Below are 57,671 nucleotides of genomic sequence, written 5' to 3'. Positions count from 1 at the left end.
CTGGCGGCCCACGCCGACCAGATCAAGGAAGAAGAGCGCAAGCGCATCGCGCGCGAAATCCACGACGACCTGGGGCAGAACCTGCTGGTGCTGCGCATCGACGCCGACATGCTGGCCTCGCGCACGCAGCGCCGCCACCCGCGCCTGAACGCCCGTGCCCGCTCAACCCTGGAGCAGATCGACGCCACCATCAAGAGCGTACGGCAGATCATCAACGACTTGCGCCCTACCGTGCTGGACCTGGGCGTGAATGCGGCCGTCGAATGGCAGGTGGCGCAATTTCGCCAGCGCACGGGCATCGCCTGCGAAGTGAGCGAAAGCCATGACGACATTTGCCTCAGCGACCAATGCGCGACGGCCCTGTTCCGCATCCTGCAAGAGTCGCTCAGCAATATTTCCCAGCATGCGAATGCCAGCCGCGTCCAAGTCAAATTGGAAAAGTGCCGCGATACGGTGTCGATGAGCATCAGCGACAACGGCGTGGGCGCGGCCATCGACGGGCGAAACAAGCTGGGCTCGTTTGGCCTGGTGGGCATCGAAGAACGTATAAAGTTGCTGGGCGGCACTTTCTACATTGAAAGCAGCCCCGGCGCCGGCATGAGCGTGCATGTCAGCGTACCGCTGGGCGCGGACGCCACCGCGTTTCCCTACCAGGAAGAAAGCCGGGCCAGCAGCTGAGCGGCGCGCGTTCCGCATGAAACAAGCTCAGCTTGCGTATTTTGTAATTAGATGCAATATTGATGTAGAACAACTTAGCGCCTGCCCGCCATCGGCCAGGCATTCCCCCGACTACTTGCCAGGAGTACACAGCCACCGCTTTCCCTTGTTTTACCGCAGTTCCCACAACGCTCTTTACCAAAGGACATTCATGGATACGAACGACAGTTTCAAGGCAATTGCCGATTTGAATTTGGACGCGATCAAGGTCAAGCTGATGCACCGGGAGTCAGGCGAAGGATGGAGCCTCGAGAAGGCGAATGCGGTGGAATTCGAATACCGCCGCTTCCTGATCCTGATGAAACAGTTTCCGCAGGAAGAAACGGCGCCGCTGATGGACGTCGATACCTTCTGGCACTACCACATCCTCGATACCCTCAAATATGCGGCGGATTGCGAACAGGTGTTCGGCTACTTCCTGCATCACTTCCCGTACATCGGCTTGCGCGGCGAAGACGACGAAGCGGCGCACCACCGCGTGGGCGAACGCATGAAGCAGTTGTACGAGCAGACATTCGGGGAAGATTATCTCCGCGCGGAGACGGCATATTCGGGACGCGCCGTGCAGGCGGCATTTTCCAGTGCGGCGGTACAGGCGACGGCATTTTCCAGCGCGGCCGTGCAGGCGACGGCGTATTCGGGGCGCGCCGTACAAACGGCGTTTTCCAGTGCCGCGGTACAGGCAACGGCGTATTCTGGCCGGGCCGTGCAGACGGCGTTTTCCAGTGCTGCGGTGCAAGCGACCGCGTATTCGGGCCGCGCCACCGGTGCTGCCCAGACCGCATTTTCCAGCGCGCCCGGCAAAGTGGCCGCAGCGCTGGTCGAGTCATCCCCGACTGGTCTGGAAACAGGGCGCTTCTATACGGATCGTCCGACGCTGAGCCCGGACACGCAATAGAAAACGGGAAGGCAGGTATGGCTGCCGCACGCGGCAAGCTTGACTAACGCAGACGGCACCTCTCAGTTTGCCGTCTGTCAGGCGCTCTTAGGCAGCCATCAACTCGCGCAGTTCACGAATGCTGAAATCGCTGATTTCATGCATGCGGATGAGGATCGTGGCGCCGATCGGCAAGGTGTTGTGACGAATCTTGCTGATGACCGGTGGCGCCACTTCCAGTGCTCGCGACAGGGCGGCATCGTTCTTCAGTTGCAGCTTGTCGATGATCGCATCGAGGACGCGATTCGGGTTGTAGGTAGGCAAAGAGGTAATTTGTTTGAGAGACATGATCGAAAATCCGTACTTGTTGTATTAAGGCAAAAAGAAACCGAATGTCTCTTCTGCAATAATTCAGGGTAAACACACTAAAAAGCGCCATCACTTATGCGGCTTTTACGCCGCAAACAATATAATACACGCTATTGTTGATTTTTGCGTAACTTAAAGCAAAATTGTGATAATTGAAGAGAATTGACGCACTTGGAATGTGCTAGAGGATAACTCAAATTGGAAAAATTTGCTGCACGTCATCAATTTTTACGATGAGCAACACCGCTATGCATGAGCCAGGCTATGGCCATGAGGGTGCTCAGGCGGGCCATTTCCGCTGATAAATGCCAGCCTTGCGCAGCCACACCGGCCGGGGTGGCAAGCGGGCAAGTGCCCGGAATGGCATCCACGCGGCACCAGGCCAGTTGCCGGCGGATTTCATCGGGCGGCGGCGGCGGCTGCAGCGCGCGTTCGCGCCGGCGCATATAGGCGCGTACCTGTTCCTTGCTGGGGTGACTCGTAGCTCGCATGGCTCGCTCCTGCTGACGGGAAACAACGTCACGCTCATTGTGGATGCCGAGCCCGCCACAAGAGCCCGGACGCGTGACGACATTGCTCACCATATCGCCAGCGTGCCATGGCACGTTTGCGCTGCATCAAATGGCCGGGCCCCGGCATTGCGCCGAAGCCCATGTTGCCTCACGGCCAGGCGGCCAGAAGCCCGGTGATCCGTTCTTATTTCTTTTGCTGGCGCACGCGCTGCTGCTGTTTTTCCTGCGTTTGCTGGCGATTCTGCTTGCGCTCGAACAAGGTGACCGCATCCTTCTTGGCTTGTTCGACGGTACGCATTTCTTCATGGGCATCGTGCGGGACAAAAAATTCGGCGTCCTGCGCCGCCACGACCAGCTTGATGGCGGCGTCGTCGTCGAGGTCATACAGTTCCGTCAGGACGGTGGTGACCTCGTCCAGGTATTCTTCGTAAGTGAGGGTGCTCATGCGGTATTCCTTAAGTGAATGGCGCACCGCCGGAACGGCGCGCTGCGCGCCGGCCCAGGAAAAGTGCGCAGATAACCGGCCATTTTACCCGATGCCGGCCCCGTCGGCAGACAGCGGCCGCAAGGCATCGGCCACGCGCGCGTAGCGCAGGCGCACGCCCAGCTCGCGCTTGATGCGCGTATTGTGCAGGCGGCGCGATTCGGACATGAATGACAACAGCATCGGCGTGACCACCTGCTGCAGTTCGGCACGCGGCAGGCGCGGCGGGCGCGGCAAGCCGAACGTGTCGGCCACGGCATCGAAATACTCCGCCATTTTGAGTTCGCTGTCATCGCTGGCGTGATACACGCGCCCCGGCTTGCCCCGCCACAAAGCCCGTTCGATGATGCGCGCCAGGTCATCGGCATGGATATGGTTGGTGTATACATCGTCATCCGCGGCCAGGGCTGGCGTGCCCTCGCGCAGGCGCTTCAGCGGCAGGCGGTCATCCGCATAGATGCCGGGCACGCGCAGGATGGCCACGCTGGCGCCGCGGCGCGCGCCCCAGCCGCGCAAGACCTGCTCGGCATCGACGCGCCGCTTCGCGCGCGCATTCGCCGGCGCCGTCGGCCGCGTCTCATCGACCCAGGCGCCGCCGCAATCGCCATACACGCCGCTGGTACTCACATACACCATGCGTGCGTGCTCGGGTAAAATGGCGGCCAGATTGCGCGTGCGCCGGTCCAGCAAGCCCGACGACCGGGGCGGCGCCAGGTGCACGATCATCGTCGCCAGTCCCGCCAGCCGTTTCAGGCTGGCGCGCTCGTCGAGGTTGGCCACGATGGGCACGGCGCCGGCCGCCCGCAGCTGCGCGCAGCGCGCCGGCTGGCTGGTGACGGCAAAGACGCGAAAGCGCGTACGCAGCAAGGGCAGCAACCGCATGCCGACGTCGCCGCAGCCCAGGATCAGCAGGCGCGGCAAGCCTGACGGCTTGCGCAAAGAGTGCATTAACATATTTTTCATCTCAAGGATTGTATGACTTTTCAAGTTACTGTTCAGCCCAGCGGCCACCAGTTCAGCTGCGAAGCGGACGAAACCGTGCTGGCGGCGGCGATACGCGCCGGCGTCGGCCTGCCGTATGGCTGTAAAAATGGCGCCTGCGGTTCCTGCAAGGGCAAAGTGCTTTCCGGCACCGTCCAGCACAAGGCGCACCAGCAGCGCGCCCTGACGCCGGAAGAGGAAGCGGCCGGCTTTTCCCTGTTCTGCTGCGCCACCACCAACGCCGACCTCGTCATCGAAGCGCGCGAAGTGGCGGGCAGCAGCGACTACCCGATCAAGAAAATGCCGTCGCGCGTGACCACCATCGAGAAAGTCGCGCCCGACGTCGTCGTGCTGACCCTGCAGTTGCCAGCCAGCGAGCGCCTCAACTACCGCGCCGGACAGTATATCGAAATCCTGTTACGCGACAACAAACGCCGCAGCTACAGCATGGCCAGCGCACCCGCCGATGGCGGCCCGATGACCCTGCACATCCGCCACCTGCCGGGCGGCCTGTTTACCGACCAGGTGTTTGGCAGCATGAAGGAGCGCGACATCTTGCGCTTCGAAGGCCCGATGGGCACTTTCTTCCTGCGCGAAGATTCCGACAAGCCCGTCGTGCTGCTGGCCTCGGGCACGGGCTTTGCTCCCTTGAAAGCCATCGTCGAGCACATGATCAACGAGCAATCCACGCGCCCGATCACCCTGTACTGGGGCGGCCGCCGTCCGCACGATCTGTACATGGATGCGCTGTGCCGCCAGTGGGCCGCCGACTTGCCGCAGTTCACCTATGTACCAGTCGTTTCGGACGCCTTGCCGGAAGACGCGTGGGAAGGCCGCACGGGCTTCGTGCACCAGGCCGTCATCGCCGACTTGCCCGACATGTCCGCGTATCAGGTGTATGCCTGCGGCGCGCCCGTGATGGTCGATGCGGCCCACCGCGACTTCGTGCAACTGTGCCAGCTGCCAGCCGACGAGTTCTACGCGGACGCCTTCACCACGGAAGCCGACCTGGCCAAGTAAGCATCCAGACAGCGGGGTGCTGCTGGCGCGGCATCCGCTGCCGCCACCCGCCTCACCCCGTCGTGTCCTGGAAAGTATTCATGTCTCTCGCCTCTGCCGGCAACGGCTTCAGTATCCTGCGTCACCGCAACTTCGCCTTTTATCTTTCCGCCCGCGTGCTGGGCACGGTGGCCGTGCAGATGCAAAGCGTGGCCATCGGCTGGCAGGTGTACCAGATCACGGGCAGCCTGTTCGACCTGGGCTTGATCGGCCTGGCGCAATTCGCGCCCTTCCTCGTATTGATTTTGCCTGCCGGCCACGTGGCCGACCGCTATAACCGCCGCAATATCATCGCCTGGTGCCTGGCGGCGCAGCTGGCGTGCGCGCTGGCCCTGCTGGCGTTCACCCTGAGCGGCCTGTCCATCGTCTGGCCCGTGTTTGCCGTGCTGGTGCTGTTCGGCAGCGCGCGCGCCTTCATGATGCCGGCCACGCAAGCCGTGCTGGTCAACATGGTGCCCACGCAACACTTCAGCCGCGCCGTGGCGCTCAGCTCGTCCAGTTCCCACGTGGCCATCATCCTGGGGCCTACCTTGGGCGGCTTGCTGTATTACTTCGGCCCCAAGGTGGTGTATCTGATCTCGTCCGCACTGCTGGTCGTGTCCGTCCTGCTGATGCGCGCCACCACGCCCGCGCCGCAAGTGGTCAAGCGCGAACCAGTCAGCTGGCATACCCTGCTCGAAGGCTTGCGCTTCGTCTGGTCGAAACCCATCGTACTGGGCGCCATTTCGCTCGACCTGTTTGCCGTGCTGTTCGGCGGCGCCACGGCGCTGCTGCCGGCGCTGGCGCACGACGTGCTGCATATCGGCCCCAGCGGCCTGGGCTTGCTGCGCACAGCGCCGGGGGCCGGCGCGGCCCTGTGCTCGATCGCGCTGGCCATCTTCCCCATCACGCGCCGCGTGGGCGCCTGGATGTTCGGCGGCGTGGCCGTCTTCGGCCTGGGCACCCTGGTGCTGGGCAGCACCAGCTATTTCCCGCTGGCGCTGGCGGCGCTGTTCCTGATGGGCGCCGGCGACATGGTCAGCGTCTACATCCGCCACCTGCTGGTGCAGTTCGAGACGCCGGACGAGATCCGCGGCCGGGTCAGCGCCGTGAATGCCGTCTTCATCGGCGCCTCGAACGAACTGGGCGAATTCGAATCGGGCCTGACGGCCGGCTGGTTCGGCCTGGTGCGCGCCGTGCTCTTCGGCGGCGCCGCCACCCTGGCCGTGACGGGCATCTGGGCCGTGATGTTCCCCGTGCTGTCGCGCATGGACCGCTTCCCCCACCACGAGAAGGAAGCGGCCGCCAGGACGGCCACCACGGCAAGCGCATAAGGTCTAAGATGCGCTATCGCCACTGACGAACCCGCACCATGAAAATCACGCTTCCGTTCCACGGCTTCATCCGCAGCCGCCCCCACCTGAGCATGGCCACGGCCATCGGCGTGGCGGCCGGCCTGCTGCTGCCCGCATCCTGGCAACAGATGACGCGTTTGCTGACGGCGTGGAACGTGGCCGTCTGGTTCTACCTGGCGACGATGGCCTGGATGATGATGCGCGCCAACCATCACAAGGTGAAAGCCATGGCGGCGCGCCAGGACGAGCGGGCGGCAACCGTCCTGTCGGCCCTGTCCGTCGCATCCGTGATGAGCCTGGTGGCCATCGTCTCGCAGCTGTCCTCGATGAAAGACATGGCGCCGGACGAGCGCGCGCTGCACTACGGCCTGACCATCCTCACCCTGGTGGGTTCCTGGTTCCTCGTCGGTACCCTGTTCTGCTTTCATTACGCCCACCTGTATTACCAGGCCGACCCCGCACTGCGCCCCCTGAAGTTTCCCGACGATGAGCAAGACCCCGATTACTGGGATTTCCTGTATTTCGCCTTCACCATCGCCGTGGCCGTGCAAACGTCGGACGTTTCCGTGCAGACGCGCATGATGCGGCAGATCGTGCTGGGACAATCCGTGCTGAGCTTTTTCTTCAACCTGGTCGTGCTGGGGCTGTCGATCAATATCGCGGCCGGTCTCATCAATGGCTGAGGGTAAATAATTTCGTAGCGGAAACTTGACCTGGCTGAAGGGTTAAGCCCATCTTAATCGTGCGCACCCTCTTGAAATACTGGAAAGAGGAGTAAGATAAGTTCCATGCACGAGGTCATGTGCATGAGGCAGCAACCAGGCCGCATCACGCCTGAGATGGGTTTTTTTTGAATTGACAGGAGTAAGCATATGCAAATCAATATTCATACCGACAGCACCATCGCCAACACCGCTGGACTGAACGAACATGTGCAATCCGTACTTGAAAGCGCACTGAACCGCTTCCGCGACAACCTGACCCGCATCGAAGTCCACATCAGCGATACGAATGGCCCGAAAGGCGGCGCCGACGATATCCGCTGCGTCATGGAAGCACGCGTTGCTGGCTATCAACCGATTGCCGTGACCGAACAGAACGCCACCGTGCATCAATCCGTTGCCGGCGCCACCGATAAACTGAAACGCGCCATCGATAGCGCCCTGGGCCGCCTGCAAGACAGCAAGCGCCACGCCACCGGCAAGAATGCCGTGATCGATACGGCCGAAGCGGAAGAAACCGCCGAGTAACTCCCCACCCGCAGGATTTCCAGAGACTGAGGCAGCCGTTCAAGGCTGCCTTTGCACATCTGCCCCGCCGTTCACGCGCGGCAACATCCATACTAAAACAGCAAGTGTTCCAGCGTATTAACGCGGCAATGAAATAATTGTCGTATTTCTCACAGTAAGTAACCTCAAGCAAGCCTTTGCCGTTACAGCCAAGGCTGCTTTACGCTATCATGAAGATACCGGCACCCTGCTCGCGCGCCGGCTTTTTGAAAGTGTGATTGTGGAACAGATCGGCAACTTCGGCGCTTCAGGCTGCAACATCGGCGATTTACAGCTATTTCGCGATGGGGCGGATAGCCAGACGGCTGCCATGCTGGCGCCCTGCCCCGTCATGCGCCTCGAAGCGGGCGAAGCCATTGCCGACACGCAAGGCGCCAGCCTGTACATCGTCCTGCGCGGTTCGCTGGCCGTGGCCGCCGACACCCACACGGGCATGGATGACGGCACCGTCAGCAAGGTCTTGCCCGGCGAAAGCGTGGGTGAACAATCGGTGCTCGATGAAGCGAGCAACCTGGCCGCCATTTCCGCCCTGGAAGAAACCGATTTGCTGGTGATCGATGCGGCCATCGTCTGGGAATTGATCGAACAGTCGAACGGCCTGGCGCGCAACCTGCTGCGGCTGCTGTCCTTCCGCATCCGCGCCGCCAACGCCCTGCTGCGCCGCCGGCAGAAACTGGGCGAATTCTACCGCCAGCTGTCGATGGTCGACAGCCTGACGGGCTTGTACAACCGCGCCTGGCTGACGGATTTATTGCCGAACATGATCGTCACGGCCCACGCCAGCGGCTCTCCGCTGTCGCTGGTGATGATCGACCTCGACCATTTCAAGCGCTTCAACGACACGCACGGCCACCAGGCTGGCGACCAGGCATTGCGCATCGCCGCGCAAGTGCTGGGCGCGGCCCTGCGGCCCACGGATTTTGCCGTGCGCTACGGTGGCGAGGAAATGATGGTGATCTTGCCCGATACCAACGAACACGTGGCCCTGCGGGTCGCCGAGCGCCTGTGCGAACGCATGCAGCTCGCCGTCATCTTCGCCGACATGCGCAGCGCGCTGCCGCACATCACGGGTTCCTTCGGCGTAGCCAGCCTGGCGGCCGAACAGGACGACCATGCGCTGATCGCCGCGGCCGACGCGGCGCTGTACCGGGCAAAAGCCGGCGGCCGCAATAGGGTCATGCTGTAGTTCAGGCAGCCTTGCTGTCGGCCGGCTTGCTCGCATCCGGCTTGGCGGCATCATCCTTCTTGCTACTGTGCGCGGCGATGAAGTCCGCATAGCCTTTCTGCACCAGTTCATACGTCTTGTCGATATTGCCGGCGATATCGCCATTCAGCACTTTCAAGCCGCCCAGGATATCGCGCGCTTCCTTGAAGCCTTTTTCCATGCCGCCGCTGATGGTGTCCATGAACTTGCTCAGGGCCGTATCGTCGTCCATGCCGGGATTCTGTTTCTTGAACGCATCAAAAAACCCCGTCGACAGCGATACAATGCGGCTCGCCGTCGCTTCGGCGCTGTTATCCTGCGAAGCCGCGTTCTGGATCGCGTCTTCGCCGTACTGGCCCTTCAGCGCTTCATTGATGTTGGTGATGGCCGTCTTGTACAGCAGCGCCAGCGGTTCGTTCTCGGAACCGATCGACACGTTCAGCGACGCCTGCATGATGGACGCGTTCAATTGCAGCTTGGTGCGGTCGTTAACGCTCATTTCAGTGTTGACGCCGTCCTTTTGCTGGACTTTATCGTCCTTGCCGGCAACGCCCGTACTGACGGAAGTCACGGAAGGGGTGGAATTGCCGCTTGCGGCGATGGGAATTGACACGATAGACCTCCTTGAACAGGCAATGTATGCCACCATGCGGGAAACGCGATGATGACCATCCTCTCGTGTAGTATCGGCAGGTTTTCAGAAAACTGTAGCAGCGGCCCTTTCACGGGCCCGGATAACCCATCAAGTAACGACCATCAATGACTAACCAGACCTTTCTTTGGCACGACTACGAAACCTTTGGCGCCCAGCCGCGCCGCGACCGCCCGGCCCAGTTCGCCGCCATCCGCACGGATGCAGACCTCAACGAGATCGGCGAACCGATCATGCTGTATTGCCAGCCTGCCAATGATTTCCTGCCCGACCCGCAATCGTGCCTGATCACGGGCATCACGCCGCAGCAATGTCTGCAGCTGGGCGTACCCGAACACCAGTTCGCCGCCACCGTCGAAGCGGCCTTTTCGGAACCGGGCACCATCGGCGTGGGCTACAACACCATCCGTTTCGACGATGAAGTCACGCGTTTCCTGTTCTGGCGCAACCTGATCGATCCATATGCGCGCGAATGGAAAAACCATTGCGGCCGCTGGGACATCCTCGACGTCGTGCGCATGACGCACGCGCTGCGCCCGGAAGGCATCGAATGGCCGAAGCGCGACGATGGCCAGACCAGTTTCAGGCTGGAACACTTGAGCAAGGCCAATGGCCTGGCCCACGAAGCGGCGCACGATGCGCTGTCCGACGTGCGCGCCACCATCGCCCTGGCGCGCCTGATCAAGGAAAAACAGCCGAAACTGTTCGAATTCTGCCTGGCCCTGCACAAGAAGGACAGGGTCGCCAGCGAAATGGGCATGCACCTGGCCGCCAGCGAGCGCCAGCCTTTCCTGCACGTGTCCGGCATGTTCCCCGCCGAACGGGGCTGCCTGGGCGTCGTCTGGCCGCTGGCCACGCATCCGAGCAATAAAAACGAAATCCTCGTCTGGGATTGCGCCTACGATCCGCGCGAACTGTTCGCCCTGGACGCGGACACCATCCGCACGCGTTTATTTACGCGCAAGGACGCCATGCCGGAAGGCATGACGCGCCTGCCCGTGAAAAGCGTGCACCTGAACAAGTCGCCCATGCTGGTCGGCAATCTGAAAACCCTGTCGCCGGCCATGGCCGCGCAATGGGGCATCGATCTGGACGCGGCGAAGGTCAACGCGCAGCTGGCCGCCACGGCGCCGAACATGGATGCCATCTGGGCCGAAGTGTTCCAGCGCCCGGGCGCGAATGTCGCGCTGGACGTGGATGAAGATTTGTACAATGGTTTCGTCAGCAACGACGACCGCCGCCTGCTCGAATCACTGCGCCGCGACACGCCGGCCAAGCTGGCCACGGCCCGCCCTTCGTTTGCCGACGAGCGCCTGCAGGAACTGCTGTTCCGCTACCGCGCCCGCAATTTCCCGCAAACCCTGAGCGAAGCGGAAAGCCTGCGCTGGGAGCAGCACCGCGCTGCCCGCCTGTTCGACGGCGACGGCGGCGCCCGCACCATCGAAATGCTGTTTACGGAAATCGACGTGCTGTCAGAATCCGTGGATGAGCGTGGCGAGGAAATTCTGGGGGAGTTGTACGATTACGTGGAGATGGTGGCGCCCATGCGCGACTGAAAGTCGGGTAGGTCGGATTAGCGAAGCGTAATCCGACAAGTGCCGACGACGACTCATGTCGGCTTACGCCATGCGGCCAAGCCGACCTACCAATGAAAAATGCCGGGCTAGCCCGGCATTTTTTATGCATGCAACTTAAACCGAACGATGCGCATTGATCGCATCGCGCGTCTCGATCGCCACGCGGCGCGCCGCGTCGGCGTAGTCTTCGCCAGCCTGCGGCGTGGCATAGATGATGGCGCGCGAAGAGCTGATCATCATGCCCATGCCGTTGGCCGTCTGGCCCGCGCCGACCGTGGCGGCAATGTCTCCGCCCTGGGCGCCGATGCCGGGCACCAGCAGTGGCATGTCGCCGACGATGGCGCGCACCTGCGCCAGTTCTTCAGGGAAGGTGGCGCCGACAACGAGCGCGCACTGGCCATTCTTGTTCCATTTGTCGGCCACCAGGCGCGCCACGCGCTGGTACAAGGGCACGCCATCCGTGTCGAGGAATTGCAGGTCCGAGCCGCCCGGGTTCGAGGTGCGGCACAGGATGATCACGCCGCGGTCTTGCCACGCCAGGTAGGGATCGAGCGAATCCTCGCCCATGTACGGGTTCACGGTGACGGCGTCGGCGCCGTAGCGCTCGAACGCTTCGCGCGCGTACTGCGTGGCCGTCGCGCCGATGTCGCCCCGTTTCGCGTCGAGGATCAGCGGGATGTGCGGATAGTTTTCGCGCACGTAGCGGCAGATGTCTTCCAGCTGCTTTTCCGCGCCCAGCGCGCCAAAATACGCGATCTGCGGTTTGAAGGCGCAGGCCAGGTCGGCCGTGGCATCGATGATGCGCGTGCAAAAGGTGGTGATTCCATCAGGCAGATCGCGCAGTTCGGCCGGCAGTTTCGCCAGGTCGGGGTCCAGGCCCACGCACAGCAGGGAATTATTGGCCGTCCACGCGGCGGATAATTTATTGATGAAATTCACGGCACACCTTCTCTATATTCAGTTGCAAACCCCGTATTGTAACGCGGCGCGGCGTTGCCACGGCGTGGCAACGCGGTCAGACGCGGCGGCCAGCGCTTATTAAACCGACATCCCTGGCCGTTTCAGGTATATTTGCCTCACCTCCCTTACTCTGCACGGAACCCATCATGCAAATCACCAATCAATTCACCAAATGGCTGCGCCTGGCACTGAGCGTCACCGTCCTGGCCGGCGTCCTGACGGGCTGCGGCTACAACGACTTCCAGAGCAAGGATGAAGCCACCAAGGCAGCCTGGGGCGAAGTGGTCAACCAGTACCAGCGCCGCGCCGACCTGATCCCCAACCTGGTCAACACCGTCAAGGGCTATGCGACGCACGAGCGCGAAACCCTGGAAGCGGTGACCAAGGCGCGCGCCGCCGCCACCAGTTTCCAGATCACGCCCGAAGTGCTGAACGACCCGGCCGCCTTCGAGAAATTCCAGCAGGTACAGGGCCAGCTGTCGTCTGCCCTGTCGCGCCTGATGGTGGTGTCCGAGAAATACCCGGACTTGAAGGCCGACACCAGCTTCCGCGACTTGCAGTCGCAGCTGGAAGGCACGGAAAACCGCATCACCGTGGCGCGCCAGCGTTACATCGTGGCCGTACAGGATTACAACGTGCATGCGCGCAGCTTCCCGAACAACCTGACGGCCATGGTCTTCGGCTACAAGGTCAAGCCATCGTTCACGGTGGAAAATGAAAAAGCCATCTCGACCGCACCGACCGTCAACTTCGGCAAATAAGATGAAAGCCTGGTCTTATCTGGCGGCGCTGGCGACGGCGCTGCTGCTGTGGACGATGCCGCCAGCCGGCGCACAGGGCTTGCAGCCCGTGCCGCCGCTGGCCGCGCGCGTGACGGATGACGCCGGCATGCTGGACGCCAAGCAAAAGGCGGCGCTGGAAGGCGTGCTGGCCGATTACGAAGCCAAGACGGGCAGCCAGATCGCCGTGCTGCTGGTCAAGAGCACGGAACCGGAAGCGATCGAGCAATACAGCATCCGCGTGACGGATGCCTGGAAGCTGGGCCGCAAGGGCGTCGATGACGGCGTGCTGCTGATGGTGGCAAAGGACAACCCGTCGTCGCTGCGCCGCCTGCGCATCGAGGCGGGCCGCGGCGTGCAGGGCGTGCTGACGGATGCGCAATCGAAACGCATCCTGCAAGACGTGATCGCGCCGCATTTCAAGCAGAATGATTATTACGGCGGCCTGGTGGCCGGCGTGGGGTCGATTGCCACCCTGCTGAACCAGGAGCAATTCCCCGCCCCGGCACAGCAGAAAGCGCCGGCGACCGTGGAAGCGGGCGGCATGACCTTCTGGCTGCCGCTGCTGTTCTTCGGCTTCCTCGTCGTGCTGACCCTGTTCCGCTCGCGCGGCGGGCCGACGCGGCTGCAGCGCGGCAGCAACTGGTCCAGCGGTGCCACCGGCGTCGTGCTGGGCAGCATTTTGAGCCAGGCGCTGAACAACCGCGGCGGCGGCGGAGGCTTCGGCGGCGGTGGTGGTTTTGGCGGTGGCGGTGGCGGCGGTGGTTTCGGTGGTGGCGGCGGCGGTTTTGACGGCGGCGGCGCCTCGGGAGATTGGTAATGACGAAACAACTGACATTCGGACAGCGCTGCGGACGGGCCTTGAAACATTTGCGGGGCACGCCGGCGACGGCGCGCCAGGCATTTCCGGAACGCACCCTGAAAGCCATCGAGACAGCGATTGCCGACGGTGAAGCGATGCACCAGGCGGAAGTGCGCCTGATCGTCGAAGCGGCCCTGACGCCGGGCATGGCGTACCAGGGCGTGAGCAACCGCGAGCGGGCGCGCGAACTGTTCGCCCAGTATGGCGTGTGGGATACGGAAGACAACGTTGGCGTACTGATCTATATCAACCTGGCCGAGCACCAGGTCGATATCGTCGCTGACCGCAACGTGGGCCGGCGCGTCACGCCGGAACAATGGCAAGCCGTGTGCCGCACCATGACCAAAGGCTTCAAGGACGGCAATTACCACGACAGCACGCTGGATGCCTTGCAGCAGCTGAATACCTTGTTGCAAAGCCACTTCCCTGCCGATGGCACGCGCGGCAACCAGTTGCCAAACGAACCCATCCTCCTCTGATTCCCGTCCAGGGATTAAAATCTGCCCATTGCCGCGCGGGCCGGTGGCCCGGGCAGCGGCCCCTATTACCGCCGAGGAGCATACATGAGACTGATCAATAAAACCGCCATCGTCACGGGCGCCACGCAAGGCATCGGCCTGGCTTGCGCCACCCGCCTGATCGCCGAAGGGGCGCAAGTGATGCTGGTCGACATCAAGGAAGAAGGCGCACAGGCGGCCGCCGCCCTCGGCCCGCAGGCGCGCTTCTTTTGCGCCGACGTCAGCCAGAAGGCGGACGTGGATGCCATGCTGAAGGAAACCCTGGCCCAGTTCGGCCACATCGATATCCTCGTCAACAATGCGGGCGTCACGCACGCGGCCGATTTCCTCGACGTCTGCGAAGACGATTTCGACCGGGTCATGCGCATCAACCTGAAATCGATGTTCCTGTGCGGCCAGGCCGTGGCGCGCGAAATGGTCAAGCGCAATACTGGCTGCATCATCAACATGTCCAGCGTGAATGCGGAACTGGCGATCCCGAACCAGGTACCGTACGTGGTGTCGAAGGGCGCCATCAACCAGCTGACCAAGGTCATGGCCTTGAACCTGGCCTCGCATGGCGTGCGCGTGAACGGCATCGGGCCAGGCACCATCCTGACGGAACTGGCCAAGCAGGCAGTGCTGTCGAGCCCGGAGGCGCGCCACACGATCCTGTCGCGCACGCCGCTGGGCCGCTGCGGCGAACCGGAAGAAGTGGCTGGCATCGCCGCCTTCCTGGCCAGCGACGACGCCACCTACATGACGGGCCAGACCATCTATGTCGATGGCGGACGCATGGCGCTCAACTACACGGTGGCCGTGAAGGAATGAAGGCAGCGACAGGCAGAACTACAGGCAGTTATATCAAAAAACGATAATGGTTATCTGAAAAGACCATTAGACACATATCGTGCGACGCAGCATAATGCACCTGTCTCCACTATTCTCCTCCAAGAAAATAGTTTTAAGCCCGCTTTCACCAGCGGGCTTTTTTTTGCTATCACTGCTGAAACATGGCCATTCTTGCCATGACAGACGTTCTTCACTGTCCTTCTGCTCGTCGCAAAAAAATGTTGCGGCGTGTCATCAGCCCGTCATCTTCGCCCCCTATACTTGCTTCATCTGCTGTACAGGCAACCGATATGCCTGACTACAGACAGGTGTGCCGCGATGGCACACCACTCCCCTTTCATGACCGTGGCGGGCGCCGGCAAGGCGCGCGACATGGTGAGTACCGAGCAACTCTCAACTCTTGACCCATTTCATTTGGGTTTTTGGCCCGCCTCCCCGCGGGCCTTTTTTTGCCTGCACGGCAAGCTCTTGCGCAAAAACATGGCGGCCCGCCATGCCCATGATATTGTGACGGCCTTTCCACCTGTCCTGACGCATCATGCCTGCACCACTGCTCGAACTCTGTTTTGCCGACCGCCACGAACGCCTGCGCTACCGCACTGCGCTGCTGCTGTATGTGCTGGTGATCCTGATCGGCGACATCCCCGGCGTGCGCGCGGACTTGGGCCAGTATGCATCAGGCGGCGTGCTGCATTCCTTCGGCTATGGCGTGCTGGCCCTGATCCTGTTCAGCGGCACGGGCGGCGGCATGGCGCGCCGCGCGCTGCTGTCGGTGCTGATGGTGGCGGCCATGGGCGCGCTGGACGAGTTCATCCAGAGTTTCCTGCCCTACCGACGTGGCGCCGTCAGCGACTGGGTGGTCGATATCACGGCCGCCGTGGCGGTCTGCCTGCCGCTGTATTTCCTCTGGCCGAAAATGGTCGCCGCCGCCCTTGGCAAGGGCGTGCCGCGGCCCGAAGCCTGAACGGGGAGATGACTCGCGCCCGTCAGGCGCGGTCCGCTTCGCTATCTTGCAATTCCAGCCGCAACTGTCCCTGGCTGCGCGCGCCCAGGCGGCGCATCAGGGCGCGCGCCTCGCGCCGGCTGCCGGCCCCCATGGCGCGTGCCGCATCGCGCTGCATGTCCAGCAACTGTTCCGAGCGCGCCAGCCGCACCAGGCCATGCAAGGCCTGGGCCAGGACATGGCGCGCGCGGGCATCGCGCGCGGTGCCGCCGACGGCCAGCACCAACTCATCGATCAGTTTTGCGGTAGGGCCAGATGACATTTTTTCTCCCGATTCAACAGTGAGGAAGCGTGCAGCCGCACGAAGTGGTAATTGCCAGCATCTTTTATACCAAGCACGGCAATTGGACTCTTGATCTAGCTCAATCGACAATGACGGGCGCCGAACATACCTGCTCCGCCATGCTCTTACATGCAGCAATCGCGGCTATCCGCAATCACCGCGGGTGCCGATCCTGAGTGTGCGACCATGAGGAGACCAAGATGAGATCGAAAACAACCCTGCTGCTGACCGGCCTGACATGCGCCTTGCTGGCGGCCTGCCAGTCCACGGACAAAACCAGCCTGGCACGCAGCAATAGCGGCGAAACCTATGCCGCACCGGCCGGCACGACGCCGCCAAGCAGTACGGCCAGCACCACCAGCAGCACGGCCACCGATACCGGCAACGCCATGAGCAGCGACATGCGCAATGACGCGAACCAGTCCACCCTGAACATCAGCTCGGCCACGGTGCAGTCGATAGAAACCGTGCCGCGCAGCATGGACCAAGGCAGTGCCGACATGCAGGCGGGCACGTCGGGCACGGCCGGCAGCACCTCGGGGGCGGCGGGCAATATGCTGTATCGCGTCACCTTGCGCCTGGACGACGGCACGACGCGCACCTTTGTGCAAAATACCCAGCCCGCCTTCCAGATCGGCGAGCGGGTCAGCGTGCAAAAAGGCGTGATGCAGCGCTATTGATATTTACCGGCACTGGCCGATGCTGGTCGCAACTGACCGCATCAAGCCAGCGCCAGGGTCAACGGCCGGCTGCGCCCCTGCACCACGGCCGAAGGCCAGGCCGGGTCGTGCGTCAGATTGTGCAAATGGCTGCCGTCGAGCAAAAACGTGTCTTCCACCGTGCTGCCGGGCAGGCTGGGGTGAAAGGCCAGCGCCATGCCCCGCTTGAGGATGATTTCCGTGTGCGCGCCGGCCGCCACTTCGGGCGCCAGGTAGCCATGGATACCGCCCTGCCGGCTGGTGCGCACCGTGTCGGGCTGGCCGGCATAGGCGTAGGCACTGTCGAGCGCGTGATACACCATGCTCAGCGCATGGCCCGTTTCGCAAGCGTCGAGCGCCACCGCTTCCAGCGCCAGCATGGCCGCATCGGCATCGTCCATGACCACCGCCGCGCCGTCGGCCCGATGCAGCGCCGGGCCGAAGCGCCGTTGACGGCTGAGACTGGCGCACAGGCCGAAACGCCGCGCGCACAAGGCCAGCACGGCTTGCTTGCCCAGCACCGCCTGGGCTGGCGGCGCGCGCCGATAACGGTGCTGGCGCTCCCCACCGCTGGCCAGCACGTACACGGCTTGCAAGCCGCGCAGCCACAGCGCGCGCGCACACGCGGCAGCCAGTTCCAGCTCGCTCCAGTCGGGGCGGGCCTGACGCAGCGCATCGGCGGCCGCGCCAGCTGCCAGCAGCCCCACCTGCCGGTAGCGTAACTGCTCCGATTCCAGCAGCACCAGCCGCTCTTCGCGCAGGGCCACAGGCAGGCTGCGTTCGTGCAAGCCGGGCCGGTCGGACAAGACAGGCGCGCCGCCGGCCGCATGCTGCACGAAATGCTCGCGCAATTCATACAGCTGCGGCTGCATCCAGGGCGACACCTGCCATGTCCATGGCCCGCGCACTTCTTCCTCGCGCATGCGCATGGCTTCGGCTTCGTCCGTCAGGATGTAGGCGGCATCGCGCGTCACCAGCACTTCCGCGCAGCCGCACTCGGTCGTATGACAATGGCTGTTCGATGCGCCCGCCGTGGCCCACGCAAACCAGTCCACGCCGCGCAGGCGCACGGCACCGGCACGCTGGTCTTCCAGCCAGCCCCGCATCTGCGCCAGCTTGTGCGCCACTTCCAGCTCCAGCGGCCAGTTCATGACCGCCCCTCGTGCGGGATGCGGCGCGGCGCCACCCCGCCTGCCCTGCCTGGCACCAGCCGGGAATCCTGTTGTGCATGCATAGCTGCTCCCTTCCTACATGGAAACTTAAGACCGGCGCGCGCATAAAAAGTTCAGTGCCTGGCCTCGTCTCAGGCTTGCAGTCTATGACTTCCCGCTATTTTTGCAAGCGGCTATTTCGCCAGTTCAATCAACACGGCCGTGTACATCTGCAAGTTCAACAGCAACTGCTTTTCCGTGATGAACTCATGTTCGGAATGCCCCGTGTAGACCGTGTGCGGCATGGCCGGGCCAAAGCTCACGGCATTCGGGAACAGGCGCGAATTGGTGCCGCCGCCGATGGCCACCGGTTGCGGATTGGCGATGCCCGTGTAGTGTTCGAAGACGGACAACAAGGTGGGAATCTGCGGCGCCGCCGTCTGCAGCCACGGTTCACCGATCTGCACCTGCAGGGTAGCCGGCACATGGCGCCGCACCTTCCAGCCTTCGAACGCGGCCGTCACCTGCTGTTGCAGCACGGCCGCCGTCTTGCCTTGCGGACGGCGCAAATTGATAGTCAGTTCCAGCGCGCCGCCGTTCTGCTTAAGCACGGTCGGCGCGACCGTCATCGGCCCCATGAAGCCGTCGCGGTAAGCGATCTTCCCAAAGCGTTCGCCGTAGATGCTCGTGCCCACCAGTTCATTCAGGAACGACAGCATGTCGGCCGCCTGCGTGCCCTGCCACGGCTGCACGGCCAGCGCGTCGGCCAGCATGCTGATGGCGTTGATGCCATCTTCCGGTTTCGACGAGTGGGCCGACACGCCCAGCGCCGTCACCGTCAAGGTGCCGCCATCGCGTGCATAGCTGTAGCGCACGCCCTGTTGCTGCTGCGCGCGGGCGCGGATGGCCGCTTCCAGCGCGGCTGGCGCGTGGTCGATCACGGCTTGTGCATCTTCCGGGATCTGACTGCCGAAAAAGCCGCCTGTCAGCTGCGTCAGCACAGGGCCCTTCCCCGCCGGCATGGCCGTGCGCGGCGGCAAGGTCAGCTTGATGGAACCGTAGCCCTTCTCGGCCGTCACCACCGGGTATTCCGCATCGATGGTGATGTTCACTTGCGGCGGCGTGTGGGTTTTCAGGAACTGTTTCAGCGGTTCCCAGTCCGATTCCTCGGCCATGTAGACGTACAGCTCGATGCGCTTGCTCAGCGGCACCTGCTGGTCCTGGATAGCCTTCATCGCGTACAGGGCCGTGGCGATCGGCCCCTTGTCGTCTTCCGTGCCCCGTCCCAGCAGCTTGCCAGGTTCGCTGGTACGGTCCAGCTCGAACGGCGAACGGGCCCATTTGGCGGGATTCACGGGCTGCACGTCGCCGTGCGTGATCACGCCCACGCGCTCGCTGCCGCTGCCCATGCCGATGATCACCACATGGCCATGCTCCTGGAAGTCGAATCCCAGGCGCTGCGCCTCGGCCGCCAGGTAGCGCTTGAAACCCGTGTGCTGGGGATTCGCGGCAAACGGTACGGCCGGGTCTGCCACCGTGTTGAAACTGACCATCTTCGCCAGGCTGGCGATCAGCGGTTCGGGATAGGTGGCCAGCGCGTAGCGCGCCGTTTCCTGCGCCTGCAGGCTGATGGGCGCGGCGTGAACGGAGGGCTGCAGCAGCAGGCCAATCAGGGTCAGCAGGATGGGTTTCTTGAACATGGCGGGGCGCATAAAGTGGGGAGGCCCACTCTAGCATTGCCCGCACCGATTTCCAATCGATACGAGTTTTTTACCGATCAGTACGCAAATTCCCGATTCGCATTATCATGTGCACAGCCTGTCATCCCTGCCGCTTCCAAGGCCGACCCTATTGTCGTCAGGGGATAGACAAATCGTCCATTGTGATTTTCCACCACGTCCCGATATCGCTACCATGATTCCATTTTCCATACTCGACCTGGCCCCCATCGCCGAAGGCAGCGACGCCAGCCAGTCGTTCAAGAACACGCTCGACCTGGCGCAGCACGGCGAACGCTGGGGCTACAACCGCTACTGGCTGGCCGAACACCACGGCATGCCCGGCATCGCCAGCGCCGCCACGGCCGTCGTGATCGCCCATGTGGCGGCCGGCACCAGGACCATCCGCGTGGGCGCGGGCGGCGTCATGCTGCCCAACCATTCTCCGCTGGTCATCGCGGAACAGTTCGGTACTCTGGAAGCGCTGCACCCGGGCCGCATCGACCTGGGCCTGGGCCGCGCGCCCGGCTCCGACCAGACGACGGCGCGCGCCCTGCGCCGCGACCTGCAGTCCGACGCGGAACAGTTTCCGCAAGACGTGCTGGAATTGATCGACTATATGTCCGACGAGCCGCGCCAGCGCGTGCTGGCCGTGCCCGGCAAGGGCGCGAAAGTGCCCGTGTGGATACTCGGGTCCAGCCTGTTCGGCGCCCAGCTGGCCGCCCACCTGGGCTTGCCGTATGCATTCGCCTCGCACTTCGCGCCACAGATGATGATGCAAGCCGTGGCGTATTACCGCGAACATTTCAAGCCGTCAAAACAATTGGCGAAACCATACGTGATGCTGGGCTTCAATGTGTTTGCCGCCGACACGGATGCCGAAGCGCACTTGCGCGCCACGTCGATGCAGCAGGCCTTCGTCAACCTGCGCACGGGCCGCCCGTCGCGCCTGCAGCCGCCTGTGCCCGGTTACCTGGAGCAATTGGGTCCGCAGGAACGCGCCATGCTCGATTCCGTGCTGTCCTGCACGGCCATCGGCGCGCCGGACACCGTCAAGGCGAAGATGGCCGCCTTCATCGCCGAAACAGGCGCCGACGAGCTGATGATCACTTCGCAGATCTTCGAGCACCAGCACCGCCTGCGTTCGTATGAAATCACGGCGCAGGTGCATGCGGAGCTGGCCCGCGCACAGTAAGTTTTAAGTCTCCCCTGGTATATCCCCCTATACCCTTTTCCCGGCCGTCGGCAACGATCGCCGGGATTTTTTTGCCTGCTGCGTTGCCTGCCGCCCCACCGCAAAATCGGCCGCGCCCGGCAAGAAATGCGCAGCCCCGCTATCATGCTCATCCAAAAGCATCACTCCAAGAAAGTTGTCTCGCATGAAATCTGCACCATCCACCGTCGATGCCAGCGCCCTGCTGACGTCGACCCGCATCCTGTTGTTCGCCCTGTCCGCCGGCGTGCTCGTTGCCAGCCTCTACTATGTGCAGCCGCTGACGTCCATGCTGGCCGCCTCGTTTGGCGTCAGCGTGCCGCAGGCGGGCTACCTGGTCACGGCCACGCAAATCGGCTATGTGCTGGGCATCGTGTTCCTGGTTCCCCTCAGCGACGTGCTGAACCGCCGCCAGTTGCTGACGTGGATGCTGATCGCCAAGATCGGCGCCCTGCTGCTGGCCGCCACCAGCCAGAACATTATTATCTTTGCCATCGCCAGCGTCTTGATGGGGATCACGTCCAGCGCCTTGATGGTGGTCACGGCCATGGTGGCCTCGTATGCGCCCGACCACAGCCGGGGCCGCATGGTGGGCACCGTCATGACGGGCTTGTTGCTGGGGATTCTGCTGGCGCGTACCGTATCCGGCACCGTGTCGCAGATCAGCGGCGGCTGGCGCACCGTCTACGTTCTGGCCGCCATCGTCGTCGCGGCCCTGCTCGTCATGCTGCGCCGCATCCTGCCGAACGAGGCGCCACGCGGCAAGCTGCAATACGGAAAATTGCTGGCCTCGCTGGCCGACATCATCCGCCAGGAACCGTTGCTGCGCCAGCGCGCCCTGTTCTCGGGCCTGGGCCTGGGCACCTTCAGCGTGTTCTGGACGGGCCTGACCTTTTTGCTCAGCGGCGCGCCGTACCACTACTCGGAAATGCAGATCGGCCTGTTCGGCCTGGCCGGCGCCACGGGCGCCTTTGCCGCCAACACGGCAGGCCGCATGGCTGACCGCGGCTATGCGCGCCAGGCCACCTGGCTGCTGGCCGTGGCTTCCATCGCGGGCTGGGCATTGATCGGCTTTGGCGCCCATTCTCTGGTGCTGCTGCTGATCGGTATCGTCCTGCTGGACATGGGCGTGATGGGCTTGCAAGTGACGCACCAGTCCATCATCTATAAACTGGCGCCGCATGCGCGGGCGCGGGTCACCACCGTGTTCATCGCGGGCGGCTTCATCGGCGCGTCGGCAGGCTCGGCCCTGGCCAGCGCCAGCTTTGCCGCCGGCGGCTGGCCCGCCCTGTGCATGGTGGGCGGCGCCATGCCGCTGCTGATGCTGATCGTGTGGAGCAAGTACCGCCACACGCAGCGCAGGCTGGAACGGGCCGCCCAGGCATCTATCACGTAGGTCGAATTAACGGCGGCACGCCGCGTCATCCGACACTGATGCGCCAACTGTCGGATGACGCTCTTCGAGCTAATCCGACCTACGATCCTAAAAAAAAAACCGCTCCACCGAGCGGTTTTTTTTACGTGCTTACTTCGCTGGCTCACGCGCCTTGCCAAACGCATCGCCCGCCTTCCAGGCCGGCATCTTCGCGGCATTCGCCACGGCCTGCCCCAGGTTCAGGGTAAATTGCGCCTGCTGCGTCATGCCGGACAAATCCCAGCTGGCATCGTACTCATCGGTAACCTGATGGTAGCGGGGGCCATACGCGGCCGCCTTGGCTTTCGACGCTGCCACGTCCTTGATGTACTCGCGTCCGCCATTGATGGAAAACGCGGGCACGCCCGCCTTGGCAAAGCTGAAATGGTCGCTGCGGAAATAGCCGCCGGCCAGGTCGGGACGGGCTGGCGCGATATGCATGCCCATGGCTTTGGCCACCGTGGCCGCCATGGCGCCCAGCTCCGTGCGCTCGCTGCCCTGCGCGCCGATATCATGCGTGGCACCGACAAAGTTCAGGCTGTCCAGGTTCAGCGCGGCGGCCGTCTTGTTCAAGGGCCACAAGGGGTCGGCCGCGTAGGCGGCGCTGCCCAGCAAGCCTTGTTCCTCGGCCGCCACCCACAGGAAAATCTGCGTGCGCTTCGCAGGCTTTTTCACGGCTTCCTGCGCCATGGCCAGCAAGCCGGCCGTGCCCGATGCATTGTCGACGGCGCCGTTGTAGATGGTGTCGCCAGTATCCCCTTGCTTGCCCAGGTGGTCCCAATGGCCGCTGTAGATGACGGCTTCATCCTTCAATGCCGGGTCGGTACCCGGCACCATGCCGGCGATATTGAATTGCTCCACCTTGCGCACGGCGGACTTCATTTCGCCGCTCAGCTTGGCATTCAAGGCGACGGCCTTGAAATCCTTGCTTTCCGCTTGCGCGCGCAAGGCGTCCAGGTCCAGCCCACCGGCCGCGAACAGGCGGCGCGCCGCCTCTTCCGCGATCCAGCCCTGCAGCGGCGTGCCGGCCGTGCGGTCGGCCAACTGGAAACGCTCGCTGCCGCTCCAGCTGTTCTGCACCACGCTCCAGTCGTACGATGCGGACGGTTTCGTGTGGATCAGCAATACGCCAGCCGCGCCCTGGCGCTTGGCTTCCTCGAATTTGTAGGTCCAGCGGCCGTAATAGGTCAGCGCCTTGCCGGCAAAGCGGTTCGGCTCGGCACTAGTCGGTTGCGGGTCGTTGACCATCATGACGACGATCTTGCCTTTGACATCGGCGCCCTTGAAATCGTTCCAGCCTTCTTCCGGCGCCGTGATGCCATAGCCGACGAACACGAGCGACGCATCGAAGGTGTGGGCGGCAACGGAGTCGCCCGTGGCCCAGACCCAGTCCGGGCCGAAAGCCAGCGGCACGGGCTTGCCGCCCGCCACGGCTTGCAGGCTGCTGTCTTGTGGCAAGGATTTCACGCCGGCGATCTGCACGCTTTGGCGGTAACTGTTGCCGCGCACGGGTTGCAGTCCGGTCATCTGCGCCTGGGTTTCCAGGTAGGCCACCGTCAGGTCGGCGCCGCGCTGGCCCGTGCCCCGGCCTTCCAGCAAATCGTTGGACAGGAAGGCCAGGTGGGCGCGCAGCGGGGCTTCCTGCACCACGGGCAAGCCGTGCGCGGCAGGCGCCGCGGCGTGCGCGGAAAATGCCAGCGCCAGGCTGGAAGCGAGCGCCGTGACGGCCAGGGAAGAAAACAGCTTCTGCATAAGATCCTTTGGGTAAGAGGAGACATTCAGTCCGGCGGATGGCCGAGCCGGCGATTGTATGCCATAGGGAAAGATGCATCAAAATGCGGACGAAAAAAATCCCCGCGGCAAGGGCGGGGATTTTGCAGGGGAAACGTTCAGACCAGCAAAGCGGCCGCCAGGGATTCGATCTCTTCCGCCGATTCCTCGAGGATGGTGTGCAAGGTGCTGCCGCCGATGCCAAAGTCGATCTTCGCGGCCGCCTGGCGCCGCGCGGCGCTTTCCGGCGGGTGCAGGGGCGAGCCGACGGGCGACAGATCGTTGGCCAGCACCAGGGTCGCGCCCAGGGTGCGGGGCGGGAACGTACTGCCGCCGTGCCACATGCCTTCCACGGCCTGCAAGACCATGTCCGGCACTTGCAACTGGCGCAGCACGCCGCGGCCGATCAGTTTTTCGCCGTATTCGATCCAGTCTTCCGTATTGTCGTCCAGCAAACCCGGATATTCCTCGGCGCGCGACAGCAGATAAAAGCCGCCCACTTCGTGCACGATGGCGGCGAACATGGCCGTTTCCACGTCCACATGCGTGACTTTCTTGGCGATTACCTGGCTCAGCGCGGCCACGTGGGCCGTGTGTTCCCACAGCTTGGCCGCCTTGGCACGCAATTGCGGGTCGGTAATCTGGCTGCCCAGCTGGCGCACGATGACGGATGCCACCATCGATTTCAGGGTGGCAAAGCCCAGGCGCGAAACGGCCGCGCGCACATTGGCGATTTCATTGCCGGAACGGTTGTAGGCAGCCGAATTGGCCAATGCCACGACCCGCGCCGACAGCAGCGGTTCGGCCATGACCATGCGGGCGGCCGCCTCGATATGGCAATCGGGGTCGTCCAGCGCTTCCTGCAGCTTCAAGGTGGCCTTGACGTTGGCGGGGAACGTCAGCTCGCCCTTGCTCGCTTGCAGCGCGATAATCTTGAATACTTCCAGTCTGTCCATGGGTCAATCTCCGGTACGGGCCTGTTCAGGCTCTGCTGTGTGGGTGGGCCGGGAATGCGCTCCCGGCCCGGCTCCCGTTTCCGGCAATATTACAGCAAGTTCAAACTCAAACCTATTACTTTCCGGAAACTTTTCCTGCCACGCCTTCGACAAAATAATCCATCTTCGTCAGCGCCGCATCGTCCAGCACGCCTTTGTCCAGGCGCACCTTGCCATCGTTATCCTTGATCGGCGCGCTGAAAGGATTGAGCTTGCCAGCTACCAAGTCTTTCTCGCGTGCCAATACAAACTGTTTCACGTCGGCCGGCACTGTGGCGTTGATGCCTTCCAGCTTGACCATGCCATCCTTGATGCCGCCCCAGGTGCTGCTGGACTTCCACGTGCCATCCAGCACGGCTTGCGCCTGCTTCGTATAGTAGTCGCCCCAATGGTGGGTGACGGCAGCCAGCTGCGCCTTCGGCCCGTACTTTTTCATGTCCGAATGGTAGGCGATCGCGTACTTGCCCTTCTCTTCCGCCGCCTGCACCACGGCGGTCGAATCCGTGTGGTGGGTAACCACGTCGGCGCCCTGGCCGATCAGGGTGATGGCCGCGTCGCGTTCCTTGCCCGGATCGAACCAGCTATTCACCCACACCACTTTCACTTCCGCCTTCGGGTCGACGCTGCGCATGCCGCGCGTAAAAGCGTTAACACCCTGCAACACTTCCGGGATCGGGAATGCCGCCACGTAGCCAGCCACATGCGTCTTGCTCATCTTGCCTGCCAACACGCCGGCCAGGTAGCGGCCCTCGTAGAAACGGGCGTTGGTATTGGCCACGTTGACGGCCGTCTTGTAGCCCGTCAAATGAATGAACTTCACATTAGGAAATTGCTTCGCCACTTTCAAGGTGGGATTCATGTAGCCGAACGAGGTTGTGATGACGAGCTTGCTACCCGTTTGCGCCAGGTCGCGGATCACCCGTTCCGCATCGGCGCTTTCCGGCACGTTTTCCACGTATTTGGTGGTGATCTTGCCGCCCAGCGCCTTTTCCATTTCCTTGCGGGCCAGATCATGCTGGGTGGTCCAGCCTGCGTCGCCGATGGGGCTGATATACACGAAGCCGACATTCAGCGGCGCCGTCGCGGGAGCGGCGGCCATGACGGGCATCAAAACAGCACTGCAAACGGCGGCGCATACTAGTTTCTTGGACATGGTTTTCCTTGTGGTGAGTGATTAATTTCCCGGATTGAAATTCTTGCCCAGCGAAGCGGGCATATTGAGCTTGATGTAGTTGGCGTTGCTGGAGATCAAAACCAGCACGACGATGGCTGCCACATACGGCAGCATCGACAGCAGTTGCGACGCGATGGGCACGCCCAGCGCCTGCGCGTGGAAGGTCAGAATCGTGATGCCGCCGAACAGGTAGGCGCCGCCCACCACGCGCGCAGGGCGCCAGGTGGCAAACGTGGTCAGCGCCAACGCGATCCAGCCCCGTCCCGCCACCATGCCTTCGACCCACAGGGGCGTGTAGACGAGCGACAAAAAGGCGCCGGCCAGGCCGCAGCAGGCGCCGCCGAACAGCACGGCTGCCAGGCGGATGCGGCGCACGGGGTAGCCGAGCGCATGCGCGGAAGCGGGCGACTCGCCCACGGCGCGCAGCACGAGGCCCGCCCGCGTGCGGTACAAAAACCAGGCGATAGCCAGGCACAGCAGCAACGACAGATACACCATCGGATGCTGGCGGAACAGGGCCGGGCCCAGCACGGGAATATCTTCCAGGAAGGGGATGCCGAAGCGGCCATTCTGCAAGCTGTTGCCCACATATTTCAGGCCGATATACGTGGACGCACCCGCGCCGAACAGCGACAAGGCCAGGCCCGTCGCGTACTGGTTCGTGCCCAGCCACACGGTCATCCAGGCAAAGAAGCCGGACAGCAGCATGCTGGCGCCCGCGCCCGCCAGAAAGCCCAGGGTGGGGCTACCCGTGTTGACAGCCACGGCAAAACCCGTGATGGCCGAGACCAGCATCATGCCTTCCGCCCCCAGGTTGACCACGCCCGCCTTTTCATTGACGAGCAGCCCCAGCGCAGCGAGCATCAGCGGCGTGCCCGCATTGATGCTGGCCGCGATCAGGGGCGCGATGGTCAGCAACAGGTTATCCATGTTTCCTCCAACGCAATTTGTATTGGATCAGCACATCGCAAGCGAGCAAGGCGAACAGCAAGATGCCCTGGAACACACCCGTGATCGCACTGGGCAAGCCCAGGCGCGACTGCGCCAGTTCGCCGCCGATATAGAACAGGGCCATGACGAAGCTGGAGAAAATCACGCCTACCGGATGCAGGCGCCCGACAAAGGCGACGATGATGGCGGCAAAGCCGTAGCCGGGCGAGACCGTGGGCGTCAACTGCCCCATCGGCCCCAGCACTTCGCACGCACCCGCCAGGCCCGACAGGGCGCCGCAGATCAGCAGGGAAGACCACAAGGTCTTGCGCGAGGAAAAGCCCGCATAGCGGGCGGCGGCAGGCGCCATGCCGCCCACGCGCAGGCGGAAGCCGGCAATGCTTCTGGATAAGTACAGCCAGCCGCCCAGCGAGGCCAGCAAGGCAAACACGATGCCTACGTGCAAGCGCGTGTCGCTGATCACCATCGGCAACAGCAAGCCGTCCGACAGCAGTTTCGACTGGGGAAAATTGAATCCTTCCGGATCGCGCAGCACGCCATACACGAGATAGCTGAGCAGCAATTGGGCGATATAGACCAGCATCAGCGAAACGAGGATTTCGCTGGCGTTGTAGCGGTCGCGCAGCCAGGCCACCAGTCCCGCCCACGCCATGCCGCCCGCCATGCCGGCCAGCAAGGACACGCCGATGATGGCGGTACTGCCCACGCCATCGTCCAGGTAAAGGGCCGCCGCGCCGCCGCAGATGGCGCCCAGGGTCAGCTGTCCTTCCGCGCCGATGTTATAGATGTTGGCGCGAAAGCAGATGGCCAGGCCAACGGCGATCAGGAGCAAAGGCGCCACCTTGATGCCCAGCTCGGACCAGCCGTGCGCGTCGCGCAAGGGTTCCACAAAGAAGACGGCCAGTCCCGCCAGCGGATCGTGTCCCAGCGCAAGAAACAGCAGCGCGCCGCACAGCACCGTGAGCAGCACGGCCAGCACGGGCGACAGCCACGACATCAGCCGCGACGGAGAAGGACGGGCTTCCAGGCGCAAGGCGAACTTAGCCATGGATTGCCTCCTGCGGCCACAGCCCGCTCATCCATTGTCCCACCAGCGCCACGCTGGCTTCGCCCACGTCCAGCGACGGTGAAATCTTTCCCTTCGCCATCACCAGCAAGCGGTCGCTGATATCGAACAATTCATCGAGCTCCTCCGACACGACCAGCAGCGCGCAGCCAGAGTCGCGCAAGGCCAGCAATTCGGCGCGGATTTGCGCGGCCGCGCCCACGTCCACGCCCCAGGTCGGCTGCGCCACCACCAGCACGGTGGGTTCGCGCATGACTTCGCGTCCGACTATGTATTTCTGCAAGTTGCCGCCCGACAGGCTGCGCGCCAGCGCCTGCGGCCCGCCCGCCTTCACCTGAAAGCGCGCGATGATGGCGGCCGCCCGCTGCGCAATGACCTTGTGGCGCACGAAGCCGTGGCGGATGGTGGCTGGTGTCTGCAAACTCAGCAGCACGTTGTCGGCCAGCGCCATGTCGGGCACGGCGCCCCGCCCCAGCCTTTCCTCCGGCACGAAGCCGAAGCCCAGGGCGCGCCGGCGTCCCGGCGGCAAGCGTCCCGCCGGCGTGCCGTTCAGGACGATGCTGCCGGCGGCCGCGCGCATGTCCTCGCCCGACAGGGCGGCGAGCAATTCCTGCTGGCCATTGCCGGACACGCCCGCGATGCCGACGATCTCTCCCGCGCGCACGTCGAAATTGATATCGATCAATTGCGTGGCGAACGGATGGCTCTTCGGTAACTGCAAATTCTTGACGCTCAGCATGACGGTACCGGGCGTGCGCGCCACGCGGGTGACGGCGGGCGGCTCGGCGCCGATCATCATGCGCGACAGGCTGGCCGCCGACTCTTGCGAAGGATCGCACACGCCTGCATTCTTGCCGGCGCGCACCACCGTGCAGGTGTGGCACAGGGCGCGGATCTCGTCGAGCTTGTGGCTGATGTACAGGATGCTGCAACCTTCGGCGGCCAACTGGCGCAAGGTGGTAAACAGCTTTTCCACGGCGCCCGGCGTCAGCACGGAAGTCGGTTCGTCGAGGATCAGCAGTTGCGGCTTGGCCAGCAGTGCGCGCACGATTTCCACGCGCTGGCATTCTCCAACGGAAAGCGTGTGCACGTGGCGCTGCGGCTCCAGATCCAGGCCGTACTGGCGCGCCGTCGCTTTGATGCGCTGCGCCAGCTCCGCCATGTTGGTACCGGCGGGCAAGCCGAGGGCGATGTTTTCCGTCACGGTCAAGGTGTCGAACAGGGAAAAGTGCTGGAACACCATGGCGATGCCCAGCGCCCGCGCGACCGACGGGTTGGCGATGTCCACTTCGCGGCCATTCCACAGGATGCGGCCGCCGTCGGGCTGCACGGCGCCATAGATGATTTTCATCAAGGTCGATTTGCCGGCCCCGTTTTCGCCAAGCACGGCATGGATCTGTCCGGGCGCGACGGTGAGACAGATGCCGTCATTGGCCACCACGGCCGGATAGCGCTTGCTGATATCGATGAGTTCCAGGCGTGCCGTCATTGTTTTTTTCGTGCCTCGCTGCGTGGTATGCGGGATGCCGATCGGTGGAAAAAATCAACACTCAGTCTCTATCGTATCGGCATCCGCGGCGCTTGGGGGGCGGGCGCGGCGGCGTGCATTTCTATTTCCACAAAAAAACAACACCTGTATACAATTTTGAAAAAAATTATCAGCTTTGCAGCGTCCGCCTTGCCCCGCAAGGACGAGAAGGTGCGATGATTATATGCAGGAACTGATAGTAAGTATGCGCACAAGACATATCGCCCGGCGCGGCGATGCTCGCATCATGGATTGAACGGCGCGCGTTATCCCATTGCAGCGCTACATGCAGACTACGCGTCCAGCCATCCCCAGTTCCCGTTTTCCCACACCGCCATCAGGAGCCGAAAGTGCCAAAAAACATACCGTGTCTGTTGCTCTGCCTCACTACCACCCTCGGCGTGGGCGCGACCGCCCAGGCTGCCGAATGGAGCGATACCGCGCTGAGCTGGCGCGCCGGCAATGATTACCGCGAGCCGTTCAATCCGGACGACATCAAGAAAAACATCTTTGCCATCACGCACGCCAGCGGCTACAAATACGGCAGCAATTTCGTCAACCTCGATTTCCTCATGTCCGACAGCAAGGACCCTGGCGCACTGGGCAAAACGTCGGGCGCACAGGAGGCGTACCTGGTCTACCGCAACACCATCGACATCGGCAAGGTGCGCGGCAGCGACATCAAGTTCGGCCCCGTGCGCGGCGTCGGCGTCACCCTGGGCTTCGACGTCAACACGAAAAATGACGTCGGCTACAACTCGCGCAAGCGGATGCTGGTGGCCGGCCCCACCGTGATGTGGGACGTGCCCGGCTTCTTCAATACCAGCCTGCTGTTGCTGCGCGAAAGCAACGCCCCCAGCGGCGCCTTCCCGCCCATCTCGCAGGTGACGGGCCGCTACACGTATAAAACGCACGCCATGCTGACGGGCGCCTGGGCCATTCCCCTGTCGCCGCTGTTCTCGTTCGAAGGCTTCTTCAACCTCATCGACTCGAAAGGCAAGGATGAAGTGGGTCGCGACACGGCGGTGGAAACGAATATCGACATGCAAGTAATGTACGACGTGGGCGCGGCCCTGGGCAGCGCCAAGAACACCTTCCGCGTGGGCCTCGAATACCAGTACTGGAAGAACAAGTTCGGCAACTCGCCCGCCACCACGGGCAATGTGGGCCAGACGGCAAAGACGCCGATGATACGCGCGGAGTACCATTTCTAAAATTCATTGTTACGCATCAACACCCACGATCGCGCCTGATGCCAGCATGAAGCTTTCCCACTGGCGGAGAGCGCGACCGTGGAACAACTACTGCCATATTACGAGCGCGAGCTGGGCCTGTTCCGCCAGTACACGCGCGAGTTTTCCAGCCGCTACCCGAAGGCGGCCGGGCGCCTGCTGATCGCCGGAGAAACCTGCGAAGACCCGCATGTCGAACGCCTGATCCAGTCCGTCGCCCTGCTCACAGCCAGGGTCGCCAAACGCCTCGACGACGCCTATCCGCAATTTACCCATTCCCTGCTCGACACCTTGTACCCGCACTACCTGCGGCCGTTTCCCTCGTGCTCCATCGTACGCATCGCCGCCGACGAAGCACCGGGCCGCGGCCAGCTGGACCAGGTGGCGCATGTGGCGCGCGGCACGGTGCTGCGCTCGCAGCCGGTGCAGGGCGTAGCTTGCAAATTTACGAGCACCTATGACGTGACCCTGGCGCCGCTGGTCATTTCTCGCCTGCATTTCTCACCTGTCATCGACGCGCCGCCCGGCCTGCGTCTGCCCGCCGGCGCCAGCGCCTTGCTCAGCATTCAGTTCACCAGCAGCAGCGACAACTATCATCTGGATCAGCCGGATTTTGCCAGGCTGCGCCTGTTTGCCGATGGCGAACCATCCGTGCGCGCGGCCTTGCTCGACGCCCTGTTCCTGCGCGGCGCGGGCGCGTACGTGGCGCTGGACGAACACAGCCCGTGGCAAGCCGTCGATGGCACGCCGCTAGCGCCAGCCGGCTATGCGGAAGACGATGCGCTGATCCCCATTTCCGCCCGTTCCCACCCGGCCCTGCGCCTGCTGACCGAGTACTTTGCGTTTCCGGAAAAATTTCACTTCATCGATATCGGATGGTCCCTGCTGGCTGCCCTGCTGCCAAAACAGTGCCGCCAGTTCACCTTGCACCTGCCGCTCAAGGGCGTGCGCAGCGACAGCCACGAAGCGCGGCTCTTGTCCGGCGTCAGCCGCGACAACCTCTTGCTGGGCTGCACGCCCGTCGTCAACCTGTTTGCCAAATCCGGCGTGCCGATCCGCCTCACGCATACCGAGCCCGACTATGCGCTGGTGGCCGATGCCACGCATGCGTTTGCCTATGACATCCACAGCATCGAAGCCGTCACCGTAGTGCGCAAGGACGAGACCGGCGAGCGCCTGAGCAGCTTCCTGCCGTTGTATGCCTCGCTGCAAGGCGCCCAGGCCGACTATGGCCAGGAGCGAGGTCAGGAGCATGGACAGTACTGGCTGGCGCGCCGCGACGAAACCGTGGCCGCCATCAGTCCCGGTCACGAAATGCGCCTGAGCCTGATCGACCCGCAGTTTTCACCAAGCAGCGCGGCCTGCGCCACCGTCTCGACGCAACTGCTGTGCAGCAACCGCGACTTGCCCGTGCAGTTGCACTACGGTTTGCCCGGCGGCGACCTGCTGGCCGAGGACGTACCCGACGGCATCCCCGCGCGCTTCCTGCGCAAACCGTCACCCAGCATGCGTTTCCTGGCGGACACGCACTGGCGCCTGATCGCGCACCTGTCGCTCAATTACTCGAGTCTGACGCAGGCGGGCCTGGGTGAATTCCAGAAAATGCTGAGTCTGTACGACCTGCCCCGCTCGCCCGCCACGCAACGCCTGATCCAGGGCATCGTCACGCTCGAGCACGGCAGCAAGCGCGCGTGGATGCCAACGGTCCCGTTTCCCACCCTGATGCCCGGCATCGCCATCCGCCTGGGCATCGACGAGCAAGCCTTCGTCGGCAGCAGCATCTATATTTTTGCCCAGGTGCTGCAACGCTATTTCGCCCTGAACAGCCAGCTCAACTGCTTTAGCCAACTGACGCTGCTGTCTCATCGCAGCGGCGAGGAACTCCTACGATGCCCAGAACGCAGCGCCGACGCCACGCCAGCGTGATCCAGCACTTGCTCGATGCGCCGCAGCGCTTCGAGTGCTTCCAGGCACTGCGCCTGCTGCTGGCGTGGCTGGCCGAGCACGGTATCGATGAGCACACGGCGCTGGCAAAGCACATACGCTTCGACAACAGCGTCTCGCTGCGTTTTCCCGCCAGCCAGGTCGAAACGCTCACAACAAACAGCATCGGCGATGCGGATGCCCTGCTGCAAGCGCTGCTGTCCGGTCACGGCCAGCACATCCACCTCACGCCCACCTTCATGGGCCTCCTGGGCTGCCAAGGCAGCTTGCCCAGCCACTATTCGGAGCGCATTGCCGCGCACCAGCATAGCGAACGCGAAAATAGTCCGCGCGCTTTCCTCGACCTGTTTTCCAGCCGTACCGTGGCCCTGTTTTACCAGTCCTGGCAAAAATACCGCATCGAGCAGGCCGGCCACAGCGGGGACTTCCTGTCGCGCCTGCTGGCCCTGGCCGCATGCCAACCAGGCCAAGATGAGGCAGCGGCCGGCTTGTACAGCGGCTTGCTACAGCAGCACAACATCTCGTCCATCGTCATGGCGCGCATCCTCGGCGACCACTTCGGCGTGCCTTGCCATATCGACGAAGCGACGGGCGCCATGGACGTGCTGGCGCCGCGCGAACAAACGGCGTTGGGCATGGAAAATGCCATGCTGGGCCAACGCGCCCTCGTCGGCGAACGCTGCCGCCGTCCCGACCTGGCCGTACGCCTGCGCCTCGGTCCGCTCACGGCGCAGCAGCACGCCAGCTTCCTGCCGCGCGCCCCTGGTAGCCACGCATTGCGCCACATGCTGATGCTGTTCGGCCAGCCGCTCGTGCGCTACGACATCGTGCTGGTGCTGCGCGCCAGCGATGTGCGGGGGACGGCATTGACAACCGCGCCACAAGGCGGCCTGGGCTGCAACAGTTTCCTTGGCAGTGCGGCCCCCCCACGCCACCGCGATGACAAACATTACGAGATGCAATTGATGCCCTCATTCAACGATTGATCCTTGCGGCCGCGCAAAACGCTTGTGTTTGCTATTGCTACAGTCGGCCAACGATCCCTAACGTGAAGCGATGCGCGATGAGCCTGTTCCCCGATACGACGGCGGCATGGACGGCATTAACGGGCGACATGCAGGGCCAGCGCCTGCTGCGCCTGCAGTTTCCGCATGGCGACGGGCCTGCCGGCATCCAGTTACTTGCCAACAGCCTCGACGCGAGCGAAAGCCTGTCGCGCGATTTTTCCTATGTGGTGGAAGTACTCTCCGACGATGCCCTCATCGCCCTCGACAAGGTGATGGGCAAGATGGTGAGCATAGAACTGGTGCGCGAAGACGGCACCTTGCGCTACTTCAATGGCTATGTGTTCGAATTCCGCTTCCTGCGCACGGACGGCGGCTTCGCCTTTTATGAAATGGTGCTGGAACCGTGGCTGTCGCACCTGCACTTGCGGCAAAACAATGTCGCCTTCCACGGCTTGACGGTGGCGGCGCTGACGGACAAGGTCTTCGATGACTACCTGATGCGCGACTACAAGCTGACCGCCAGCGGCCTCGACCCTGCCATCACCTACACGTGCCAGCACAATGAGAGCGACCACAACCTCCTGCACCGCCATTGGGAGCAACTGGGCTGGCACTACCGCTACGAACACCGTCTTGACGGCCACACCTTGTGGCTGTCCGACGACAGCACCACAGGCAAGCCCATCGATGGCGATCTGAGCGAAATCCCCTTCCAGCACCAGGCCGGATCCCTGGAAGACGATGGCGTGCATCAATGGAGCACGGTGCGGCGCATGGCGCCAAGCCAGATGACGGTAGCCAGCTTCAATTTCAAGAACCCGCGCAGCGCCCGCGCCAGCCGCGACTCGCTGAACAGGCAGGGTGCCGTGCCATCGCTGGAAGTGTATGAAAACACGGGCAGCTACGGTTTTAAAAACATCGACGATGGCGAGGCGCTGGCGCGGCGCCGCATGGAAGAGGTTGACGCGCAGGGACAGCTGTTCGAAGCGCAAGGCAATGACCGCACGGCGCAACCGGGACGCTGGTTCACGCTGGGCGGGCATTTCGACAGTGCAGCCAGCGAATATCTGATCCTCTCCGTGCACCACCATGCCAGCAACAACTACCAGCAAGGGCACGGCGCCACCTCGCACTACAGCAACACATTTACCTGCATCCCCCGCGCCATCCCCTGGCGCCCGGGACGCAACTTCCATAGCCGCGAACCGAAGATCTATGGCGTGCAGACGGCCACCGTCGTCGGGCCGCCCGGCGAGGAAATCCATACGGATGGTTACGGACGGGTGAAGCTGCAATTTCACTGGGACCGCCTGGGCACCTTCGATGACAAAAGTTCGCCGTGGATACGGGTGATATCGAACTGGGCCGGCCCGAATTTCGGCCACATCAGCCTGCCCAGGGTCGGCATGGAAGTAGCCGTGCAATTTCTTGACGGTAATGTCGCCATGCCCCTCATCATCGGCTGCGTCTACAACGCGCGCAACATGCCGCCATGGGATTTGCCAGCGAACAAGACGCAAAGCGGCATGCTGAGCCGTTCCTCCAAAAAGGGTTCCGCCGCGCACGCCAACGCCTTGCGTTTCGAAGACCGCAAGGATGCGGAAGAACTGTGGCTGCATGCGGAAAAAGACCAGCGCATCGAGGTCGAACATGATGAGTCGCACTGGGTGGGCAATGACCGCAGGAAAACCGTGGATCGCGATGAAACCGTGCACGTCAAGCGCGACCGCACGGAAACCGTGGACCACGATGAAGACATCACCGTGCATAACAACCGCAGGGAGCGCGTCGACCATGACGAACACATCGACATCGGCGACAACCGCCGCGAACACGTGGGCGGCAACGAGCAGGTGCAGATCGACGGCCACCGTTCGGAACGGGTGACCCTGGCCAAGGAAGAGAGCATCGGCCTGGCCAAGGTGCTGACCATCGGCGCCGCTTACCAGACCACCGTCATCGGCGCCATGAACACCACCGTGGTGCTGGCGCAGGCGGAGCAGATCGGCCTGGCGAAAAGCGTCATCGTCGGCGCCGACAGTACGCTCACGGCCACCGATTCGCACACGATGACGGTGGGCACGTCCAGCATCACCATGACACCGGGCCGCATCGAACTGGTTGCCGATGAAATCATCATCCGCGGCAAATCGAAGGTGCAGATCCATGGCGACGACATCGACAACAATCCGGGCTGACGATGAACGACGCCGGCACAGCCCATTTCAACATTCCCAACCTGCTTTTCGACAACCGCACGCCGCATGCGGCCAGCCAGTTCGACATCGTCGACCAGTTTGGCGCAGCCTTCCACGTGGTGGTGGCGCGTATGGGCTACACGCTTGGTCCCTGCGGCGCGGACGGCCTGGCCAGCCTGCTGCCCATGGCACGGCCATCGCCGCTGGCCACGGAAGACCGGCACCTGGATGGCGACACGCAGGCGGGCACCGTGCAGGAGAGCGACTTCGCGCCCTACAAGCCGCGTTGCGACGTGATCGTCAATGGCGTGGCGCACGCACCGCGCGGGCAAGCGATGCCGCAATTTCTCGTCAACCTGAAAGTGCAGTCGGAAAAGAAAACCCTGATCGACAAGACTCTGCAAGTGAGTGGCGAACGCGCTTTCCGCAAGAAAGCCGTCCTCACGCGCCTGGCGCAGGGCTGCATCCGCATCGGCGCCGTGGGCTTGCTGCGGCCCAACCCTTGGCACCTGTCGGCGCCAGAACCATTCCAGCAATTGCCGCTGCACTATGCCTACGCATATGGCGGTCAATGCCGCATCGAGGCCGATGACTGCAACGCGGCGGCGCATGACTCTTGCCAGGCCAATCCGCTGGGGCGGGGCTTTGCGCGCCACTGGTACCTCGATGCGCAGCATATCAATGAGGTGCCCGCGCCCCGCATCACGCAGCCGTCGCAGCCGTGCACGGCCGACCAGTTCTGGCAAGGCGCGGGCGGCAAGGAGCTGCCAGCACCGGCTGGGCTGGCAGCTATCGGCCGTGGCTGGCTGCCGCGCCGCGCGCTGGCGGGTCACATCGCAATCAAGGACAAATGGGATGCCGATGAAGTCCCCACGTTGCCGGAAGACTTCGATTTTGCCTACTGGAACAGCACGCCGCCCGACCAGCAGTGCCCGCATCTGGCGGGACTGGAACAAGTCACCTTGACCAATCTGTGCCGTCACGACCATCGCTCGGCCCGCATCGACCCGCTCGGCAACACCGTGCTGCGCTTCGCCCTGCCGCGACAAGTGCTGTGCCTGCTGCTGGCGGACAGGAACGACCAGTTGCTCGTCTGGCGCCTGGCCATCGATACGGTGCTGGTCGACCCTGAGGCGACCAGCGTGGAACTGGTCTGGCGCGCCATCGTGCCGGCCGACGCGGGCCAGGTCGCGTCGCGCCTGCTGCACGTGATGAAGCCGGCGCAGATCGCCCGCATCGAACTGCTGGAGCAGGCGCAGGAAGCGCTAAGCGAAGCCGCCGGGCAAGGCAAGAAACCATGACGAATGAAACCGTCACCAAGTCGGCGCGTTTCTATTGCGTCAGCCTCAGCCCCGACATTTGCAAGACGCCCGTCGGCTCCAGCACGCCCCCCATTCCCTACAGCATCACCGGCGAATTTGCGGATACGCAGAACGCTTCGCCCAACGTCAAGTCGCACAGCGAGCCCGTCATCCTGCACCAGCGCAGCATCATTCCCACCGTCAAGGGCGATGCGGCCGGCAAGGCGGGCGGCGTCAAGAGCGGCACCGTCGGCAAGCAGGTCGACACCAAGGTCGCCAGCAGCATCCACCGCGCCAACGGCGCCTACCTGGTGCAGATGGGGCGCGAAGTATGGATGAATTCGCGCAATACCGTGGGCAAGATTTATGAGCGGGGCGGGGAGGCGGCCAAGCCCGTGCTCAAGGAACTGGGAGCGGCGATACGGGAAGCGGCACAGGATTACAAGGATCACGGCTCCAGGAAAATGCACGGCGCCGCCGAAGATCTGGTAGACGTGGGCGGCAACGTCCTGACAGGCAGCGCCGTGCTGGGCGTTGCCGGAGTGGGCGTTGCGGCAACGGGAGTCGGCGCCCCCGCTGCCGCCGCGATGGAAGCGGGCGCGGCAGCGGGCGCTGTGGCCGGCACGGCGACCGTTGCGACAGGCACGGCCATGAACGCATCGGCCACGGTGCTCGACCAGGCAGCCGACTACATATTGACAGGCAAGACACCTGACTTACTCAATACGGCCGCAGACATCGTCACGAATGCTGCAGGCACAGTATTGCAAACGGCGGTGTTCAGCAAGGTTCCGGGTGGGAAAATACTGAGCAAGTTCCTCGGCAAAAAGGCGGCGCCGACCATCGACAAGGTCAAGGAAAAGCTGGTCGGCAAAAAACCGGACAAACCGCCCCCAAAACTCGACAAACCGCCCCCGAAAAACGGCGGCGACGACGGCAAGAGCCGTGGCAGGAAGGAGCCGAAATCGGAGCCGCCGTCCGACTGCTGCCCCAAGGATAGCGGCCCCGCGAAAAAACCCGTCAAGGGCCGCAAGCCCGTGCATTTCGGCACGGGCCAGGAAATCCTGTACCAGACGGATTTCGCGCTCGAACGCAGCATCCCCATCGCCTGGACGCGCTGTTACCGCTCCGGTGCCGAATGCGAAGACTGGGGCTTGCTGGGCGCGCGCTGGTCCACGCCCTACACCACCAGCCTGTCGCTATGCGATGCCGGCATCGTCTACCACGACGACAGCGGCCGCGCCCTGCGCCTGCCTGGCCTGGAACCGGGTCAGCAACACGACAACCGCAAGGAAGGTTTTACGCTCACGCACGACAATGCCGACAGCTTCAGCCTGCTGTGGCGCGATGGCAGCGTCGACCGCTTTGCGCGCGCGGAAGGCGGCTGGCTGCCGCACGGCTACGACGGCGTCAACGCCATGCTGGTCCCGTCCGCTCCCGTCGCCACGCAACGCTTTGCACTCGTGCGTAGCGAGGGACGCGATGGGCGCGGCATCAGCATCGACCGCTTGATCGATGCCAAGCCGGGCGACGTGCTGCTGCGCCTGCGCAGCGACGATGGCGACGTGCTCGAAGCCATGCGCGGGGAAGCGGAAAAGGCCATCCACATCGGCAGCATCGACGAGATATTGCCCGACGGCGGCCGCCTCTGCCACGTACGCTACGGATACGCAGCCGAAACAAACGAGACGCAGCCGCCCTTCCCGCCCCGCCACAACCTGGTCAGCCAGTCGAATGCGCTGGGCGACACGCGCCGCTACAGCTATCGCCACCACCTGCTCACGTCGTGCGGCAGCTACACGGGTTTTACGTACGAGCTGGAATGGATCAGCCTGGACGCGCTGCGCGCCCGCTGGAGCGGATCGCCGCTGAGCGAGCAGGAGCTGCCGCAGCACCATCCCGTGACCCTGGCCAACAGCTACCAGGCGCGCGCCATCGCCACGCGGGCGTGCGATGGCAGCGAGCACACGCGCATCGATTACGTGGACAACGACACCAGCCGCGTCATGGAAAACGGCGGCGTCCTTGAGTACACCTTCGACGCCAACTGGCTGGCCACCGAAGTGCGCCGCGTGCTCGACGGCAAGGCTGCCTCGCTGGGCCGGCGCGAGTGGGACCGCGATGGCATGTTGCTGGCCGATATCGATGCCAACGGCGCCGCCATGCGCTACGCCTACGATGCGGCCGGCAACCTGACCCGCAGCACCGATGCCAAAGGACACAGCAGCAGCATCGACTACGACAGCCAGAACCAGCCCGTCGCCTTCACGGATCCGCTGGGTAACACCACACGCCGCGACTACGATGCTGCAGGCCGCCCCGTCAGCATCACGGACGCCTTGGGCCACGTCACGCGCTACCGCTACGACCCGCGCGGCCAGCTGGTGGAACAGATCGACGCCAGGGGCGGCAGCAAACATTTCCAGTACAACCGTCAGGGCTGGCTCACCAGCTACACGGATTGCTCCGGCCACACCAGCGAATTCGCCTACGATGCGCTGGGGCGGCTGGAAGCGGCCCGCGATGCGCTCGGCCATGCCACCCGCTACGAATATGATGCGCTGGGCCGCCTGATCCGCCTCACGGCGCCCGATCAGACTCGGGAGCAATATGCCTACGATGGGGACGGCAATCTGGTCTTGCACGTCGATGCGGCCGGTCAGCAGACACGCTACCGCTACAACGGCCAGGGCTTGCCCGTGGAGCGCACGGACGCCATCGGCCAGACCTTGCAGTATCGCTACGACGCTGCGCTGCAACTGACAGAATTGATCAACGCCAAGGGCGAAAGCTACCGGCTCGCATATCATGCGGAAGGCTGGTTGACGTCGGAAACGGGCTTCGACGGCAAGCGCACGCACTACAGCTATGACCCGGCCGGCAACCTCACTGCCACCGAGTGCGGCAGCCAGCGCACGCAGTTGCTGCGCGACGCGCTCGGTTTGTTGCAAGTCAAGACCACGGCGGACGGTGCGGTTCGCTACGCCTACGATGCGCTGGGCCGCCTGACGGCCGTCTCCGCGCCACAAGCCGAACAGCGTTTCTTCCATGATGCGCTGGGCCAACTGATCGAAGAACGCAGCGCCTGCTTTTTGCAAACGCTGCCCGAAGCGGCCAGGCTGCCGAATACCCCGCGCGCGCCGGACGCCAGCTTTGTCATGACGCACTCTTATGACGAACTGGGCAACCGTATCCAGACCGTCCTGCCGAACGGACGCCGCGTCGACACCCTGCGCTACGGCTCCGGCCACTGGCATGGCGTGCTGTGGCATGGCAAGACCGTGGTCGATGTCGAACGCGACAAACTGCACCGCGAAAAGCAGCGGCAGCTGGGCACCAGCGGCTTGCTGGCCACGCGCCAGTACGACCCGCAATCGCGCCTCACCCGGCTGACCCTGGCACGCGGCGCCGACGCGCCCGTCCCCGTGCGCGAGCGGTGCTTCGACTACGATGCGCAGGGCAACTTGCGCACCATCTCGCAGACAGGCACTACGGTCACCGGCCCGCTCGGCAAACTGCGTTACGCCTATGACCCCATCGGCCAATTGCTGTCCGCCGTGCAACCCGGCCTGGCCGAACACTTCGCCTTCGACCCGGCAGGCAATCTGGTCGACACGGCTCCCGCCTCCGGCAACGTACTGAAACGCTACAGCAATACCGAATACGACTACGACGAACAAGGCAATGCCACCGCCAAGCGCTTCCATCCGCCGGGCAGGGAGTGGAGCTGGAGCGACCTGGAGCTTGAATACGACGCCGAAAACCGCCTCAGCCATGCCACCCGAACGGAACGCCAATCGCGCCACCGCGCCCGCTACTTTTATGACGCCTTCAGCCGCCGCATCGCCAAACGCGTCGAGGAGGCACGCTGGAGCAAGCAGCAGGACATCACCAAAGACCAGCCCGCCCACTGCGGTAGCAGCAGCACGTTCTTCGTCTGGGATGGCGACACGCTGGCGCAGGAACTTGGGCGCGACGAGACGGTCACATACCTGTACGAGCCGGACAGCTTCGTGCCGCTGGCCAGGATCGGTTCGCCAGCCTGTCGCCAGGCAAGCGCCGTCCATCTGCCGCGCATCGCGCAATGGGATTTACCTGCCTCCCGGCACGACACCGAACTCCAGGCAGCCATTACGCAAGAACAGGCGGACACCGAAGCGCAGCATGTATCGGCATGGCAGCGTACCCAGGCGGCAGCCGACGGCGCGGCAGCACACGACCGCATCACCCACTACCACTGCGATCACCTGGGCACGCCGCGCGAGCTGACGGATGCGCAAGGGAACCTGGTCTGGAGCGGGCGCTACAAGGCTTGGGGGCGCTTGCTGCACGTCGAGGGAGAAATTGAGCAGCCGCTGCGGTTTCAGGGGCAGTATGAGGATCAAGAGACTGGACTGTTTTACAACCGGTATCGCTATTACGAACCTGAAACTTCAAGATATCTCAGTCAGGATCCAGTGGGACTCTCTGGCGGGGTTAATTTGTATACCTACGCCCCTAACCCCACGATGTGGATTGATCCACTCGGACTACAAAAAAAATGTAATACCTGTTGTATCGGTGGCCGGTTCTCCAGTGCTGACGGAGCTGCCCGAGCAGCGTTAACTCGCTACAATTCAAAGTCAATTCGAGACAATCTTGAGTATGGTGGGCTAATTTACAAAGGTAAAAATGGAAAATACGATTTCACAAAAGCGACGCGAGGCGATCTTGATGGAGTAGATCCCTGGAGTGGGAAAAAAATTTCCAAGAATTGTGAAGAAACAGGATATTGGCATACGCACGGAAATTATTCAAAAAGAGATGGAACACCAACAACAAAAGAAAATGATTACTTCAACAGCAACGATTTTTCCCCAGCAGATAAAAATGCAGCAAAATTGAGCGGCCAAGGAAAAACAGAGTATCGAGGATACGTAGGCACTCCAAGTGGCGTATTCAAAGGATATAATTCGAAGAGTGGAATCACCTATACGCTATGAGAAAAATCATATCTTGTTTTTTTGCACTTAACCTAGAATTTATCAGCCATCAAAGTATTTCAAAAAATTTTCCCGATCAAAATACGAATGTGAAAAAATATATGTCCAACACAGAAAACTCAGAAGAAAAAATTTCCGGAAAAAAATTTGAAATATTACTTATAGCTTTTGATGAATTCAAAAAAATGCAAAAAAATATTTCCGATTTCGAAATCTACATCCAAGACAACAACGAAGATATTGAAATAACCTTCGTACCAAATTTCTCACCAGGAGAAAAAATACTAGGTGGAAAAACATCTTTAGGAAGATCCATCACCTATACCATTTCAAAAAAAACAAAAGAAATTATCAAGTCAAATTATCATAGATGACATCAATAAGATTCTTAACTGTTTGACTTGGTTTTCAAGCTGAACCATACTTCGCATTGACTGCCTTAAGACAGGCCATTCAGCGACACAATCAGCACATCAGATCCAAATACGACATCCACGCATGCCCTCTCCCACCTCCCCCTACATCGGCCGCTTCGCCCCCTCCCCCTCCGGCCCTCTGCACATGGGCTCGCTCGTTGCCGCCATGGCCAGTTATCTCGACGCGAAGGTGCATCAAGGAACGTGGCTGCTGCGCATCGAGGATCTGGACTATGACCGCAATGTCGAGGGTGCCGATCTGGGTATCCTGGCCAGCCTGCAGCGCTGTGGCATGCACTGGGATGGCGAGGCGACGTGGCAGAGCAAGCGCTTGCCGCTGTACGAGGCGGCGCTGAAGCAGTTGCAGGACGATGGCCTCGTGTATGCGTGCGGCTGTTCGCGCAAGGAGATCCAGGATTCGGTACTGCAGGCGGGAGGCCCCAAGGGTGGGGCCGCCGTGTATCCGGGCACCTGCCGCCACGGCTTGGCGCCGGGCAAGGCGGCGCGGGCCTTGCGGCTGCGGGTGCCGCAGGATACCGATGCGGTGTACGCGTTTGCCGACCGCTGGGCGGGTCCGCAGCGGCAGGATCTGGCCAGTGAAGTAGGCGACTTCATCGTGCTGCGCGGCGATGGCTACTGGGCGTATCAGCTGGCCGTGGTGGTCGACGATGGCGCGCAGGGCATCACGCAGGTGGTGCGCGGCGCGGACTTGCTCGATTCCACGCCGCGCCAGCTGTATCTGCAGGACGTGCTGGGCTTGCCGCATCCCGGCTTCCTGCACGTGCCCGTCGTCACGAACGACAGCGGCGAAAAACTGTCCAAGCAGACGGGCGCCCTCGCCTTCGATACGGCAAGCAATGCTGCCGACCTTCTGGCGTCGGCGCTGCAGCCTGCGGCCCGCTTCCTGGGACTCGACGTGCGCGCCGACAAGGTGGAAGATTTCTGGCAGCAAGCCATTCCCGCCTGGGCACAGCGGCTGGTGCAACTTCCCGAGCGGGCATAAAAAAAACCGCCGCGGCGAACCGGGCGGGTTGCAATGCAGGCGCCAGCACATGGCCGGCGCCTGAAGTCTGGCAATTAGAAGTTGCCTTTAAATTGCACCCCAAACTGACGTGGCTCATTGATGAAGCCCGTGCGGTTGTTGAAGTCGATGGCGCCCGTGATACGCTGGGTGTCGGTGATGTTGCGGCCAAAAGCGGCCACTTCATACTTGCCGGCATCCCAGGTGTAGCCTACGCGCAAGCCGCCTTCGACCATCGGCTTGCCGGTGAACTCGGTTGCTTCATACAGGAAGAAGTTGATCTTGCTGCGGTATGCCCAGTCCGTGAAGACGAAGAATTCGCCGTTTTCCATCGGGATCGAATAACGGCCCGTGGCGGTGATCGTCCACTTCGGCGCTTGCGGCAATGGATTGCCGTCGATGATGGCACGGTTGCCGGTGGTCAGCGAATCGGTCACGGTGCAACGCGTTTGAGCGCAAGTGGCGATCGACAGGCTCGGGTCCTTGATTTCCGTGAAGTTGTAGCTGCCGCCCAGGGACATCTTCAGGCTAGGCGTGACAAAACCTTCCAGTTCCAGCTCGGCGCCACGGCCATTCGTCTTGGCTGCATTGATCAAGCGCGTCACGTTCGAGGTGCCGCCAACGACCGTCAATTGCTGGTTCTTCACCTGGTAGTTGTACAGGCTGAAGGCAACGCGGGCGCGGCGCTCGAACAGGTCGGCCTTGATGCCCGCTTCGAACGAGGTGATCGTTTCAGCATCGGCCACGGTGACAGGCACGCTGGTGCTGGCCGGGGCGATACTTGGCGCGCGGAAACCGGTAGCGACACGGCCGTAGAAGTTCACGTCCTTGTTGTATTTATAGGTACCGCTCAAGTCCCAGTTGACCTTGGCTTTGCTGACATCGGCGCTGGTCGGGTTGACCTGCACGATGTTGGTCGCTTCCACCGTGTTGAAATCCTTCTTGTCCTTGGTGTAGCGCAAGCCGGCGCGCAGCATGAAGTCATCGCTGACGGCGTAGTTGACGGAACCAAACGTTGCCCAGGCCGAGTTCTTCTGGCGGCTGGCCAGGTGCGTGGTCAGCACATGCGTGTTGGTATCGAAGTTGTCGGTGAAACCGTTGGCATCTTCGTTGAAGTAGTACACGCCTGCCTGCCAGTTGAGGGGACCGGCATTCTTCGATTCGGCACGGAATTCTTGCGAGTATTGTTTCACGCTGGTGATGCCGCCAGCCGTTTCAACCTGGAAAGGAATGAAGCCTGGACCCGTCGGCGTGCCGCCGTCGATATCGCCATGCGACACGTAATTGCCGACCTGTTCAAAGCCCGTGATCGAGTACAGTTTAATACCGTCCAGGTCCCAGCTCAGGCGGGCGCTGGCGCCGTTGGTGCGCAGGCGCTGGAAGTTCGGCGCATTCGTGAACGACTTGTTCGGGTCGAAACCGTCGACGATGTCGTTCGTGCCCTGCTTGATCATGTTGGCGTAGAAGACGCGCGCGCTGCCCGTGGTGTTGCGCTGGTGCACATTAAACAGGGCATTGAAGGTGGTGTTCGGTGCGTACAGCAGTTGCACGCGCTCGGCGTGTTCGTTGTAGCCGTCCAGCGCGTTTTTCTGGCCCGTAAAGGTGTTGTCCACGTAATCGTCGCGGTGCTGGCGCAGGGTCGAGAAGCGCAGCGCCCATTCTTTGCTCAGCGGCACGTTGACGGCGCCGTCGAAGTTGGTCGTGTTGTGCGTGGCGGCGGAAACGTTGTAGTAGCCTTCAACCTTGTCCAGGTTCGGCTTCACGGATTCGAACTTGACCACGCCGGCAGGCGTATTGCGGCCGAACAAGGTGCCTTGCGGGCCGCGCAACACTTCCACGCCAGCCACGTCGAAAATCGGATAGCCCTTGAGGATCGGATTTTCTTGCACGACGTCGTCGTAAATCAGGGAAACAGGTTGCGATGCAAAAATGTTGAAGTCGGTATTGCCGTAGCCGCGGATGTAGAAGCGGGGGAAGGTGCGGCCATTCGACGATTCCACGTTCAGGCTCGGCACTTTACCGGCCAGTACGCGAATGTCTTGTCCGCTGGACACCAGCACGTCGAGCTTCTCGTCGCGCAGCAGCGACACGGAGACGGGCACGTCGCGGATATTTTCCTTGCGGCGCTGCGCCGTCACGGTCACGGTTTCCAGCTGGCTGGCGGCAGGGGTCGTATCAGCAGCGACTTCATCAGCATAAGCCGAGCCGATAGGCAAGGCAGCGGACAGTGCCAGCATAGCAGCGCTTTTGGCGCACAAACGCTTGTGCATCTTGGACATCTTGATCATGTTGTTTCCCAGAAGTTTAAAAAAGAATTGCGAAACCTGTCTCCGGGTTATGTACGGCGCTGGATGATCGTCTGCACCATCACGGTGCAGCAGCGCGAGCGGATGTTTCTCCGCCCATGGCGTCACTGGCTCTGCCCTGGCTGTCGTCCAAGCCGACAGCGGTCTGGCCGCATCTCTGGGATGTCTGATGAACACCAACTTTTGAGTAAGGCGCCAATTTAATTCAAGCGCCTTATACGCTGCAAGAATATTGTTATGTAAAATATTCATTCATCAACATAATGCGCCGACTAGTGGTTATTCAGCCACAATAGCGCCCTTGTCTTGCTATTTCCTTGCTATTTCCCCCGATCACTTGCCGCCTGGCGCGATTTTTTCGCCAACCCTGAGAAAGTGGAAACGGCGTCCTGCAAGACAGCCCAGAGCGTATAAATAGTTGTAATATCGCCAGAATTGAGTTGCCAGGCCGCCCCATTCCGGTGCGGCGGGGCCCCCTGCACCATCGTCCATAACCTCCATGCCAGAACCCAGCCAGCCCAGCAACGCCGCCCCGTCCTCCACCGTCGCCGCCCAGGCGGCGCATTTACTGCTGAGCGCCCATTGCGACATCGTCTGGAGCACGAAAACCTTCGGCCAGTTCGACGCCGACCAGCCATCCTGGCGCGCCTTCACAGGCCAGACCGAGGCTGAACTGCTGGGCCGCGGCTGGGTCAATGCCCTGCATCCGGACGACCGCAACTTGCCGTACGTCATGCCATCGCACCTGACCAGCGTGTTCGAAGCGGAATACCGGCTGCGCCACGTCAGCGGTAGCTACCGCAACATGCTCGTGCGCATGCTGCCCGTGCTGGCGCCCGACGGCAGCATCGTTGAATGGCTGGGCTCGCATTGCGACGTGACGCAGCAACGGCAGACGGAACAGCGGCTGCGCCTGGCCATGCAGGGCGGCCGCATGGGCACGTGGGAGATCGACCTGGGCAGCGGCAGCATGGCCGGCTCCGACGCCTTCAAGGCCAATCTGGGCTTGCCGCCGGACAGCCGCATCGATTACGCGCAACTGACGGGCGCCATGCTCGACGGCGACCTGCAGCACTGGCAGACGGTGGTGCACGCCGCCATCGCCAGCGCCAGCGATTTCGAAATCGACATCCGCGTGCGCTGGCCCGATGGTTCACTGCACTGGGCGCACATGCGCGGCACCTGCGCCAGCGATGGCGCCGGCAACGTGATCGCCCTGTCCGGCATCTCGCTCGACCTGACGACCAGCAAGCAAAACGAGGAGACCCTGCGCCTGACCCTGGCGGCCGGCGAAGTGGCCACCTGGAACTGGGATATCGTTGCCGACCGGGTCACGGCCGACAGCAATATGGCACGCTTGTTCCCCGTCAATGCCGACGCGGCTACGGCGGCGCCGCTGGCGCGCTACCTGGACATCATCCATCCCGACGACCGCGAGCAAGTCAGCGCGCAGATTACCCAGGCATTGCACGCGCACACGCCGTTCGAGGCCAGTTACCGCGTCGGCGACGGCGACGGCCAGTACCGCTCGGTCATCGCGCGGGGCCGTGCCGAATACGCGCCCGATGGCACGCCCCTGCAATTGCCAGGCGTCCTGCTCGACATTACGCGCCAGAAACAGGTGGAAGATGCGCTGCGCCGCAGCGAGGAACGCTACCGCACCCTGATCGAGCTGATGGACCAGGCCTTTTGCGTCATCGAAATGCTGTACGACGAGCAAGGCCGCCCTGTCGATTTCCGCTATCTGGAAGGCAATCCCGCTTTCGTCAAGCAATCGGGACTGGACAATGCCATCGGCAAGACCATCCGCAGCTTCGTGCCCGACCACGACCAGCACTGGTTCGACATGTACGACCAGGTCGTCAAGACCGGCGAGCCCGTGCGCTACGAAAACGAAGCCGTGGCCATGGAGCGCTGGTTCGAAGTCTTCGCCGCGCGCCTGGGCGGCCCCGGCAGCCGCCTGCTGACGGTATTGTTCAGCGACATCAGCGAGCGCAAGCGTTCTGAGCAGCAATTGCGCCAGCTGGCCGACAACCTGTCCGAAATGGACCGGCGCAAGACGGAATTCCTCGCCACCCTGGCGCACGAACTGCGCAACCCGCTGGCGCCCATCCGCAACGGCTTGCAAATCATGCGCCTGGCCGCCGACAAGCCCGCCACCGTGGCGCGCGTGCGCGACGTGATGGAGCGGCAAGTCAATCAGATGGTGCATCTGGTCAATGATTTGCTGGATGTGGCCCGCATCACGCGGGGCCAGATCGAACTCAAGCTGGAACGCGCGGACTTGAAAACCATCATCGCGGGCGCCGTGGAAACGAGCATGCCGCTGATCGAAGCGGGCCGCCACCAGTTGCAGGTGCAACTTGCTGAAGAGGCGCTGCCGCTTGAGGCCGACCCCACGCGCCTGGCGCAAGTGCTGGGCAATTTGCTCAACAATGCCGCCAAGTACACGCCCGCCGGCGGCCACATCAGCTTGCGCGCCTTACGCGATGGCAACGAGGCATTGATTGAAGTCAAAGACAGCGGCGTGGGCATTCCCGCCGAATCGCTGGCTACCGTCTTCGACATGTTTACGCAGGTGGGGCAGAACATGGGCAGGGCTCAGGGCGGCCTGGGCATCGGCCTGTCGCTGGTGCGGCGCCTGGCCGAGTTGCATGGCGGCAGCGCCACGGCGGCCAGTCCAGGCGCCGGCCTGGGCAGCACCTTCAGCGTGCGCCTGCCACTGCTGGAGGAGGAAGCGAAGGCACCTGCCGTACTGGCTGCGCCTGCCAACACCACCAGCGGCCCGCACTTCCGCGTGCTGGTGGTCGACGACAATGTCGATGCAGCCGATACCCTCGCCGCCGTGCTCGACATGATGGGCCATGCCGCGCAAGTGGCCCACGATGGCGCGCAAGCCCTGGCCTTGGTGCCGCAATTCCTGCCAGACGTTATATTCCTCGATATCGGCCTGCCCGGCATGAGCGGCTATGAAGTGGCGCGCGCGCTGCGCCGGATACCGGCCGGCGCCAACGTCGTGCTCGTGGCATTGACGGGCTGGGGCGCCGAAAACGACCGCAGTCAATCGAGCGCGGCCGGCTTCGACCACCATTTGACCAAACCGGCCAACCTGCTCGCCATCGGCGAACTGCTGGCCGCCCTTCCCACTCCCAAAACTCCTACAAACCATGACTGAATCCCTGAACCACATCCGCCGCAACCTCCTGCTGGCCGGCGGCGCCGCCCTGCTGTGCCCGGCACCGCTGCTGTTTGCCGCGCCCGCCACCAGCATCGCCGCAGCACAGACACAACTGGCCGCGCTGGAAAAAGCCGCCGGCGGACGCCTCGGCGTTGCCGCCTGGCGCCAGGGCAGCGACCTGCGCGTTGCCTATCGCGCCGACGAACGATTTCCCCTGGCCAGCACCTTCAAGGCGATGCTGGCGGCCGCCGTGCTGGCCCGCAGCGTCAGCCAGCCGGGCTTGCTGGACCAGCACGTGCGTTACGAGAAAAAAGACCTGGTCACGTATTCGCCCATCACGGAAAAGCATCTGGCCGACGGCATGACCGTGGCCGATCTGTGCGCCGCCACCTTGCAGTACAGCGACAATAGCGCGGCCAATTTCTTGATGACACTCTTGGGCGGGCCGCAAGCCGTGACGGCCTATGCGCGCAGCATCGGCAATACGGTGTTCCAGCTGGAACGCTGGGAAACGGAATTGAATAGCGCCATCCCCGGCGAAGTGCGCGACACGGCCAGCCCCGCGTCGATGGCGCACAGCTTGCAGCAATTGTTATTGGGAAATAGCTTGCCAGCGCCGCAGCGCCAGCAACTGGACGCCTGGATGCGCGGCAACACGACGGGCGACAAACGCATCCGCGCCGGCGTGCCTGCCGGCTGGCAGGTGGCGGATAAAACGGGTTCGGGCGCGTATGGCAGCGTCAATGACATCGGTGTGGCCTACCCGGCCAGCGGCGCGCCGCTGATCATCGCCGTGTACTATACGCGCGAACAGAAAAAAGCGGACACGAACCAGGACATCATCACGGCCGCCACGCGCATCGTGACGGCCGCGTTGGTCTGATTAGATCCAACCCTGATAAAACCGTCGCGAGCGGAAGAGAGGCTCGGCGCCCCCGCTGCGCCGAGAGCGGAACTGTGCTTACACGGGGCCGCCGAGGCAGTGAGCATCGCAGGCGGCAGATCACGACGCGCAGCAGGTTTGATCAGGTCGTTGGGGGTAAGGCCGCCATGAAACCCGCGTATGTGGACCAGGCGGGGTCAGCCGCGCTGCGGATTTCAATCGGGAACTTTGGACGCGGCGCCAGCGCCGTGTTCAGGCGATTGAAGAATTCTTCGCCCGACTGCGTGTAGTAAATCCATTCGCGCAGGTTTTCACCCGTCGATACGAGGGCCAGGGTGGCGAAGCCGTCCTCTTCCACCACGGGTGCCAGCGCCGCTTCCAGCTCTTCCATGTGCTCGCGCTCGTTCGGTGCGGGCATGCCCGTCTCGTCCTCGTAGCGCCAGGCGATGATGATGCGGTCCGGCTGCGACGACAGGTCCCAGTCGTCATGGAAGGCGTCGACATAGCGGTAGATGATGGCCATCTCGTCGCTATGCGTGACGATGGTGCCCCAACTGCGGGCGGAAGTGGAGTTTTCGTTCATGGTTGCAACAGTCAAAAAGTGAAATCGGGCAAAGGGCGAGCAGTCTACAGCACTGGCGGGCAAGTCACATTCCACGCGTCATACTGGGCACCGCTCTTGCGCAGCCAGACGCGGGCGTAGCTGTCGCGGTCGCTCTTGAATACCAGCGCATAGCGCTCTTCGGCACGCGGTGCGGCAGCACCCACGTCGACGGCCGCCAGCGTAAACTTCAGCGCCCGCAACGGGGCACAGGCCGTGTTACCCGCCATCAATAATCGCGCCCGCTCCAGCAGCGGCTTCTGGTACAGCAACACGCCTTCCAGCTCGACATCGGGAACGCGCTGCAGCATGCGCACGGGTTCGGCCACCGCGCGGCAGGTGCCACGGTCGAGCCAGGCGTAATACTCCATGCCCGCCTCCTGCCAGCGCGCCTGCTTGCCCTCGCCGTGCAGCACGAACTTGGTGCGCTGCGTACGGCACAGCGCGCCATGTCCACGATACGGCGACGTTTCCACGCTGCCCACCACTTCGCTGCCACGGCCACCGACCACCGGCACGCTCTCGAACACGGTGCGTGCAGCCGGCTCGCCCGGATATTGCTGCGCATAAAATTCCAGCAAGGACGCGCGCTGCTGCGCATCCACCGCCACCGCCTCGGCGGCACTGGCAGAGAGGCACATGGCCGACACTACACACAGCGCCAAGGGGCGCACGAAATAACCTGGCATGGCATTCCTTCAATCTGAGTCCAGGGCGGGTATCGCCCAAGCGCAGATTATATAGTTACCGGGAAATGGCAGGCGGACGCGGCGTCAGGAGGTGCGCAAGGTGGCGCCGCCAGCGAGCAACTTGGCGCCACAGGTGGTGGTATCCCCTTCGAAGGCGATGGCAATGCCGTTGATGCTGTGCCGGGACGAGCCGCCGGCAATCTTGCAGCCCTGATGTCCCTTGATGGGGCAGCTGCACAAATCCCCGACGCAGGCGACAGGAATCCCGTTGACCGTAAAATGCGTGGCGGCACAACTGAGCACCTTGCCGCCATGCGACGTGGCGTCGCCCAAACGGATGACTTTGCGCATACAGCCTCCCGAGTTATTGTCCCGCCTGGCTTTCCAGGATGGCTTCCACCGATGGCGCCGCGTAATTGGCCGCATCGACGGCAGGTGTGACGCGGCTGCGGAAGATATCGCCATTGGCATCCTGCTGCCGGCGTTTGGCTTCCGATGGCGGCGTGATGAAGATGATGCTCGCTTCATTATTGTCGCGCAGATTGATCGCCGCACTGGCGCCGCCGTCGCGATAGCTGCCCATCACGCCAATGGCCATCTGCATGAACCAGGTCGCCGCACCGGTATTGCCCAGGCGATGGTCGGTATTGATGAACTGCGCGCTCTTGCTGCTGTCGATTTCCGGTCCACCCTGTGACGCGTAGTCGTGCAGCATGCTTTCCAACATCAGCAACTGCTCGGGCTGGTTTCCCGTCCCTGCCACGACGCGCGCCGCCCCCTTGCCGCGCTCCGCTTCCGGCAAGGTCTGCAGCGCCTGCTGCCAGCCCGCATTGAACATCTTCTGGCGCTGGTCACGCCGCGTGACGGGCTTGCCCTCTTCATCCGCAAATTTGACAAACACGGGCCGATGCACGAAACCGAACGAGGGCAGGCGGTCGAAGGTTTCCATCTGTTCCCGGTTCCACGGAATGGGAAACCACGGCGTCGGTTTCCAGTCACGCGGAGGGCGATTTTCCCAGGGATTGAGTTTATCGAAGGTATGCAAGCCCACGCCGCGGATATCGGGCCGCTGGGCGAAAGTGGCGGCGGCGGCGAGCCATTCGGCGACGGTGGGTTGACGTTCGCTGAAGGCGTCAGGTCGTTTCTGTTTCTCGCGTGAGGGAAGCGATTGTATCAGTTCGTTGTACATGGCACGGAGTTGTTCCCTAACGAATTTATTCGCTGGGTCATCCCATACAAAAGGGCGCAACGGTTCTATTCGCTCTCGGCGCGCAAGGATAAATACTGCCGTGGCATCGGGCATATCTGGAATGAAATATCCGTTTACCAATTTCCTTGCAGTACCTGGCTTCCGGTTGCCATCCCGCGTGCCAACGCTGTCCTCCGAGTGTAAGGCGACGTAGGGTACGTCAGGATGCTTATCGAAAAAATCAAAAACATCAATCAGCAATTGATCGGGATGTTCATCCAACTTCCATGAAGCCACGGAAAATAGATGCAAGGGCATGCCCCCCGTACCAGCGCCAGCCACGAGTCCCGCCATCGGCTCTATCAAGCTCGGTTGTGCGGCCGGGTCGAGGATGGGAGTACCTGCATAGAAGGATGGCAAGCCCCAGTTCATCGGAGTGGAATTGATGCCATTTTCCAGCGCATCGTAGGCCCTACTGCCGCCCTCCCCATCCTTGTCATCACCCGTCCATGGGTATTTCTTGGGGTCTTGTTCGCGTATGCTGGTATAAGCACTTCCTTTTTGCAAAGTTTCCCACAATTTTCCCTGACGGTATTTGTCCACCGTCACACCGAATCCGATCACTTCCAGCACGTATTCTTGCCTAGGTTCCACAGGTTTCGTTGGCTGTTGCGCCTGCAACTGGGATGCAATTTCACGCGCCTGACTCTTCGATAAGGCATTGAGCCACAAAAAACCAAAAAATAAAATTACAACAACTAATGATATTCCCAACCAACGAAGCGTCATCATAGTTATCACCTTTTGGTCTGCAATTCCGGCGAGACAATATTCGGCCCAAGCAAGTTGCTACCGACGGGGCTTCGACAATTCTTTTATTTTGCTTTTTTCACTCACTATTTTTATGTTTTTTGTTTGTGACACTACAATTTTCCACAACGGCCCTGATAGCAAGGGCAATCCTACAGGCAAGATCCCAGTGTTGTAATAGTCAATGCTGCCATTGATCGCAGCACTTCTCCATCCAGGTTCTACGGATAAATAGGGAGCAAACTCCAATATGAATTTATCTTTTATCCGTATTCCCTTACGCCCTTTTTCGTTGCTTTTTAAGTCCTTCACCCGCCAATCCGCCACCGCACATAGATACGCATAAAACTGCGGATCCGACGACGCCTTGCCACTGCCAATGGCCACGTCATACGCCGTCACTTGGCGATGATTCTTCGCGCTACCGATAATGGAACTGTGGAAAGATTTGGCACTGACCTCGCGCTGCCAGCGCAAGCGCGCCTCGTTCGGACTTTCCTGAATTTTCGCCACGACGTTGCTGTCAGGGTAGCGTAGCGCGGACACGATTTCACGTTGATCAAGCTTGTCTTTCACATGCAGTCCCTGTTCTTTGTTGTAGCTTGCCGTCATCAATGCCAACTCTCGTGGATTAAGGTGTTCTAGCCGCTCGGGAAACTTTTGATAGCCTCCCGGATCAGGACGATATTCGCTACGTAACTGCATGCCAGTCCCGCTCGTCAGTGCGACCGTAGCATCGCAAGGATCAACCTCCTCCGCGGGTCCCTGATCGGCAACAGGACGGTTTCTCATCATGGACGTTGCCGGGATATTCGCAGGATCGATTTGCGACATGCCGCGTAAATCGGCGGCCACCGGCTGCTTCAATGCTTCGCCCGTAATGGTGCGTATGCCATTGCGCTGCTCCATCTTTCCCAACCGGGCATTGACAGGCCAGGCCACCGCCTGATGTTGTGCACGGTGTTTTCGCAGCGAAACCTCCACGTGCGACTGCTCCGTTTCCGTCGGCAGGCGCAACGGAAAATCAAAAGGCGGCGGCTTGCCCACCAATGAAACCGTGGTCTTGCCAGTGGCCGGATCCAGCCTGGTCTTCTCGCTGAATACGCGCTGATAAAATCTGCCCCCCAGTTCCGCCAGCGCGCCGCGTATCTGCTTGTGTTCCACCATCTTGGTATGTCCGGAAGAAATACTGTACCCATCAAGACTGGATGTCTCCTCTTCTTCCATCAATTCACTTCCCGACGCATAATCGGGGACGCCATCCCATCCTATGCCCTGGATGTTATCCAGGGCCACCGTCATATCTTCAGGGCAAAAATACAGATAGACCTTGCGGCGATTGTCGCGGTCATCGGTACTCTGCCAGCGGCTGCCCACCATGCCGCGATGTTCGTCCTTCTTCAGGTCGGCAAACGACGGCTTGCAAGCCTGACCATTGCCCTTCGCCACGCCGGCAACTATGCCCACCAAGGTCTTCAGGCGCGCGCCCATGGTCTGCGCACCACTGAGCAAATGGTAATAGGGCTTCATCGCCGCATCTTCGCCGCCATCGAACCAGGCTGCCCCTCGCATCAGCAGAGGCAGGCTGTCCACCAGACTGTATGGCGGATGCGTGAGTATCAGATTATCGGCTGGCGCCAACCCCTTCTCCATCAGCATGGCTTGCGCCAGCAGCGACAGCAGGCAACCCTGGCTGTGCGCAACGATGCTGACAGTGTCTTCCGCGTCATAATCGCGGATCATGGAAATGAGTGCGGCCAGGCGCTGCGCCGCCAGCACCATGTACATACGCCCGGGCGCCGTCCTCAGTGGCCGCAAGGCATCGCCCATGGGATCCGCAGGTGCATACATGCCCGGGCGCCACATGTCGGGCAAGCTGCTGGTGGCGTTGCCGAACGGCCCGCCTTCCTTGGATAAATCCTTGTCCAGGCGGTTACCGTAGCGATCAACAAACTGTCCATTGATGACATCAATTTTGTCCTTCACTTCACGGTAGCCCCAGTAAAATGGAATCACGGGACTGTTAGTATTCTTGTCGATGGTGCGCTTGAAAAAGACGGCGTCGGGATCGTCTTCCAGCTTGTCCTTGTCCGCCGCCACGGGCATGCGGTAAGACGCGGGCGTAAAGCCGCGCCCCAACCTTTGCGTCAAGCCTTCGCACAAGCCATGTTCCACCGCCTTGTAGCTGACGCCCACATCGTTGACGCCGTGAATGACGATAATATTGCCCGGCAGGTTGCGGCGTATCTTGACCTTTTTGCACACGCTGCGTTCGCAATGCAGGATCGCCACGTCCTCACCCACGACGTACGGTACTTTCGGATAGCTGCCCATCGCACTCTCCTGGCGTCATCAATCCTTGTTGTTGAACACTTCGATGGCGGCCAGATGCATTGCCGCGCGCTCCAGCACCTCCGTCTTGCCGCTCCCATCGCTGCGTCCATCTGCCGACGAGCCATCGCCCAGCTTCACGGCAAAGTGCGCCTGCGGCGCCAGTTGCGGTGCTGGCGGCACGCCATCGACGGGACTATCCTCACCCTCGTACTGAAAGATGAATTGCTGATCGGCCTTGCCTTCGGCAAAGCTTGGCAATTGCACTGCCATGCTTTGCGGGTCGTTGAAGACAAAGTTGGGCGCATGGAAGTTCAGCGGCGACTTGCTGCCAAAGGTGATGCCGTCGGCGATGCGGATGAAGGCACCGTGCTTGGAAATCAACACGATTTCATCGGCCATGCCCGTCAGCTTGCCGTCGCTGGCCGTCAGCTTCAGGCTTTTTGCCGCATTGAGTTCCATGTCGTCATGCTGGCTTTGCAGCAGGAACTTGCCATGATGGGCGATGGCGCGGATGCCATCCGCATGGGAAAACAATGAGATGCCCTTGCCCGCATTCACGCTGTAGCGCTGGCCAGCCACCGCTTGCAAGTGCTGCTGCGCCACCGTATCGATGCTGCCGGCGGCGTAGCTGACGATGGCCTTCGAGCTGGCAAAGCTGATGCCGGCAGGCGCCGTGACGGCAATCGCCGCAGCACCACCCAGTTCGGCACGGGGCTGCGTATTGGTGCCGCCTTCCCAGCCTTTCAAGCTTTGCTGCAACTCCTGCTGTGCCTGGTCTTCCTGCTCCAGTGCCTGATGCGTGGCCGCATAGCTGCCCAGCGAGCGAAACAGTTCCAGGCAGTTTTCCATCAGGCCCAGATAGTCACTGCGTGCCATGTGACTACCATCGCCATTCAGGCGCTTCCAGGCCGAGATCAGCATGCCCTTGCCCGCCCGCATCGCCAACTGCTCGTCGGTGCGCAATTCGGCGCCCTCGCCGCGCGCGTCGCCCTGGCCATTGCGCCGGTCCTGCGTCAGCCATCCCAGGTTGAGCTGGCTGGAACCATGGTCGCTGGCAAGCTGGGCATTGATTTGCCCATGCACATCGTCAAAGCGCAATTGATTGGCGCGCGTGCCCTTGATTTCGCGGCTCTTGATGCCAGACAAATAGCGGTTGCCGGGCAAGTCGCCCGCTTTGCTCAAGGCAACCGGCTGCGCGCTATGGTTGTACAGCTGGCCCACGATGATGGGCCGGTCCGGATCGCCACCGAGAAAGGCCAGCAGGACTTCGCTACCCACACGCGGCAAGCCCAAGTAGCCACATTGCTGCATGCTGCCGGGTCCGCTCCCTGCCCAGCTCGACGCGACGCGCACCCAGGCCGAATCGGCGTCCGTGTCGGAGGCGCCCGTGCCGCCGGCATGCTCATGGTCCAGCTTGCGCGTGGCGGGAAAGCGCACCTTGACACGGCCCATGGCGTCGCAATGGACTTCTTCATTCGCCGGCCCCACCACCACGGCGCTTTGCATGGGAACTGGCGGCAGGTCGATGCGCGCGTCGTAGGCTGGAACGATGGGCACGCCGCGTCGTATGGCAGCCAGTGCAATATGCATGCGCAAGGGGCCATCGTCCAC

General features: G+C 62.3%; 48 protein-coding genes (1 of these 48 running past the window's edge). 26 read left to right on the top strand and 22 right to left on the bottom strand.

Features of this window, described 5'->3' with window-relative positions; translation table 11 throughout:
* Nucleotides 1-678, top strand: partial view of a CHASE domain-containing protein gene (locus tag JAB1_RS26135; RefSeq protein WP_244517640.1) — the 3' end only. It extends 1,182 nt beyond the left edge of the window; only the last 678 of its 1,860 coding nucleotides appear in the window; the start codon falls outside the window, past its left edge; it ends in the stop codon at nt 676-678.
* A 190-nt stretch (nt 679-868) separates the two neighbouring features.
* A complete protein-coding gene (locus JAB1_RS26130; protein ID WP_034781741.1) occupies nt 869-1,615 on the top strand; it encodes a hypothetical protein in 747 nt (248 codons plus the stop codon).
* Nucleotides 1,616-1,702: 87 nt separating this feature from the next.
* Here JAB1_RS26130 and JAB1_RS26125 read toward each other — a convergent pair whose 3' ends face one another.
* The 4 genes from JAB1_RS26125 to JAB1_RS26115 all read right to left on the bottom strand — a co-directional run bounded on the left by JAB1_RS26125 (nt 1,703) and on the right by JAB1_RS26115 (nt 3,922).
* The gene (locus JAB1_RS26125) at nt 1,703-1,942 is read right to left on the bottom strand and encodes a hypothetical protein (protein ID WP_029496207.1); all 240 of its coding nucleotides are present in this window, start codon (nt 1,940-1,942) and stop codon (nt 1,703-1,705) included.
* 242 nt (nt 1,943-2,184) lie between these two features.
* Nucleotides 2,185-2,454 (bottom strand): hypothetical protein, encoded by a 270-nt coding sequence (locus JAB1_RS29065; RefSeq protein ID WP_139179352.1) that lies wholly within the window; start codon nt 2,452-2,454, stop codon nt 2,185-2,187.
* 205 nt (nt 2,455-2,659) lie between these two features.
* On the bottom strand, nt 2,660-2,920 hold the full coding sequence (locus JAB1_RS26120; protein ID WP_034781738.1) for a hypothetical protein: 261 nt from the start codon (nt 2,918-2,920) through the stop codon (nt 2,660-2,662).
* Nucleotides 2,921-3,004: 84 nt separating this feature from the next.
* Nucleotides 3,005-3,922 carry an SDR family oxidoreductase gene (locus JAB1_RS26115; RefSeq protein WP_070282475.1) on the bottom strand — a complete coding sequence of 306 codons (918 nt, stop codon included), beginning with the start codon at nt 3,920-3,922 and terminating at the stop codon, nt 3,005-3,007.
* A gap of 12 nt (nt 3,923-3,934) precedes the next feature.
* Here JAB1_RS26115 and JAB1_RS26110 point away from each other — a divergent pair, with 12 nt between their 5' ends.
* From JAB1_RS26110 to JAB1_RS26090, 5 genes are all read left to right on the top strand, one after another.
* On the top strand, nt 3,935-4,960 hold the full coding sequence (locus JAB1_RS26110; RefSeq protein WP_070282473.1) for a CDP-6-deoxy-delta-3,4-glucoseen reductase: 1,026 nt from the start codon (nt 3,935-3,937) through the stop codon (nt 4,958-4,960).
* A gap of 80 nt (nt 4,961-5,040) precedes the next feature.
* Nucleotides 5,041-6,312, top strand: a complete 1,272-nt coding sequence (locus JAB1_RS26105) for an MFS transporter (RefSeq protein WP_034781732.1) — start codon at nt 5,041-5,043, stop codon at nt 6,310-6,312.
* 38 nt (nt 6,313-6,350) lie between these two features.
* Nucleotides 6,351-7,016 carry a DUF1345 domain-containing protein gene (locus JAB1_RS26100; RefSeq protein ID WP_070282471.1) on the top strand — a complete coding sequence of 222 codons (666 nt, stop codon included), beginning with the start codon at nt 6,351-6,353 and terminating at the stop codon, nt 7,014-7,016.
* 189 nt (nt 7,017-7,205) lie between these two features.
* Entirely contained in the window at nt 7,206-7,583 is a 378-nt protein-coding gene (locus tag JAB1_RS26095; protein WP_034781728.1) for an HPF/RaiA family ribosome-associated protein, read from the top strand.
* A gap of 259 nt (nt 7,584-7,842) precedes the next feature.
* Nucleotides 7,843-8,808 (top strand): GGDEF domain-containing protein, encoded by a 966-nt coding sequence (locus JAB1_RS26090; RefSeq protein WP_070257586.1) that lies wholly within the window; start codon nt 7,843-7,845, stop codon nt 8,806-8,808.
* Nucleotide 8,809: 1 nt separating this feature from the next.
* On the opposite strand, the gene JAB1_RS26085 is transcribed toward JAB1_RS26090, so the two are convergent.
* Complete coding sequence (locus JAB1_RS26085) at nt 8,810-9,439, bottom strand: DUF5610 domain-containing protein (protein WP_070282469.1); 630 nt, start codon at nt 9,437-9,439, stop codon at nt 8,810-8,812.
* 146 nt (nt 9,440-9,585) lie between these two features.
* Here JAB1_RS26085 and sbcB point away from each other — a divergent pair, with 146 nt between their 5' ends.
* Nucleotides 9,586-11,034: an exodeoxyribonuclease I gene (gene sbcB, locus JAB1_RS26080; protein WP_070282467.1), complete on the top strand. Its 1,449-nt coding sequence runs from the start codon at nt 9,586-9,588 to the stop codon at nt 11,032-11,034.
* 135 nt (nt 11,035-11,169) lie between these two features.
* Here the strand turns inward: sbcB and pyrF are convergent, their stop codons facing one another.
* Nucleotides 11,170-11,994: an orotidine-5'-phosphate decarboxylase gene (gene pyrF, locus JAB1_RS26075; RefSeq protein WP_034781724.1), complete on the bottom strand. Its 825-nt coding sequence runs from the start codon at nt 11,992-11,994 to the stop codon at nt 11,170-11,172.
* Nucleotides 11,995-12,161: 167 nt separating this feature from the next.
* Here pyrF and JAB1_RS26070 point away from each other — a divergent pair, with 167 nt between their 5' ends.
* From JAB1_RS26070 to JAB1_RS26050, 5 genes are all read left to right on the top strand, one after another.
* On the top strand, nt 12,162-12,776 hold the full coding sequence (locus JAB1_RS26070) for a LemA family protein (protein WP_034781723.1): 615 nt from the start codon (nt 12,162-12,164) through the stop codon (nt 12,774-12,776).
* A 1-nt stretch (nt 12,777) separates the two neighbouring features.
* Nucleotides 12,778-13,614 carry a TPM domain-containing protein gene (locus JAB1_RS26065; RefSeq protein WP_070282465.1) on the top strand — a complete coding sequence of 279 codons (837 nt, stop codon included), beginning with the start codon at nt 12,778-12,780 and terminating at the stop codon, nt 13,612-13,614.
* Complete coding sequence (locus JAB1_RS26060) at nt 13,614-14,135, top strand: TPM domain-containing protein (RefSeq protein WP_070282463.1); 522 nt, start codon at nt 13,614-13,616, stop codon at nt 14,133-14,135. Before JAB1_RS26065 ends, JAB1_RS26060 begins: the two co-directional genes overlap by 1 nt.
* Nucleotides 14,136-14,219: 84 nt before the next feature.
* A complete protein-coding gene (locus JAB1_RS26055; protein WP_070282461.1) occupies nt 14,220-14,984 on the top strand; it encodes an SDR family oxidoreductase in 765 nt (254 codons plus the stop codon).
* Nucleotides 14,985-15,543: 559 nt separating this feature from the next.
* Complete coding sequence (locus tag JAB1_RS26050) at nt 15,544-15,969, top strand: VanZ family protein (protein WP_070282459.1); 426 nt, start codon at nt 15,544-15,546, stop codon at nt 15,967-15,969.
* 22 nt (nt 15,970-15,991) lie between these two features.
* On the opposite strand, the gene JAB1_RS26045 is transcribed toward JAB1_RS26050, so the two are convergent.
* Nucleotides 15,992-16,270 carry a hypothetical protein gene (locus tag JAB1_RS26045; protein WP_139144689.1) on the bottom strand — a complete coding sequence of 93 codons (279 nt, stop codon included), beginning with the start codon at nt 16,268-16,270 and terminating at the stop codon, nt 15,992-15,994.
* Between the two features lie 221 nt (nt 16,271-16,491).
* Between JAB1_RS26045 and JAB1_RS26040 the strand changes: the two genes are divergently transcribed.
* Complete coding sequence (locus JAB1_RS26040; RefSeq protein ID WP_070282452.1) at nt 16,492-16,971, top strand: hypothetical protein; 480 nt, start codon at nt 16,492-16,494, stop codon at nt 16,969-16,971.
* A 41-nt stretch (nt 16,972-17,012) separates the two neighbouring features.
* Here the strand turns inward: JAB1_RS26040 and JAB1_RS26035 are convergent, their stop codons facing one another.
* Together JAB1_RS26035 and JAB1_RS26030 are read right to left on the bottom strand one after the other, a co-directional pair.
* On the bottom strand, nt 17,013-18,140 hold the full coding sequence (locus JAB1_RS26035) for a M24 family metallopeptidase (protein WP_034784489.1): 1,128 nt from the start codon (nt 18,138-18,140) through the stop codon (nt 17,013-17,015).
* Nucleotides 18,141-18,334: 194 nt separating this feature from the next.
* Nucleotides 18,335-19,840, bottom strand: coding sequence for a dipeptidase (locus JAB1_RS26030; protein ID WP_070282450.1), 1,506 nt, complete (start codon nt 19,838-19,840; stop codon nt 18,335-18,337).
* 214 nt (nt 19,841-20,054) lie between these two features.
* On the opposite strand from JAB1_RS26030, the gene JAB1_RS26025 reads away from it, so the two are divergent.
* Together JAB1_RS26025 and JAB1_RS26020 are read left to right on the top strand one after the other, a co-directional pair.
* On the top strand, nt 20,055-21,053 hold the full coding sequence (locus JAB1_RS26025) for an LLM class flavin-dependent oxidoreductase (protein ID WP_070282448.1): 999 nt from the start codon (nt 20,055-20,057) through the stop codon (nt 21,051-21,053).
* A 184-nt stretch (nt 21,054-21,237) separates the two neighbouring features.
* The gene (locus JAB1_RS26020; protein ID WP_070282446.1) at nt 21,238-22,467 is read left to right on the top strand and encodes an MFS transporter; all 1,230 of its coding nucleotides are present in this window, start codon (nt 21,238-21,240) and stop codon (nt 22,465-22,467) included.
* A gap of 129 nt (nt 22,468-22,596) precedes the next feature.
* Here JAB1_RS26020 and JAB1_RS26015 read toward each other — a convergent pair whose 3' ends face one another.
* The 6 genes from JAB1_RS26015 to JAB1_RS25990 form a co-directional block, all read right to left on the bottom strand.
* Nucleotides 22,597-24,237 (bottom strand): M28 family peptidase, encoded by a 1,641-nt coding sequence (locus JAB1_RS26015; RefSeq protein WP_070282444.1) that lies wholly within the window; start codon nt 24,235-24,237, stop codon nt 22,597-22,599.
* 137 nt (nt 24,238-24,374) lie between these two features.
* The gene (locus tag JAB1_RS26010; protein WP_034784492.1) at nt 24,375-25,211 is read right to left on the bottom strand and encodes an HDOD domain-containing protein; all 837 of its coding nucleotides are present in this window, start codon (nt 25,209-25,211) and stop codon (nt 24,375-24,377) included.
* Nucleotides 25,212-25,326: 115 nt separating this feature from the next.
* The gene (locus JAB1_RS26005) at nt 25,327-26,403 is read right to left on the bottom strand and encodes a BMP family ABC transporter substrate-binding protein (protein WP_070282442.1); all 1,077 of its coding nucleotides are present in this window, start codon (nt 26,401-26,403) and stop codon (nt 25,327-25,329) included.
* Between the two features lie 21 nt (nt 26,404-26,424).
* On the bottom strand, nt 26,425-27,354 hold the full coding sequence (locus JAB1_RS26000) for an ABC transporter permease (RefSeq protein WP_070282440.1): 930 nt from the start codon (nt 27,352-27,354) through the stop codon (nt 26,425-26,427).
* The gene (locus tag JAB1_RS25995) at nt 27,347-28,423 is read right to left on the bottom strand and encodes an ABC transporter permease (RefSeq protein WP_070282438.1); all 1,077 of its coding nucleotides are present in this window, start codon (nt 28,421-28,423) and stop codon (nt 27,347-27,349) included. Before JAB1_RS25995 ends, JAB1_RS26000 begins: the two co-directional genes overlap by 8 nt.
* Nucleotides 28,416-29,930, bottom strand: a complete 1,515-nt coding sequence (locus JAB1_RS25990; RefSeq protein WP_070282436.1) for an ABC transporter ATP-binding protein — start codon at nt 29,928-29,930, stop codon at nt 28,416-28,418. Before JAB1_RS25990 ends, JAB1_RS25995 begins: the two co-directional genes overlap by 8 nt.
* Nucleotides 29,931-30,370: 440 nt before the next feature.
* Between JAB1_RS25990 and JAB1_RS25985 the strand changes: the two genes are divergently transcribed.
* The 8 genes from JAB1_RS25985 (at nt 30,371) to gluQRS (ending at nt 44,052) form a co-directional block, all read left to right on the top strand.
* On the top strand, nt 30,371-31,183 hold the full coding sequence (locus JAB1_RS25985) for an outer envelope protein (RefSeq protein ID WP_139144702.1): 813 nt from the start codon (nt 30,371-30,373) through the stop codon (nt 31,181-31,183).
* A gap of 78 nt (nt 31,184-31,261) precedes the next feature.
* Nucleotides 31,262-33,127 (top strand): type VI secretion system baseplate subunit TssF, encoded by a 1,866-nt coding sequence (gene tssF, locus JAB1_RS25980; RefSeq protein WP_070282432.1) that lies wholly within the window; start codon nt 31,262-31,264, stop codon nt 33,125-33,127.
* Nucleotides 33,091-34,131: a type VI secretion system baseplate subunit TssG gene (gene tssG, locus JAB1_RS25975; RefSeq protein ID WP_070282429.1), complete on the top strand. Its 1,041-nt coding sequence runs from the start codon at nt 33,091-33,093 to the stop codon at nt 34,129-34,131. The genes tssF and tssG overlap by 37 nt, the downstream gene beginning before the upstream one ends.
* A 77-nt stretch (nt 34,132-34,208) precedes the next feature.
* Nucleotides 34,209-36,350: a type VI secretion system tip protein TssI/VgrG gene (tssI, locus tag JAB1_RS25970; protein WP_070282427.1), complete on the top strand. Its 2,142-nt coding sequence runs from the start codon at nt 34,209-34,211 to the stop codon at nt 36,348-36,350.
* Between the two features lie 2 nt (nt 36,351-36,352).
* The gene (locus JAB1_RS25965) at nt 36,353-37,651 is read left to right on the top strand and encodes a DUF2169 domain-containing protein (protein WP_070282425.1); all 1,299 of its coding nucleotides are present in this window, start codon (nt 36,353-36,355) and stop codon (nt 37,649-37,651) included.
* A complete protein-coding gene (locus tag JAB1_RS25960; protein WP_070282423.1) occupies nt 37,648-42,633 on the top strand; it encodes an RHS repeat-associated core domain-containing protein in 4,986 nt (1,661 codons plus the stop codon). Before JAB1_RS25965 ends, JAB1_RS25960 begins: the two co-directional genes overlap by 4 nt.
* Nucleotides 42,634-42,734: 101 nt before the next feature.
* Nucleotides 42,735-43,007 (top strand): hypothetical protein, encoded by a 273-nt coding sequence (locus tag JAB1_RS29765; protein WP_139144688.1) that lies wholly within the window; start codon nt 42,735-42,737, stop codon nt 43,005-43,007.
* Between the two features lie 124 nt (nt 43,008-43,131).
* Nucleotides 43,132-44,052, top strand: coding sequence for a tRNA glutamyl-Q(34) synthetase GluQRS (gene gluQRS, locus JAB1_RS25955; RefSeq protein ID WP_070282421.1), 921 nt, complete (start codon nt 43,132-43,134; stop codon nt 44,050-44,052).
* Between the two features lie 74 nt (nt 44,053-44,126).
* Here the strand turns inward: gluQRS and JAB1_RS25950 are convergent, their stop codons facing one another.
* Entirely contained in the window at nt 44,127-46,358 is a 2,232-nt protein-coding gene (locus tag JAB1_RS25950) for a TonB-dependent receptor (RefSeq protein ID WP_070282419.1), read from the bottom strand.
* Nucleotides 46,359-46,875: 517 nt separating this feature from the next.
* On the opposite strand from JAB1_RS25950, the gene JAB1_RS25945 reads away from it, so the two are divergent.
* Both JAB1_RS25945 and bla read left to right on the top strand, forming a co-directional pair.
* Nucleotides 46,876-49,551 carry a PAS domain-containing protein gene (locus tag JAB1_RS25945; protein WP_070282417.1) on the top strand — a complete coding sequence of 892 codons (2,676 nt, stop codon included), beginning with the start codon at nt 46,876-46,878 and terminating at the stop codon, nt 49,549-49,551.
* Nucleotides 49,544-50,437 (top strand): class A beta-lactamase, encoded by an 894-nt coding sequence (gene bla / locus JAB1_RS25940; RefSeq protein ID WP_070282415.1) that lies wholly within the window; start codon nt 49,544-49,546, stop codon nt 50,435-50,437. Before JAB1_RS25945 ends, bla begins: the two co-directional genes overlap by 8 nt.
* 142 nt (nt 50,438-50,579) lie before the next feature.
* Here the strand turns inward: bla and JAB1_RS25935 are convergent, their stop codons facing one another.
* The 6 genes from JAB1_RS25935 to JAB1_RS25910 all read right to left on the bottom strand — a co-directional run.
* A complete protein-coding gene (locus JAB1_RS25935; protein WP_070282412.1) occupies nt 50,580-51,020 on the bottom strand; it encodes a DUF695 domain-containing protein in 441 nt (146 codons plus the stop codon).
* A gap of 44 nt (nt 51,021-51,064) precedes the next feature.
* Nucleotides 51,065-51,727 carry a hypothetical protein gene (locus JAB1_RS25930; protein WP_070282410.1) on the bottom strand — a complete coding sequence of 221 codons (663 nt, stop codon included), beginning with the start codon at nt 51,725-51,727 and terminating at the stop codon, nt 51,065-51,067.
* Nucleotides 51,728-51,811: 84 nt separating this feature from the next.
* On the bottom strand, nt 51,812-52,078 hold the full coding sequence (locus JAB1_RS25925) for a PAAR domain-containing protein (RefSeq protein WP_070282409.1): 267 nt from the start codon (nt 52,076-52,078) through the stop codon (nt 51,812-51,814).
* Nucleotides 52,079-52,091: 13 nt separating this feature from the next.
* A complete protein-coding gene (locus JAB1_RS29060) occupies nt 52,092-53,708 on the bottom strand; it encodes a DUF2875 family protein (RefSeq protein ID WP_083300007.1) in 1,617 nt (538 codons plus the stop codon).
* 57 nt (nt 53,709-53,765) lie between these two features.
* Entirely contained in the window at nt 53,766-56,060 is a 2,295-nt protein-coding gene (locus JAB1_RS25915; RefSeq protein ID WP_070282405.1) for a DUF3274 domain-containing protein, read from the bottom strand.
* 18 nt (nt 56,061-56,078) lie between these two features.
* The coding region (locus tag JAB1_RS25910; protein ID WP_139144687.1) for a type VI secretion system Vgr family protein at nt 56,079-57,671 on the bottom strand (1,593 nt) is incomplete at its 5' end.

The sequence above is a fragment of the Janthinobacterium sp. MP5059B genome (assembly GCF_001758645.1).
GTDB lineage: Bacteria > Pseudomonadota > Gammaproteobacteria > Burkholderiales > Burkholderiaceae_D > Janthinobacterium > Janthinobacterium lividum.
This window is presented reverse-complemented; position numbering and strand designations above follow the sequence as displayed.

Bases quoted from the DNA above. Each gene is read 5' to 3' on its own strand.
- JAB1_RS25930 (WP_070282410.1), bottom strand. From the start codon at position 51,727: ATGCCAGGTTATTTCGTGCGCCCCTTGGCGCTGTGTGTAGTGTCGGCC.
- JAB1_RS29060 (WP_083300007.1), bottom strand. From the start codon at position 53,708: ATGATGACGCTTCGTTGGTTGGGAATATCATTAGTTGTTGTAATTTTA.
- JAB1_RS25950 (WP_070282419.1), bottom strand. From the start codon at position 46,358: ATGATCAAGATGTCCAAGATGCACAAGCGTTTGTGCGCCAAAAGCGCT.
- JAB1_RS26055 (WP_070282461.1), top strand. From the start codon at position 14,220: ATGAGACTGATCAATAAAACCGCCATCGTCACGGGCGCCACGCAAGGC.
- tssG (WP_070282429.1), top strand. From the start codon at position 33,091: ATGCCCAGAACGCAGCGCCGACGCCACGCCAGCGTGATCCAGCACTTG.
- JAB1_RS25915 (WP_070282405.1), bottom strand. From the start codon at position 56,060: ATGGGCAGCTATCCGAAAGTACCGTACGTCGTGGGTGAGGACGTGGCG.
- bla (WP_070282415.1), top strand. From the start codon at position 49,544: ATGACTGAATCCCTGAACCACATCCGCCGCAACCTCCTGCTGGCCGGC.
- JAB1_RS26025 (WP_070282448.1), top strand. From the start codon at position 20,055: ATGATTCCATTTTCCATACTCGACCTGGCCCCCATCGCCGAAGGCAGC.
- JAB1_RS26115 (WP_070282475.1), bottom strand. From the start codon at position 3,922: ATGAAAAATATGTTAATGCACTCTTTGCGCAAGCCGTCAGGCTTGCCG.
- JAB1_RS26000 (WP_070282440.1), bottom strand. From the start codon at position 27,354: ATGGATAACCTGTTGCTGACCATCGCGCCCCTGATCGCGGCCAGCATC.
- JAB1_RS26040 (WP_070282452.1), top strand. From the start codon at position 16,492: ATGAGATCGAAAACAACCCTGCTGCTGACCGGCCTGACATGCGCCTTG.
- JAB1_RS25935 (WP_070282412.1), bottom strand. From the start codon at position 51,020: ATGAACGAAAACTCCACTTCCGCCCGCAGTTGGGGCACCATCGTCACG.
- JAB1_RS26030 (WP_070282450.1), bottom strand. From the start codon at position 19,840: ATGTTCAAGAAACCCATCCTGCTGACCCTGATTGGCCTGCTGCTGCAG.
- JAB1_RS26105 (WP_034781732.1), top strand. From the start codon at position 5,041: ATGTCTCTCGCCTCTGCCGGCAACGGCTTCAGTATCCTGCGTCACCGC.
- JAB1_RS26010 (WP_034784492.1), bottom strand. From the start codon at position 25,211: ATGGACAGACTGGAAGTATTCAAGATTATCGCGCTGCAAGCGAGCAAG.
- JAB1_RS26070 (WP_034781723.1), top strand. From the start codon at position 12,162: ATGCAAATCACCAATCAATTCACCAAATGGCTGCGCCTGGCACTGAGC.
- JAB1_RS25960 (WP_070282423.1), top strand. From the start codon at position 37,648: ATGACGAATGAAACCGTCACCAAGTCGGCGCGTTTCTATTGCGTCAGC.
- JAB1_RS26100 (WP_070282471.1), top strand. From the start codon at position 6,351: ATGAAAATCACGCTTCCGTTCCACGGCTTCATCCGCAGCCGCCCCCAC.
- JAB1_RS26045 (WP_139144689.1), bottom strand. From the start codon at position 16,270: ATGTCATCTGGCCCTACCGCAAAACTGATCGATGAGTTGGTGCTGGCC.
- JAB1_RS25990 (WP_070282436.1), bottom strand. From the start codon at position 29,930: ATGACGGCACGCCTGGAACTCATCGATATCAGCAAGCGCTATCCGGCC.
- JAB1_RS25925 (WP_070282409.1), bottom strand. From the start codon at position 52,078: ATGCGCAAAGTCATCCGTTTGGGCGACGCCACGTCGCATGGCGGCAAG.
- JAB1_RS25965 (WP_070282425.1), top strand. From the start codon at position 36,353: ATGAACGACGCCGGCACAGCCCATTTCAACATTCCCAACCTGCTTTTC.
- JAB1_RS26060 (WP_070282463.1), top strand. From the start codon at position 13,614: ATGACGAAACAACTGACATTCGGACAGCGCTGCGGACGGGCCTTGAAA.
- JAB1_RS26130 (WP_034781741.1), top strand. From the start codon at position 869: ATGGATACGAACGACAGTTTCAAGGCAATTGCCGATTTGAATTTGGAC.
- tssI (WP_070282427.1), top strand. From the start codon at position 34,209: ATGAGCCTGTTCCCCGATACGACGGCGGCATGGACGGCATTAACGGGC.
- sbcB (WP_070282467.1), top strand. From the start codon at position 9,586: ATGACTAACCAGACCTTTCTTTGGCACGACTACGAAACCTTTGGCGCC.
- JAB1_RS26095 (WP_034781728.1), top strand. From the start codon at position 7,206: ATGCAAATCAATATTCATACCGACAGCACCATCGCCAACACCGCTGGA.
- JAB1_RS26050 (WP_070282459.1), top strand. From the start codon at position 15,544: ATGCCTGCACCACTGCTCGAACTCTGTTTTGCCGACCGCCACGAACGC.
- JAB1_RS25995 (WP_070282438.1), bottom strand. From the start codon at position 28,423: ATGGCTAAGTTCGCCTTGCGCCTGGAAGCCCGTCCTTCTCCGTCGCGG.
- JAB1_RS26015 (WP_070282444.1), bottom strand. From the start codon at position 24,237: ATGCAGAAGCTGTTTTCTTCCCTGGCCGTCACGGCGCTCGCTTCCAGC.
- JAB1_RS29065 (WP_139179352.1), bottom strand. From the start codon at position 2,454: ATGCGAGCTACGAGTCACCCCAGCAAGGAACAGGTACGCGCCTATATG.
- gluQRS (WP_070282421.1), top strand. From the start codon at position 43,132: ATGCCCTCTCCCACCTCCCCCTACATCGGCCGCTTCGCCCCCTCCCCC.
- JAB1_RS29765 (WP_139144688.1), top strand. From the start codon at position 42,735: ATGTCCAACACAGAAAACTCAGAAGAAAAAATTTCCGGAAAAAAATTT.
- JAB1_RS26035 (WP_034784489.1), bottom strand. From the start codon at position 18,140: ATGAACTGGCCGCTGGAGCTGGAAGTGGCGCACAAGCTGGCGCAGATG.
- JAB1_RS26005 (WP_070282442.1), bottom strand. From the start codon at position 26,403: ATGTCCAAGAAACTAGTATGCGCCGCCGTTTGCAGTGCTGTTTTGATG.
- JAB1_RS26020 (WP_070282446.1), top strand. From the start codon at position 21,238: ATGAAATCTGCACCATCCACCGTCGATGCCAGCGCCCTGCTGACGTCG.
- JAB1_RS25945 (WP_070282417.1), top strand. From the start codon at position 46,876: ATGCCAGAACCCAGCCAGCCCAGCAACGCCGCCCCGTCCTCCACCGTC.
- JAB1_RS26110 (WP_070282473.1), top strand. From the start codon at position 3,935: ATGACTTTTCAAGTTACTGTTCAGCCCAGCGGCCACCAGTTCAGCTGC.
- JAB1_RS26065 (WP_070282465.1), top strand. From the start codon at position 12,778: ATGAAAGCCTGGTCTTATCTGGCGGCGCTGGCGACGGCGCTGCTGCTG.
- JAB1_RS26125 (WP_029496207.1), bottom strand. From the start codon at position 1,942: ATGTCTCTCAAACAAATTACCTCTTTGCCTACCTACAACCCGAATCGC.
- JAB1_RS26120 (WP_034781738.1), bottom strand. From the start codon at position 2,920: ATGAGCACCCTCACTTACGAAGAATACCTGGACGAGGTCACCACCGTC.